The sequence below is a fragment of the Lysinibacillus sp. fls2-241-R2A-57 genome, assembly GCF_030209535.1.
Classification (GTDB): domain Bacteria; phylum Bacillota; class Bacilli; order Bacillales_A; family Planococcaceae; genus Lysinibacillus.
In genome coordinates this window covers 1-43,908 of the sequence record NZ_JARVRU010000097.1, presented here as the reverse complement: position 1 = coordinate 43,908, position 43,908 = coordinate 1, and the positions used below count along the sequence as shown (strand labels likewise).

Sequence of the window (43,908 nt, the reverse complement as noted above, 5' to 3'; positions counted from 1 at the left end):
TGATAGAAAGAGCTTGTTTTTCGATAAAAGCCCAAAAAGTTTCGATAAAATGAGACTTTGTTTCGATAAAAGCTCAAATAGTTTCGATAAATCTTCAAAGTATTCCTATCAAACGAACTAAAGGAGCTTTAGCGATTCTGTTTTGGGGACGATGTAAAATGTAGAATTACTATTAAAACATTTTGCTAGGGAGGGAAGCTATGCATAACTTATCAGGAAAGGTTATCCTCATCACAGGCGCAAGCTCAGGTATTGGGCTTGCTACTGCCGAGTTGATGGCATCTATAGGAGCTAAAGTAATTATTAATTATAATTCAAATGTGAAGAGTGCCATGGAAGCCGTCCGACGTATTCAAGAAAAAGATGGAGACGCCATTGCAATTAAAGCTGATGTTATGAATAAAGAAGAAGTGAACTCAATGGTTGAACAAGCTATTTCTTCATTTGGCACAATTGACGTCTTAGTTAATAACGCTGGTGGTGGCATACGCCAAAGCACATTTATGGATTTGAGTGAAGAGCTATGGGAAGAAACGTTCAAATTAAATGTAAATAGTGTTCTCTTATGCTCCCAAGCTGTATTAAGACATATGATTCCGAAAAAAACCGGAAAAATTATTAATGTATCATCAACAGCTGCACGTATTGGAGGAGCAGGTGAAAGTATTCATTACGCATCTGCTAAAGGGGCGATAAATACAATGACGATTGGAATGTCCAGAGAGCTAATTGAATATGGAATTATCGTGAATGGGGTAGCACCTGGAATGGTAGAAACACCTTTTCATGATAAATTTGCACCTTGCGATAATCGACTTGAGCGTATGGCTTCATCTGTACCTATTAAACGGGCTGCAACACCTACGGAAATAGCAGAGGTAATTGCTTTCCTTTCTTCTGATGCTTCAAATTATATCCTCGGAGAAATTATAAATATTAGTGGTGGGAGATAATTAAAAAGAAGGGACAAGTGCAAGGAATAAAGATCAGAAATGGATGGTCTTCAGCTCTTTTTTCTTATTGCGTTTCAATTAATGATTTTTTGTCAAAGTAATTAAGGTAAATAGTTGCAGGGGGGAGTAATTTAATGAGTTATAAAAATACTTTTATTGAAATTTCAGAGGATTCGGTAGTTAATTCTGCTATTACACCGCTCCCAAGAAATAACAAACCTACCATAGCTTCGATTGAATATGACTTAATCAGTAATAACCCTTACAAATATACGCAGGAAGATGTCCAAATTCAAACTTATTTGATTAAAAACCAAATTAAATCAGATGAATTAGATGAAATCAGAAAACATTTTTTTCAAAAACCTAAAGCATGATTTAGAGCTTCACCATTGGTAAAGAAGTATGGGTGGGGAATACATTACGATGATGAAGGAAAACTTGCAATATATGATGTTAATAGTGAAAGGTACGAGCAATTTCTCAAATCGGGTAATATCACTTTATTAAAAGGTATGCGTTCTATACGGAGAGGAAAATAACGAAAGAAATCACGAATCTTTTATTTGCCTTGAGTGTAAACAAAAGATTCGTTACATATTCCGAGACTAATGTATATTGGAACAATCCCTTCTTCTTCTGTTATGTAGTTAATTATATAGTCCAACTGGAGGCAGAGCATGAACGAGAACGAATTTTTTGTTTATCATATCGTTACTAGCAATAAAATGAGCACAGGGCAGATAATTAACTTTGACAAGAACCAAAAAAACACCTTATATAGCTTCTTTTTTGAAAGGGAACAATTGAACTCTAAAGGTGAAGACTTTATTAAGATTTTATACGGTCATTATACAAATGAGGGCTTAAACATTAGTAAAGAGAATACCGAAGTAGCTATTCAGTATGTAGGACAAACAATTAGAGCTATTAGAGAAGTGGTAGTAGAAATGGTTAGACTACAAGAACATCCTGAATATCCTTCAAGATTGTCTTGCTTATACGCTGCTAAAAGTTATGAAGACGTTTTGAAATGGAAAGAAATATTTGATTCATATAATCGTAATGTTTTGCAGATTGTTAAACTTCGAGTTATTGGGAATTATTTTGAAGGTGATGCAAATCTTTTACCAAAAGAGGATGGGGTTCCTTTCTCTCAAAAAATTGAACAAGCTAGAGAATATTGGCAGGGAAATGTTGAAAATGAGCTTACTGAACTTTTGATAAACGGAAAAATTGAAGTGGTAGAAATTATTGATGATTTCTCATCTTAAATTCTGGAAAGTCTTTAAAGGCAACTTTTCATATAACGAGGAAGGATTGTTGAAAAAGATAGCGAACCTATTAAATTGGGTAGTTAACTAATTCGACTAAAAGGACTGAAAAATGGAAAAAATAAATGGAATCATTGATGTACTCATTAATAAAGGTTTAATAATAAATGATCATCTAGAATTGCAGGGGTTAAAAAGTGGTACAACTGATGGTATTTTATATACGATCCTGTTGAAAAATGTACCAACCTACGTGATAAAGATAGACCATCCTGAGATAATAACTTCCACTGAGGAATTCCTACTTGCATATAAAAATGTGACATTGTTGCCAGATGTCTTTTACACGGATAATAAAAAAGAATTTATTATTTACTCTTATATACATGGGGAAACGCACTATAATCGGGGATCGAAATTACAATGGATGAATATTTTAACTAAAAATTTATTCAATAATTATGAAAAGGTGGACAAAGATACACCTTGGGGAAGAATAAATGGGATTCATAGAAACTCCTGGTCAGACTTTAATCAAAGTAGTTTTGAGTCTGCCAAATTGAACATAGGTAAGCTTTTACCGAGCGAGGACCATGAAAGAGTAGAGTTGTTGGTAAATAGATTAAAAACTTATCACGATCAAGAGGAGAAGTATTATCTCCACGGAGATACTGGTGTTCACAATTTTGTATATTCATGTAACCAGTTAGAAGGAGTTATTGATCCATCACCGTTAATCGGTCCCAAAATTTACGATTTTACCTATGCGTTTTGTTCTTCACCAGATAGTCTAGATGTCAATACACTTTTTTCATCGTTTTCCTTGTGGGACGGGAATGCATCCTTTACTAAAGAACGACTTTTGGATGAAGTTGTTTTTCAATTATATACACGTATTGGAGTGTGTATTAAAGTTCATCCGCACGATTTAAATGGTTATATGGAAGCCTGGAAGGAATGGAGAAAGTATCTTCCTTCTAACTTATACTAAACTGATGTTTTAGTGGAATAAAGTGAATCGAAATAATCAAATTTAAAAACAGTTCTTGAAATTAAAGGAAAGCCAACGTTTGGATTCAAACGTTGGCTTTTATATACAGTGAAATCAATTGTTAAAGCGGCTGAGACATAAGTATATTTTCAAAGCAAAATTAATTCACATCAGAAAAACGCGAGAGATCAACGTCTCGCGCTTTTTAAGGTTTTGACCAGTTATGTCCCAGCCTCTAACTATCATTAACTAATTTTAGTTCCATTTGGTACAGATTGGTCAGGCGTTAGTAGAATCACATCGCCGTCTACAGGAACTCCACCAATAACTAAAACTTCTGATTTAAAGCCTGCCACTCGACGAGGAGGGAAATTAACAATAGCTACTACTTGCTTACCAACAATGCCTTCTGGTGTATAGCGTTTGGTAATTTGAGCAGAGGATTGCTTGATTCCCAGTTTTTCTCCAAAGTCAATTTTCATTTTAATGGCAGGAACTCTTGCTTTCGGGAGTTCTTCAGCTTGAATAACTGTACCAATTCTTATATCTAGATTAATAAAGTCTTCTATAGTTGCCATAAAAGTACTCCTTTAATTATGAGGCTCTTCACCAAAACGTGTGGTTGATTTCCGTTCCGGCTGGGCGCTTTCCTGGGGGCGTCCGATGAGCCGCTTCACTCGCGTTGCTCGCTCCAGGGTCTCGGGCCAACACGATGTTGGTCACGAAGGCGTTATCACAGGATGTGATGTTCTTAGTCTTCGTTCCTCTATCGCTGATCCCCAAGGAGTCGCCCGGCCTCCACTCCATCAACCTATATTGCATACGTTTTAACAAATGTCACCCACAACTTTTGGTGATGAGCTAATTATGATAAATATTATCATGGAACAACTAAATACTCAAAAATTTTCAAATTGCAAAGACACTTGTGAAATTTTTTCGATGAACTTTAGTAAACGGATATATATATAATGCTTCGATAGCTACCAAATTTCAACAGAGTGAGTACATTCATTTTGGTTAGAATTTGGTTTTATATACAGTTAATAATACAAAAATACAAGCATTTTTTTGTTTTAACCTCAAATAATAATGATTAGGTATCATTATTTGCAGGAGGTGAAAACTTGAGGAAATATTATCTATTGATCGCACTATACATTTTAGGGATCTTTGTATTTTTGGTAGATGAAAAATCTTTTGCTGACAAAGGAAGGAAATATTACGAAGAAGCGGGACAAATTTTGTGGGATATAAAAACGGATGAAAAAGTAATTGCCTTAACCTTTGATGATGGTCCTCATAAAAAGTACACACCTGACATTTTAGATATATTATCCAAATATAATGCAAAAGCCACATTCTTTATTGTGGGTGAAAATGCAGAAAAAAATCCTGAGCTTGCTTTACGCGTTTACGAAGAAGGACACGAGCTGGCCATTCACACATATACGCATCCTTTAAGAACGAATGTTTCTAAATTAATGAAAGAGATAAAACAATCACATGCAACGATTTTTGGTATAACTGGATATTCTCCTGTTTTATTTAGACCAGTTAAAGGCCAGTATACGGATGCCATGATTGATGCAATTGTCAAAGAAGGGTATAAAGTTGTCATGTGGTCATGGCATTTAGATACATTCGATTGGAAAAATCCTGGAGAAAAGAGGATTGTTAATACTGTTTTAAAAGGTGCTAAGCCTGGAAGTGTAGTGTTATTTCATGACGGTGGTGGAAATCGTGAGCAAACCGTGAGAGCATTGAAAATAATTTTACCAGAACTTGAGAAGCAGGGATATAAATTTGTAACGATTTCAGAGCTCCTTGATATTCAAAAATCAAGTAATAAAGATGGAAAATAATTAATGATTTGAAAGCTCGAAAAGGCAAAACTTGGTTTCTGATGTAAATTAAGTCTTGCCTTTATCAAATATTTCATAATATTAATCGCTCCTATAGTTACACTCTGCAGTTGGTTTTGAGACATTGTTTTTTGGAAGAAACCTTGTAAAATAATATTTGTAGTAAACTTTATGGTAATTTCGACCATAAATGTTTTGTGTTGGTTTCTAAAGAGGGGTGAGGGTATCATATTATGAATGACTACATTAAAACAATGAGGCAAATGATCGGGCATGAAACTCTATTGACTATTGGATGTGGAGCAATAATTGAAGATGATATGGGACGTATACTTTTACAAAAAAGGACTGACAAGGATGTTTGGGGAATCCCAGGGGGCATCTTGGAAATCGGAGAAACCCTTGAAGAGACGGTTAAAAGGGAGGTCTTTGAAGAAACTAATATTATTCTGAACAATGTGACATTATTTGGATTGTATTCAGGTGAAAATGGTTATGCAGAGTACTCAAATGGAGATAAAGTATATAGTGTTCAGATAATTTTTTACTCAAACGATTATAAAGGTACTATACAAATCAATGATGAAAGTAGTGAATTATACTTTGTATCGAGAAATGAAATACCATTAAACCTTAATCCTCACCAAGCCCCATTTATTGAGGATTGGAGCAATGATATGCCTACACCAGTAATAAAATGAAAATGTTTTTGAACTTATGGGGGAGCGTTTTTTAAGTCTAGTAATATCTCAAAAATCCAAGCAGGGATTCTTTTAATACGGCAGTATTATTAAGCTTTTACATATTTAAAAATGGACTAATGTATTATATAATCAGAAAAATGTAGTATTTTCTAAAAAATCAATAGAATGAAAGGGGAATAAGATGAAACAAATTATTGCATTAGGGGGAGGGGGCTTTTCTATGGAGCCTCATAATCCATTATTAGATACATATATTTTGCAGCAGTCTAACAAAGTTAATCCTAAAATCTGCTTTGTTCCGACCGCAAGCGGGGACTCGGAAAACTATATTTCGAGGTTTTATTCTTTTTTTGATTCGCAAAAATGTATTCCGTCCCACTTATCACTTTTTTCTCCGCCAACTCGAGATTTAGAAAGTTTTATTTTGGAAAAGGATATTATTTATGTTGGTGGGGGAAATACTAAAAATCTTTTAGCTTTATGGAAAGAATGGTCGTTAGATCGCATTTTTAAGACAGCTTGGCATGAGGGAATCCTTTTAACAGGCATTAGCGCTGGCTCAATTTGTTGGTTTGAAGAAGGAATAACAGATTCATATGGCGGAGGAGATTTAGAACCGATAAATTGTTTAGGGTTTCTTCCAGGAAGTAATTGTCCTCATTATGATGGAGAAATCAATCGAAAACCAGCTTATCATAATTTGGTCCAAACTAAAAAACTCTCATCTGGCCTTGCCGTTGATGATGGAGTGGCAGTTCATTTTATCGATCAAGATGTTCATAAAATTGTTAGTTCAAAACCTGAAGGGAAAGCATATAGGGTTTCTGTTGATGAGGGGATCAATGAGCAAGAATTATTTGTAGAATATTTAGGACATATGTATTGATTACAAATTAAAAGAAAAACCGCCCTTATGATACCGCTTCACTGTAGCAATTGTAAGTGTAAGGGCGGTTTTATTTTACTATACTCCGATCAAAAAAATCTAATGATAACTCTACTTTCGTCGTGAGTTGCTCAATAATACTATAATCTTCAGGCGGAAATACTTTATCTAAAGTATTTTTCCGTATTCTAAGTAATTTTCAACTTTAAAAATGATAGTTGGTTAAAATTTTGTCACTATTTTTTTCAACATTCCACTTGGGACGGTTTCACTATTTGAGAGACAATCTATTTCTCCAAAGACTAAAAAACTATCTTTTGCCCTTGAAATTGCTACATTCAATAAACTTTTACTAGCATCAATAAAATAACATCCATCACTCTTCCCGTATACAGTGGACATAATAATTATGTTTCTTTCTCCGCCCTGGAATGTATGAATAGTACCTACAGATACTAGTGATTTTAATTCGTTCGGTAATTCCTTTTTAATCGCTGAAACTTGCATTTTAAAAGGTGTAATTATTCCTAAAATATTTCTAGGATCTGTTTTTGAATACACTTCTTTTAATTGTTCAAAATTGTTAACTACCCAATTCGCTATTTCTTTTGCTTCTATTTCATTATATCTACTACCTGCACGTTTATTGGATTGAACACTATTGATTTGGTAATGCCCAAAATGAGGGATAGACAGTTCATTTAATTTACATTTTTTATCTTGTATTCCTAATCCTCTTTTTGGCTCTAAATTGCCTTTATAAACTAACTTGTTGCAATAATCAATAATTTCATCATAACAGCGTCTATGCTCACTTAAAAACAGTCCTCGTTCGCCAAATTTCTCATAGTTACAACTTTTACAAGCAACCTTCATCACACTAGACTCTGATGTATTTATTCCGCTTGTTGTCAAAATTTCAAATTCTTCTTTCTGGCTAATAACCCCAGCAGTTTTTGCTAAAGATAAATCGAGGTTTCTATGAATATTCCATACCGGTTCAATTTGATATATATCGCCTACTACAACAGCTCGTTTCGCTAATGAAAATGAACATGCAGCAATCTCAGGAGTGACTTGTCCAGCTTCATCTACAATTAATAAATCTATTTTATTATAGAGATATTTATGTTGTTTTTCCTCATAAGCACGAAGTAGCTTTGGTAATTGATAAAAAGTCATAACAAAACAAGGTGTGAGCATACTTAAGTTTTCATATACTAAATTCAGTACATTTTCGAAAGTCTTACCTTTTTGTTTGGCGCTAAGTCTTCTTGCTTTTAACCATCTGCATTCATAATAATGTACTGCTAGCCAAAATGATAAATATCTTAAAGAAGTATCCAAAAGACTATTTAATTGATTAATATTTGTGACACTCGAAATGTCAATGTCCTTACTTTCAATAACATTTAAACAGATTAAACTATCAATAACTTCCTGTATATTTACCTTTATTTCTTTCACTTTTTTACTTAATTGTTCTTTATCTTGAATGTTTTTCCTTACATCCTTAATAATCGAACTATAGCTTGAAATAATATCGTCTATATCCATTTGATCGTTTAGAAAATCTTCTTCAATGTTTATGAAGGTATTTATTCTATCCTGAATCTTTTGTTTAAAACTCGGCAAAAATTTTAACCAATGATAATAAAAAGGAATTTTCTTATATTCCGCTTGCCATTCATTTACTCTTAACTTCAAATTTTCTAATTGAACTTTGCCATTTTCAATTTCATTATCGATGTCTGAAATAAACGTATTGATATTTTTTTCAATTTGACAAATATCGAAATATTCATTAAATAAATTCAAAAGAATACTAGTAGCATTATTAATTTGTTTTAGCCTGTTTGAAATTTGGTTTTCACAATTATTTAAAGAATGAATGGGTGTGTTAAAATAAGTAGCACACTCTTGCATAAATTTGTCTTTAGACTTCTGAACATTTTCGGCGTTTTCTACAGTTTCAAAGAAATGATCTCCCGAAGGATTTGTATGGTGAAATCCTTTTGTTGTTGCTTCGGTCACCTTACTAGACGAAGGAAAATAAACAGCTAAACTTTTTACACCCTCTACCCATCTATTTTCTAAATTAGAATGGGACCATTTTTTTTCTATTTTCCCAAAGGACTCAATAATATTCGTAACAGCTTGATTATTTGTCGAAGAAGCTACAATGAGTGGGGCTTTTTCTTTTTTTAAAGCCTTTTCTACATATAAATTTGCCACAAGTGTTTGTAAGAGTGTTGTCTTACCAGTACCAGGTGGACCATTCACTGCTAAGACTTCACCTTCTTCCATATTATTGAAATGAATGAGGCATTCTCTTTGAGAAGGGGAAAGTCCATACTCTCCTCCCATCTGACCAATATGTTTTTGTGATTCATCCACAGAATTTTTGATCAAAGGTTTTAATTGGCTAAACTCTTTCTTGATAAAGTTTAAATATAACTTGGAATGTTTATAATTACCTTTTATCAAATCATCATATAGCGCTAATATATTTCGAGTTGCATTTATAGTTTCGTCCTTGAAAATGTAAATGGTTTCTTCCAATTCAATATCATTTACTACTAAATCCAATAGAGTATGTCCAGTGATTTGCTCATACATACATTTACACAAATTAAAATAGGATTCCCAATCAGTACATTTTTTAAATTCGTGCGAGTAAGTACTCATATAATCATCGAAAGTTTCTAAATTGCCAACAGCTACAGTTTCATCTATTAAAGGAAATAAATATTCCCTTGGTATCCAAGGTGTCTTCACTTCTGGAGGTAATAGCTTTCCTTGTGTGTTTATCAAAGCAGGAATGAAAAAAATTCCAGCTAATTCCTCAGTGTTGTTTTGGATTTTTTCCTGACTTTTATAGATTGTTTTAATTGTCTTTGCAACAATTATTACTTCTTTAAAATCCTCCGAATGATTCTTATCTTTACTAAATAAATATTGAAACGTTATTTCTGGAATCACACCTAGTTTAAAATCTTGAAATGAAACAGTGTTATATGTACTTCTTTTAAAATCTATTGATAACTTCGCCGCTACACTATCTCTAAAATATTGGGTTATATGTAGATTCATAATTACATCCTTTCATTTTAATGGAATATTAAAGTTATAGAATACTAATAAATAACATAGTTGGAAACTTAATGTTAGTGGGTGATTTAAGTTGTTTAACATCAAATGTTGGGGTAGGCACAAAGTGAAACTTCTACAAAAGTTCCAGCCACTGATCTGTTTGTTGCCATAAACACTGTAGAATCTTTGCTAGTTTTTTTCAGCAGGAACGGCAGGGCATTCACCGCCTTTCATAAAAAAACACGTAATCCCTAACATTTTGTAATTATGTTACAAAGATAGGGGTTACGTGTTTTACATTGCAATTATTCAGATAAAGAAATTTTCCGTCCTTTACCAAAAGGAATACATAATGGTGTGCCAAAAATAGGGTCAGTCGCCATTTGACAATCTAAATCAAAGACATGTTTTACTAACGTAGTCGTCATGATTTCTTCTGGCCTTCCTTCTTGAAAGACGCCGCGATCTCGAACGGTAATAATATGATCAGCGTACCGACAGGCCAAATTTATATCGTGTAGGACCATAACAATTGTGCGTTTTTGCTGTTGATTTAATTCAAATAGTAAATCTAAAACTTCTATTTGATGTGTTAGATCTAAGTAAGTAGTGGGTTCATCTAAAAGAATAATATCGGTATCCTGTGCAAGTGTCATCGCAATCCAGGCACGTTGACGTTGACCACCTGAAAGCTCATCGACCGGTTTATCCTGCAAATGATCAACGCCCGTTGCTTGTAAGGCGTTGATCACTACCTCTTCATCTTTCTCTGTCCATTGTTTGCGCCAGCTTTGATGAGGGTAACGACCTTGTTTAACAAGTTGTAATACGGTTAATCCCTCTGGTGCTACTGGTGATTGGGGAAGAATAGAAAGTTTTTTTGCTACTTGTTTAGTCGATAATTTAAAAATATCTTGTCCATCTAATAATACAGAGCCGTTTTTAGGCTTTAATAACCGAGCAATTGAGCGTAAAAGTGTAGATTTTCCACAACCGTTGGCGCCAATTAGCACTGTAATTTCATTCATCGGAATAGATAAATTTAGATTTTCAATAATATTGGAATCACCATAATTTAGTGTAAGTGATTGAGTTTCTAAAGTTATAGTCATAAAATTTGACTCCTTTATTTTCTAGGGTTTCTAAATAATAAATAGATGAAATAGGGAGCACCAATGGCAGCCGTAAAGACACCCGCTGGTACTTCTAAAGGACTAAATGCAGTTCGTCCGATAATATCTGCAACCATTACTAGTAAAGCGCCAATTGCGGCAGATGTAGGCATTAACACACCGAATGACGGCCCTACGATGCGTCTTGCAATATGTGGTGCCATTAAGCCGACAAAACCGATCGCGCCTGCAAATGCAATAGCACTGGCAACTAGACTTGAGCTCAAAAGTAATAGGAAGAGACGTGTTTTTTGTACAGATTGACCTAAACTAGTAGCCGTATCATCACCCAATTCTTGAACATTTAACTGTCGAGTAATAAAAAATGTTATAAGTAGGAGGACTAGTATCAATGGAACTACTATTTGAATTTGATTCCAATCTGCACTTTTAACACTTCCTGTGATCCACTTATTTGCTTCGCTTGCTTGATAGATAGGGCCGATAATCATCAACATCGTCGTAATGGCTTGCATAAATGCAGAGACGCCGATACCGATTAACACAAGACGAGTTGGTGTTACACCATCTTTCCAAGCAAATACGTAAACAATAATTCCAACGAAGGTTGCTCCAATAAAACCTGCAAGAGGTAACCATTCAATACTAACTGTTAAAGAATGATTGGAGTCACTAAATATAGCTAAAAAACCAACGACCGCAGCTCCACCACCTGCGGAAATACCGATAATATCAGGGGAGGCAAGTGGGTTTTTAATAATTCCTTGCAATATAGCACCCGCCACAGCTAAAGCCATTCCAGCAAAAGCTGCAAGAAAAATTCTAGGCATTCTGAAATCAACAATAATTAATTGATCAAACTCAGAACCTTTGCCGAGCAAAGTTTTGATCACCGTTAAAGGATTTATAAACGACTCACCAAATGAGGCACTAAAGAAAAAGACAGCTAGTGTAATGATGCTAATAAAAGTCAGTTTTTTAGAAGCTTTGACATCAAGCAAAAACGATATTTTATTTTGTAGTAAACGTACTGTTTTTAACTGTTTCATTATTTTTTTCCACCTTTTCGCGCAAGGTAAATAAAGAATGGCGTACCAATCATCGCTGTCATTACTCCTACTGGTACTTCTTGAGGCATAATGATATAGCGTGCTGCCACATCGGCTATTAGTAAAAGAATGCCACCTAATAGTGCAGCCATTGGAATGAGCCAACGATGATCTGTGCCAACAAACTTTCGCGCAAAATGGGGTACGACAATTCCAACAAATCCTATTGGACCAGCTATCGCAACTGAACCACCTGCTAATAAAATGACAATAATACCTACTATAAACTTCATCCATCCTATTGGTAATCCTAGGCCTTTCGCTACATCGTCCCCAAGAGCAAGAATATTCATTTTAGAAGAGATGAATAGAGCGCCAATCCATCCAATTACTAAATAAGGTAATACAGATAAAAGAATTTCAAGCTTTCTCCCTTGTACGGAACCAGCTAACCAAAACAGTACTTGATCGAGTGCTGCTTCGTTTGTTGCAAGTAATCCTTGCGTAAAGGAAGCAAATAATGCACTAATAGCGGAACCTGCTAAAGTTATTTTGACTGGCGTTATTGCGTCTCGTCCAGCTGAGCTAATACCATAAACAGATAGAGCAGCTATTGTGGCACCTAAAAATGCAATCCATGCAAAGGCTTGCAAACTTGAAACATGGAAGAAAATCATAGCAAAAACGACTGCAAAGCCAGCGCCAGCATTGATTCCTAATATTCCAGGTGATGCTAAAGGATTCTTTGTTAACGTTTGCATAAGCACGCCTGTAATAGCTAAGGAAGCACCCACACATGTAGCGATGAGTGCTCTTGGAATACGAACATTTTGAATAATAATATGCTCGTTAGAATTATTAAACTGTGTAAAAGATTCAATAGTCGTTTGAATGGACGTATTTGCATAGCCGTATACAATACTGATGCCCATACAAAGGAGTAGGAGTAGTGTTCCTACTATTAGTGCTAGTGTTTTTGAAAAATTATTTTTTAAAATCATCTACATTCATACTCTTTCTTTCTATATTTGTAAAAAACTATTGACGGTGATAGATTTTTACAATATGATTAATTTCGTTCTCAATCAGATGAAAATGATTCTCATTATCATCGATTATTTTATCATATACATAGGAGGAAGAAAAGATGCAAAAGAAATTTCATAAGCTACTAGCTTTGCTTGCTGTTGTCGCTGTATTTTTGTTAGCTGCATGTGGCAATAACAAGGAAAACACTAAAAAAGAAGAAAGTTCAACTAAGAGCACTGCTTACAGTGTAGAACACGCGATGGGGACAACTGAAATAAAAGACACGCCAAAACGTGTTGTTGTTTTAACAAATGAAGGAACAGAAGCACTTTTAGCTTTAGGTATTAAGCCGGTAGGGGCTACACAAGCATTTTCAGGTAACCCTTGGTATGATCATTTAAAAGATCAGATGGAAGGCGTAGAAGTTGTCGGTTATGAAATGGAAATTAACATTGAAAAAATCGCTTCTTTAAAACCAGATTTGATCATTGGAAATAAAATAAGACAAGAAAAAGACTATGAAAAATTAAGCAAAATTGCGCCGACAGTTTTCGCAGAAACATTACGTGGTGACTGGCAAGAAAACTTTAAGCTTTATGCAAAAGCGGTAAATCAAGAAGCTAAAGGCGAGGAAGTTTTAAAAGCATACGAAGATAAAGTTCTAGCTCTAAAAGAAAAGCTTGGTGATAAAACGAACCAAGAGGTTTCATTCGTACGCTTTATGGCTGATAAATCTCGAATCTACTATACAGATTCATTCTCAGGCGTTATTTTTGATTCTTTAGGATTCAAACGTGTACCAGAGCAAGCAGAACTATTTAAAGATAACGCGAAATTAGGAAACTTAGCTGTTGAGGTAGGAAAAGAAGTAATTCCTAAAATGGACGGAGATGTACTATTCTACTTTACTTACATGCCAACAAAAGATGAAACAGGATTAGCTACTGAAAAAGAATGGACAGAAGATCCACTATGGAAAAACTTAAGTGCTGTACAAAAAGGCAATGTCCATAAAGTTGACGATGTCATTTGGAACACAGCAGGCGGTATTCTTGCAGCAAATATTATGCTTGACCAAATTGAAGAAATTTTTGCTAAATAACAAATCAAATTCAGAGATCGCTATACTTCCATCAACAAAGGATGATTGTATAGCGTTTTTTTTATGCGCTAAACGTAACTAAATTCCATCAAGTGCTAAATTCTCTGTTACTCACATTACCCAAGAAAAATTTGACTTCAATTTGAAACAAAATATGGGAGTTAGCGTAAAATAAGTAGGGGGTGTGGAGTTTGAGGTATTTATTAATTGGTGTTTTCTTATCACTATGTGCTGTCTTAATATCCATGATTTTTTGGGGAATGGAAAAAGTCCATTTAGTTACGGGGACGATCGGTTGTATCTTCATTGGCATAGCAATGATTCTTTCAGGTTCCATGGTAAGTGGGGATAGGATGAGGGCAAACCTCGCAACAGAATCAACTGAAAACAGGGATGAGCGCAATAAAATTACTACGAATTCCTTACTAATTGCTTTACCTAATATTATTGTAGCAATTTTATTTTACTATTTAAGTAAATAGGAAACGTTGAATTGTATCTAAAATAAAAGGTCACTCGGACAAAAGTGACCTTTTTGTATGAACTGAAGTGTGTAAGGCTGGTGCATGATCCTGCTATTACTATGATATGTTATTTAGCAACAGCGATTTTGGAAATGATTATTTGTGACAATGATAAATAGCATTAACTTCTTCGTTAAAAATCTGAATCGAAAGCTTATTCAATTCTAAAAAAATTAAAAAAATTTAGCTATTAATACAAGAATGTTGCGCCGACAATAATTAAAAGAATGAAGAGAACAACAATTAATACGAATGATGAACCACCGCCATAGCTACCGCCACCGCCATAGCAACTGTTGTAGTTACCAACATTTCCACCTTGCCAGTATCCCATAAAGCACCCCTCCTTTCTACTATCTATAATATGTATAGATATAGGAAGGAAGGGTGGTAATCATCTAAGTTATGAAAATTGTATTCAAGTTATAAATTAAAAAGGGTCACTCACAAAAAGTGACCCCTAGTAACGAGTATTGGAGTGCAAAGCTAAATTAGCTTTACACTACTATTATTATGATGAATTGCTTTTTTTCTATAGTGAATTGCCTGTAATAAAAATTTAATTGGAAAAGACTCCAGATTAGTTTTTTCTAAAAGATCAGGCTCATCACCATAACGTGTGGTTGATTTCCGTTCTGACTGGGGGAGTCCGATGAGCCGCTTGGGCCATTTCAAACCAAACTTTTTAGAATAATAAAATTGAAACTATTACAATTCTCAATCGTATAAATTAGAGACGGGTTCAAGGAGGTGTTGGTGCTATGCCATTTATTGGGTGGGCTATTCTAACTTTTTCAATTGTATGTTTCTTACCTTTCTTTATCTGGCTTTCTGCTAGTTATCTAGGTAACGAAGATCGCTCAAAAAGAAAAAATAACTATTGGGTATTTTTAGCAACACTTGGATTATTAAATTCCATGAATCTTTTCTTATTTAAGATTCAAGATACATATTTTTTAGCAATAACAATCTCAAGCATTTTGTTATTTAGCTTATATATGTTTTTAAATGTACGAAAAGATAAAAGAAAAGTATCATTTAGATAGTCTTTCAGGACAGCTTCGCATATGGCACATTGAATGAAGCAAAGTTCCCCAAAAAAGTAGACATTGTAATATACATGTCTACTTTTTTGGGGATTTTTTGCCTTTAAAATTTTGAAATGTACTTAGCAGACTTAATAGCACACTACAGCAAAACTCTTTTTAAAGAAAAAAATGCAGTGAAAAAGCCGATTAGAATATTCCAATCAGCTTCTGTTATTAAATTTTTTCTCTGTTTCAATACCCGCATTGAAAACAGACAATACCATAATAAAGAAAAATAGGATTTGAATGAACCTGTCTGCTGTCCAATATCCTAAATAATTCATGAAAACAAGGATGACAAATAAAATAGCAGAAATAATGGGAGAACAAAGGCGTAATTTATGGAGCATTTAAATCCTCCTTTTTTTGTTAATCAATCTAAGCTTAACATAAAAAAGGATATAAAAAGGCTCATCACCAAAAGTTGTGGATGACATTTTTAAAATTATATGCACTGTATATTGGTTGATTGGAGTGGAGGCTGGGCGACTCCTAGGGGATTAGCGTCACAGATGAGACCCTGGAGCGAGCAACGCGAGTGAAGCGGCTCATCGGACGCCCCCAGGAAGCTCTGCTCTGCGCGAAAGCGAAGCGTCAGCGGCAAATGTTTTAGCTGTGCGAAAGCGAAGCGGCAGCAACAAAGCGCCCAGTCGGAACGGAAATCAACCACACGTTATGGTGATGAACCAATAAAAACCTCTTTTTTGCTACTGAGAAATTTAAGGGAAGTATCCATTTCAAAGAGATGAGCTGTACAGAGTCTTTGTTTAAATAGGTTTATTAATAATGTGTGTCCACACTAAAATTGCCACTGTACCAACACATATGAAAACGGCATAGATAATACCGCTAATGTCACCCAAAAATTCTAGTCCAAAAGGTAAAAGAAAAGTAGCAATACCTACTATGTAAGAGAAAATCCCGGAGAGCTTAGCCAGTTTTTCTTTATCACCAATAAAACTGTCTTCTTGGTAACCTGCAATGAGCCACAGTTTCTTTTTAATATGAATTTGATAACCCATGAAAATAATAATGAAAGCAAGAACAATACAAATAATAAATCCACCAATCACTTAACATCACCTCATTTATTTTAGCTTTAATATATATACGAATGAAAATAATGGAGGTTTCGAAAATCATTTCTGATCATTTCTGATTTTGATAACTGAACAGTAAAAAAACTGACAACTAATGTTATCAGTAAAAAGAATGATATTACCTACCTTTATGTTTATCTTTAGACTTTTGAACTTTGATATTTCTAATATAACTTTTTCGTTCTTCTTTAAGTCGTTTGCAGGTAACTGATTTTTCTTTTTTCCTAAGCTCAAATTCAGCTTTAAGAGCTTCTTCAGCTTTAGAAGAAATACTAGGCTTCTTAAGTTCTTTAGCTACTTTTCTTTGAAGTCTTTTTGGGTTGATTTTTTTTACTTTATTTTGTTGGATAGGTATTCCACTATGTTTATCATTATTTTTGATAAAATCCAACAAATTCGTATTTACAAAATCAAAGACTTCTTGATCTTTAGGTTCTTTTCCAAAAATATACCGGTATGCTTTGTATTTGTTTTCGGAAATGTTTTCTATTAGCCCTATATAAAATTGTCCATCATAACAAATGGTTAGTTTCATAGTAGGTCCCTCCTCATAAATTAAACTTGAATGATGGACATCCCGAGGAGGGGAAGGTTACTGACACCAAAATAATGATGCATCCGGACTACCAACCGAATCGTGTTTTTTCATCCAAGTATGTATTATAAACGATTTATTATTTTTTGTAAAAAATTTCCCTGTAAAAAGTCTTAATCATATCCAAAGTATAGGTAAGAAAAAATGGTGAAGTTCAGATAACAATGAGAGAGAAGAAAAAAGGGTCACTCGAACCAAAGTGACCCTAAACCACAAACTAGGAGGCACAAAGCTAAGTTAGCTTTACACTACTATTAATATGATTTGGTAGCTATGTTTGTATAGTGAAATGCCTGTGAATTAGATTAAAAAATTAAAGTTGAAAGGGACTACTTTAACTTTTTAGATTTTGTAATATTCCCATTTTACTTTTTCTACTTGCTCTCCCTATTTATTTAAGATGTAAACGTAGCAAGGTAAAATAAAGTGGCATTTGACAAAAAGAAACCTTATTCATATAACCAAACATCGCTATGCTAGAAGACCAAAGGCAAAAAAATAATTATCAAATCAAATGCTTTGGATTTCACGTTTTGACTATTTGTTATATTTCGTTCATCATTTTCCTCAATTGTTGTTCCTTTGTCTTATGCATTTCAGCTATCAATTGAGTTATACCCTTACCTAATAGCGTGACTCCGCAAACTCCAATTCCTATTGATGTTGTTAAGAGATCACTGCCAAGGACCAAGACCTTGTCTGTTTATATATTCATAGAGTTTCTGATATATTAGTATAATAGAAAAAATTACATGTGGAGGAAATTTAAAGGTTCATCACCAAAAGCTGTGGATGACATTTTTTAAATATATGTGCTGTATATTAGTTGCTCTTCGTTCCGGCTGACGCGCTCAGTCGGTACGAAACAACCACACGTTATGGTGATGAGCCACTTTAGTGGATAATAGGTGTTAATGACATCAAGAGACACAAAAAAGTGATTTTGAAATTTTAATAGACGAAGGAGATGTTGAAAATTGAAAGAGAATAGTAACATAACAAACAATGTTTATAATAATGAGAATGATAGATATCCTGAATTTGAGAAAAATGTAAAAAGCTATTTTGATGAAGCGATTAGTAAGAAAAAATTATTTAAAACAAATGTTCAAGGTCTGTTTGATTTGTATTTAGATAATTTACCAGTAGAAGCTAGACAACATTATACTTGTAGCTCTTGTAGAAAGTTCATTGAGCGATTTGGTGGTCTTGTAACGATTGATGAAAATGGCATTATGGCATCAGCTATATGGAATGAGGATATAGCTCCTCCATTTTTTAAAGCTGCTGTTTTAGCAATGAAAGATGCGGTTTTAAACTCAAAAATTATTGGTGTATTTATTTCAAACTCACCGGCATTAGGGCAGCCTAGTACTGGGAAGTGGAATCATTTATCCGTTGTTGTTCCTGAAGAAATGGTGAACCATTCTAGATTACAAACTGCGGGGCAAGTGATGGCGGAAAAGCTAGAAGAATTCAAAATGCTAACAAATGCATTACTTGATTATACTTTCGAGACAGTTGAACAAGCAGTAGTTTTATTACAATCAGAAGCATTATACCGTTCAGATAGAGTATTAGGGATAGCAGAATGGTTTAAAACATTGCATGAAAAACGAATTAGTATAGGAAACAATAATCAGAAAATAAATATTGTTTGGTTAGCTGTTGCGACAGCTCCTGCTGGATTCTGTCATGTAAGAAGTTCTATGATCGGTACATTATTAGATGACATAGCTTCAGGTATGACAGTTGAATCGGTTGCACGTCGTTTTGCCGAGAAGATGAATCCAGCGAATTACATGCGCTCACAAGCTGCTCCAACGCAAAATGCTATTGTAGAAGCAGAAAAAATTGTTGAAAAATTAGGAATCGCCAATTCTTTACGAAGAAGATATGCCACGTTTGAAGAGATTCCATCATTTTTGTGGGAAAATCAATCTGAGCAAAAAGTTGTTGAACAAAAGAAAGGCATTTTTGCAAATATTATTCCTAAAGTAAAAACTGCATCTCCATTATCTCTTCCTAGCACAGTGATGACGTGGGAAAAATTCCAACGAACAATACTACCAACTGCTGAAAATATGGAAGTATTGATCGATAATCCTAGTCGTTTTATGGCATTAGTTACTGCGTCCGATGAAACTGCGCCAAATATTTTACAATGGAACAATACATTTAGTTGGTATTACCACGGAGGAATAGATGGCGAAATTAAAAGGAGAGTAGAAAGTGCTGGCGGAAGATATGAGAATAATGAAATACGGGCTTCATTAATATGGGAAGGTTATACCGACTTAGATCTACATTGCGTAACACCAAAAGGGGAACACATCTACTATGGAGATAAAAGTGATAAATTTGGTGGATTTTTAGATATTGATATGAATGGTGGCCATCATAGAAATCCATCCCCTGTAGAAAATATTAGGTGGAGTGAAAATGCTCCGGGTGGACATTATAGATTTTATGTTCATAATTATTGTGAAAGAGGAAATGGAAGCACGCCGTTCAAAGTTGAATTAGAAGTAAACGGGAAAACATACTCATTTATCGGTGTAGCTGGTGGGGTAGGTTATGTAACGGATGTATTTGAATTTGATTATGTCAAAGGGAGTCAGCCGAATATTAGTAGTCAGTCATACGCTAGTGATGATTCATGGAGTGTTCAAGTAAATAATTTTGTGAAAGTAAATGGGATTACAACTTCGCCAAATTTATGGGGTGAAGAGCCGTTCTCTCATTCCGGAAGTCATATTTTCTTTCTATTGGAAGGTGTAAAGGACACATCGGAAGGAAAAGGTAGAGGATTCTTTAATGAAACGCTTAAAGCTGACTTAAGACAAATTAGAAAAACGCTAGAAGCCTATACTGCTAGTTCACCAATTGAAGGTGCCGATCATGCAACAGCTTGTGGTGTGGGATATTCGAAAGATCAAGAATGGAATCTAACGCTTAAAGTAACAACAAATAATTCTACAAGAGTCATTAAGATTGATAGATGGGATTAAAAGTGGGAAGTAAGTAAAAAAAGCTCCCAGTCAAAAATTTCGACTGGGAGCTTTCTTTTGGATTTTCATTGGCAAATTCATCATTAAAGATCACGCTTGTCCAACCGGTAACCTTCTTTCTAACACCGCGTACGTAACCAAAAAACAAGACGCACTTTATAAGGAGAACTGTTTTTAATGTTTATTGCGATGAATTTGCTTCTGTAAAATTCTAAGTCCTACAAATAATATGATTGCTCCAAAAAGTTTATAAAGAATATTCCTTGCAAAAAAGGTCTCACTTGTGATGCTCATCAACAAACTTCCAAAAAGAATAATAATAACACCGAGAAAGCCTATTAAATACCTCATGAGCCAGCCTCCTAACTGAATCAAAAAGGATACATGTTAATGAATTGCTAATCTTTAGGGCAAGAAAGTTTGCTCCTTAAAGCTTCTTGTATGATTAATTGTGAAATCTCATGGTCATTGATGACATAAGATACTTCTTCGGGTTCAACCCAAATGCGTGAAATCGTTTCATGTTCTCGAAGAAAAGGGAGGCACTTTTGAATATCCATCCTATAGATATCCTATTAGGGGGTACTTACCATCAGCATTAAATAAAGGATTCTCTTCGTGACTGACTTCAATTGCTCCAATATAATTGATAGGACCCTTTACATAACCTTCTTCAAATGTCTCTCTATGCAATGCATCTTCAGGTGTTTCTCCTTTCTCTATATGACCTCCAGGTAAGTTAAAACCTCTACCACTTACATGGACCAGCAAAACATTCCCTTTAAAAAAACAAACGCCATGTACACTTGTTACTTTGCTGTAATTGTCTATTTTCTTTTGTGGGAGCCAAGTTAGTTTAACATGATGCCCGCTCCAGTTCGCATAAACTTGATTGTTCATATGCTTCTTTCCTTTGGGTTTATTTGAAAATCATTATATTTCCATTTTAGTTAATTGTACGATGCATGTATATATAAATTGTTTATTATCAAAAGTTGTGGATGACATTTGTTAAAACGTATGCTATATAGGTCGATTGAAGCGGCTCATCGGGTGCCCCCAGGAAGCTTTGCTCTGTGCGAAAGCGTAGCGACAGCGGCAAATGTTTTCTGTAGCGAAAGCAAAGCGTCAGCTACAATTGTTTTATCTGTGCGAAAGCGAAGTGCTAACGTAGCGTCAGCAACAAAGCTCACAAGTCGGAACGGAAATCAACCACACGTTTTGGTGATGGTCCAAAATATCGCAAAAAAGATCAAAAATCGTGAATTTTTATTCGGTATGATTATTAATGAAGGGGGAGGTGAAATACAGTTGAAATATGAATGGGTTATTCAAAAAACAATAGAATGGATTGAATCTCATTTACATGAGCAAATATCCGCTAATGACATTGACGAGGTTACAGGATTTTCAAAGTATCATTTTCACAGGATTTTTCAATCTTCTGTTGGTATGTCTGTCTCAGAATATATTCGAATGAGGAGACTTGCAAATGCGGCAAGTACACTTCTACATACTGAGGAAAGAATTATTGATATCGCATTCTATTATCAATTTGAGTCACAAGAAACCTTTACACGTGCATTCAAAAAATTGTACTGTTTGCCACCAGGGCAATACAGAAAAGTAATGAAAACTATGAGAAGAAATAAGGAGGAATTAATAATGGAAGAGAAAATTAAAGGCTGGTTTATTAGTGGTAGTCACCCTTATAATTACGAAATAGGAATAGATCAGAAAAATGTACATCAAGGAAAAGCATCGGGATATTTAAAATCAAAAACTGTTCACGCTCCAGATGAATTTGCAACAATGATGCAACAATTCAAGGCTGATGAATTTAGAGGTATGAGAATTAAACTCTCTGGCTTTATTAAAACTAATAATGTAAAACAATTCACTGGACTGTGGATGCGAGTTGATAGTGCATCGGAGGATATGCTGCAATTCGATAATATGAGTGATAGGCCAATCTTAGGTACAAATAGTTGGAATCAATATTCTATCGTTCTTGATGTACCAGCAAACAGTGCAATAATATCGTTCGGTATTTTACTAACAGGAAAAGGGGAAGTTTGGCTGGATGGACTTAGTATTGAAGTAGTTGATAACGATACCCCTACAACCCATATTACTTTTGAGAACCATCTTTTAGAAGGGCCGACAAATTTATCTTTTGAAGAATAAAATTTTGAGAATAATTCTTGTTAACCTAAAATATAATCGGGATACACATGAAAAATACAAAATGAGTCACATCTAACTAGGTGTGGCTTTTTCTTATGCATCTAATAGCTAAGAGTGGATGAAACGGAGCTATTCAATTGTCATCAACTTTACATAACTAAAGAGGTGGTACTATGCAAATAACAGATGGTTCATGGACATTTGATACAGAAGTGATCGATGAGGCCGCAAAAAAAATGGAAAGAGATGAGCAGGAGCGAGAAATGTTAAATGCTTTTGCTCGCTATGCTTATCGTCGCTACAAACAGATTAGAAATACGGTAAACCCTCGGAAGTGTAAATATATGTTGGTCGATCAAGTACATGAACAATTAAAATCACCAGCAAAATTACAAAAAGTTAGTAAACTATTTAATATGACAGATGAAGAGGTGCAGTACATTGTAGAGTTTGTAAAAAAGTATTTGAAGTATGTAAAATAAACAAAAAGCTCCCGGTTAAAATTCAACCGGGAGTACCATTTTAAATTTTCGAAGCCAATGCATCATCACTCTGGATATTAAACTTTTTGGCTCTGGCGGATTGTTTTATGAGTTTCTTCCTTAAATAATTTTAAAAAATTCATTGCGTGCTTTGCTAAATAGCGATCCTTTGGCCAAATAATGTTCGCTTTGGATTGGATATTACAATTAGCAAATTTAATGATTTTAATACCTTTAATTGAAAATTTATCGAGACTCGTTTTCGGTAAAATAGTTATCCCCAATCCTTCACTTATTAAGGAAATAACCATCGCTATATCAATGCACTCACAAATAATATTAGGTTCAAAACCGTGACTTTTAAATTCATCGATTATAATGCGAAACGTACTACAACTACGATGACGATAAAAAGAAAGAAACGGTAAATCTTTTAAGTCTTCCATTTGAATGGGGTTCGGTAAATTCCATTGTGCGGGTGTGGCAAGTACAAATTCCTTTAATTCTAGCCCGATCGAAGAGAAATTTTCATCTTCAATTGGTTGTTGCAGAATAGCTAAATCAATTTCTTTACTTAAAAGACTTTTCGTTAAGAAAAATGTATCTCCTTCAATAATTTTGAAGTTTAATTTAGGGTATCTCTCACGCATCAACCTAATTTTTTCAGGTAAGTAAGCTAAGCAAGTTTGATCTGCGCCAATTGATAATACCCCCTTTAACCCTTCTCCAACTTCTTTTATTTCCGAAATCGTATCTTCGAAATTAGCTAATAATGTTTTGCCTTTTTCATATAAAATCTTTCCTGGTTCAGTAAGCTCTAATGTTCTACCATTCCGATCTAATAGTTTGCAGTTTAATTCTTCCTCCATAACTTTCAATTGATTGCTAAGTGGTGGTTGTGCCATATGGAGTTTTTTTGCAGCTTTCGTAATTTGTTTTTCTTCAACGATTGTAATGAAGTAATTTAATTGTCTTAAATCCATCCTTTTTCACCCCTATACTTAAAATCCGCTTGTTTATGCAATTAGTATACTTATTCTGTATAATAACACTTTTTCGAGTACTTTCGTTAAATTTGTAAGATATTTCTGATTTTTTAAATAAATAATTTTAAGAAACCTAGTAATAGCAAGGGTTTTGTAGATTGTTAAATTACATATTTTTCATGGAATATATATAACAATTAAAATACGGATATACCAAAAATGTATATATAACAATTTATAATATATATTTTTAGTATTTATCATTTATTAATATACATGCTATTCTTTTGATTAACTAAAATCACGAATATCTACTTTAGGTATCGTTTAGTCTGTAATTATCTGTTTTTATCTTAATTGTTTGGTTGTTTTTGAAACGTTTTTAATCCAAGGGGCTATACATACCGTCATTTTAAAAGGGGATGCGGTTTTTATAGGTATAAAATTAATGAAGGGGTGTAGTGTTTTATGAAAAAGACTGTATTATCTCTTTTCCTATTAATGGGTGCATTATTGATGGTGGCCTGTAGTTCATCATCTGATTCGGGGAAAGGTGATGCATCATCCGCAAGTTCAGGTACAGAAACATCATCTGATTCAATCAAAATGGCTGGAATCTTTTCAGCGTCTGGTGGGGCGGCCGCTCTAGGTGAATCGGAGATGCAAACGCTTAAAATGTTAGTCGATCAAAAAAATGCGGATGGAGGCATTAACGGTCGGAAAATCGACTTAGTAACATACGATGATAAATCTGACCAAAATGAAGCAATTCTTGCGATGAAAAAAGCGTTAACACAAGACAAGGTTTCGATCGTTATCGGAGGGACAACAAGTGGTAACTCATTAGCGATGTTACCTTTGGCAGAGCAAAATCAGGTGCCTTACATTTCAGTTGCTGCCAGTAAACAAATTTATATGACTGAAGATGGACAAGCGCGAAAATGGGTATTCAAAATGCCGCAAGACGATCAACAAGCGGTGGAGCGGATTTTACAATATTTAAAAGATAATAACTTAACGAAAGTTGCCTGGTTAAACGTTGCGAATTCTTATGGAACTGGTGGTCATGAAGAATTTGTTAAACATGCGGCAGATTACGGTGTGGAATCAGTTATTGAAGATGAATTCGAAGCGACAGTTAAAGATGCAAAACCACTGTTAACTCGTGTGAAAAAAGAAAATCCAGATGCCATTATTGTTTGGGGAACAGTGCAAGAGTCAGCTGTAGTGATTAAAAATATTCGTGAACTAGCGCTAGATATACCAGTTCTTGCAAGTCACGGAGTTGCAACGGACCAATTTATCGAAGTTGCAGGAGATGCTGCGAACGATGTGGTTTTGCCAACTGGGAAATTATTAGTGGCTGATAAATTAGAAGATTCAAATCCACAAAAAGAATTATTAAAAGCGTATAACGAAGCTTTCACAGCAAAATACAATAAACCAGCGAGTACATTCGGTGCATATGCAGCAGATGCTTTCGCGATTGCGACAAAAGCCATTGAAGCAAAAGGTAGTGATAGCGCTGCACTCCGTGATTACATTGAACAAGAGCTAGGTGAATATGTAGGTCTTACAGGTGTATTTAACATTACTGCAGATAATCATATGGGACTGAGCCCAGATAGTTTTGCGATGGTACGAATTGTTGACGGTAAGTGGACTTTAGAAGACAAGTAAGAATAACAGATCAGGCGTGTTTATTAGGGAAAATAGGTTTATTTTTTAGAGACAAAAGGATTTTTTTGTTTTTATTTTTCTAATATATCCCTATTTTTACTGATTATAGAGGAAATCAGAGTCTTCAAATTAATTAGAAGAGATAAAAATGGTTAATCAACACACCTATAAAAATAATACAAATCCAATGAACAGTGGTGTCTCTCCATCACTGTTCATTCATTATCAGCTTAGTAACCTCGAAATGAAATGGAGTGAATGACATTATGGAAACATTTTCTCAAATATTGCAATTATTATTTTCTGGTTTAACAATAGGAGCCATTTACGCATTGATTGCGGTTGGATTCGTCATTATTTATAACGTGACAGGCATACTTAACTTTGCACAAGGTGAATTTGCTATGTTTGGTGCTTTAATTAGTATTTCACTTGTAAAGGCAAATCTTCCATTATGGTTAGCCGTTATATTAAGTATCGTCATTGTGGCGGCAATTGGTGCTGTATTTGAACGAACAGCCATTCACACAGCTCGTAAATCATCCATGACAACATTAATTATCATAACAATTGGCGTATCGATTGCCTTTCGAGGGATTGCGATTTTAATTTGGGGAACACAAGCCCAAACATTACCGCCGTTTACGGATAATACACCGATTGAATTTTTAGAAGCCGTATTACTTCCGCAAAATCTATGGGCGATTGGCCTTTCGATCGTTATTTTAATCGTTATGCTGTACTTCTTTAACTATACGTTTACAGGGAAGTCATTAACAGCTTGTGTTGTAAATCCATTTGCTGCACGTTTAATGGGAATCAATCCAAATAAAATGTCCTTGCTTGCTGTTGTTGTAAGTGCTGGGTTAGGGGCTCTAGCAGGTACCGTTATCGCACCTATTTCCGGTGCATCCTACGATATGGGGATGATGCTTGGTATAAAAGCGTTTGTAGCAGCAGTTGTTGGTGGTTTAACAAATGCCCCAGCGGCCATTGCGGGGGCTTTTCTAATTGGAATTATCGAAGCATTTACAGAGGGATTATGGTCTTCAGGTTTAAAAGATGTAGTGAGCTTCTCTTTATTGCTGTTAATTTTATTTATAAAACCAGAAGGCCTATTTGCTAAAGCTTCTGGGAAACGTGTGTAAGGAGGTTGCAACGATGACTAAAAAAAGCTTAAAGCTGATCTACAATAACAGCTTAGTTGGACCAGGTATTTTTTTCGCACTACTATTTTGTCTTCCGCTAGTTGGATCTAATTATACACTCGCTATTTTTACGATGATTGGGTTTTATGCATTAGTATGTATAGGTTTAACGATGCTAACAGGCTACGCTGGACAAATTTCATTAGGACATGCAGCTTTTTATGGAATTGGTGCCTACACATCTGCTTATATGACAGCTACATTAGGTTTATCTCCATGGTTAGCGATCTTAGTAGGTGCACTTATTTCTGCACTTGTTGCTTTATTAATCGGCATTCCTACATTTAAGTTAAAAGGTTATTATTTAGCGTTAGCAACATTAGGGTTTGGCATTATTGTGTATACAGCATTTAAAGAATTATCATCGATTACAGGAGGCTCGAATGGCTTCTTCGGTATACCGAGTATCAGTTTATTTGGCTTTGAATTCATGACAGATCAAAGCTACTTCTATCTTATTTGGTTTTTTGTTTTTATGGCTCTTATTTTCTCGCGGAATATTATTCACTCAAGAATTGGGCGTGGCTTACGTTCGATTGAGGGTAGTGAGATTGCAGCGGATGCTGTTGGTGTAAATTTAATGAAATATAAACTACAAATCTTTGTTACAAGTGCTATTTTCACATCCATTTCCGGCTCGCTATTAGCACACTATGTAACATTTATTAATCCGGATTTATTTACAGCGAATACGTCCATTTATTTTTTAATAATGGTTATTATCGGTGGCTCCAATAGTATTTGGGGTGCCATCGTCGGTTCAGCTACGTATGTTCTGCTTGGTGAACTATTAAAACATTATGTGCCAATCATCTTACCTAACGTTGGAGGGGAATTTGAAATTGTCTTCTTCGGTGTATTGCTAGTGCTAACATTAATTTATATGCCGAATGGATTAGTCCCTCAATTTATAAAAATCGCTGGAAAACGTCACAAGAAAGAACGCTCTGCACCAATCGCGTTCTCCATCGATACACGAGCTACTGGAGGTAAAACAAATGACTAACAAAGAGCTGATCTTAAGTGTAGAAAACTTAACGAAAGTGTTCGGCGGGGTAGTTGCTGTAGACAATGTTTCCTTCGCAATTAATAAAGGTGAAATATTCGCTGTGATCGGTCCTAACGGTGCAGGTAAAACAACACTTTTCAATATGATAACGGGGGTATTGCCAAGTTCATCAGGGAATGTCTACTTCCAAGGCAAGCGGCTAACACGAAAAAAGCCTTATCAAATTGCACAGGCAGGTATAACAAGAACATTTCAGAACTTAGAAGTATTCGATAATATGACGGTTGTCGAGAATGTAATGACCGGTGCACATATTACGATGAAAACAAATATTTTAACGGCTGGACTACGTTTACCGACTGTCGTTAAAGAAGAGGTACGGACAATGGAAAGAGCGCTGCAATGTTTAAAGGATGTAGGAATTGCCGATTTTGCCTATGAAATGTCCGATAAATTACCTTATGGCAGTCAGCGACTTCTGGAAATTGCGCGTGCAGCCATTTCCAAACCTCAACTCATTTTACTAGATGAACCAATGGCGGGTTTAAACGCTGAGGAATCAAGACAATTAGTCGAAGTCATTTTAAAAATGCGCGCAGAGGGAATGACTTTTTTATTCGTCGAACATGATATGGAAACGGTTATGTCTATTTCAGATCGCTTAGTTGTTGTTGATAACGGGGTCAAGATTGGAGAAGGTACACCGGAAGAGATTTACAAAAATCCAAAGGTTGTGGCGGCATACTTGGGCGATGATGAAGCGGAAGAAGGTGTGGCATATGCTTAAAATCGAAAATTTACATACCTATCATGGGCATTTACACGTTCTTGAAGGTATTGATTTCGAACTATTAGAAGGGGAGTTACTATCAATTGTCGGATCAAATGGTGCTGGGAAAAGCACGCTCCTCGGTACATTAGCAGGTGTCTATTCAGCGAGTGAAGGAAAAATTGAATACAAAGGATTAGATATTACGAAAGATGGTGTACAAAAGACAGTTGCCAATGGGATTTGTTTAGTGCCGGAGCGAAGACAAATTTTTTCTTCATTATCGGTTAAGGACAATCTGATGCTCGGTGCTTATCATCGCTATAGTAGAGATAAGAAAACGGTGCACCGAGACTATGAGGACATTGTGGAATTATTTCCGCGCTTAAAGCAAATGCTTAGTCGTCCAGGTGGTTTACTTTCAGGGGGCGAACAGCAAATGGTGGCGATAGGACGAGGTTTAATGGCCAATCCGAAAGTTTTGATGCTTGATGAACCATCATTAGGACTTGCTCCTTTAATTGTCAAAGACATTATGACTATTTTACGTAAATTATGCGATGAACGAGGTGTCACGATCATTTTGGTCGAGCAGAACGTCAAAGCTGCATTGAAGGTGGCTGACCGTGCCTGCGTTTTAGCGCATGGTAAGATGGCCATTTCAGGTACTGCACAAGAGTTGTTGAATGATCCGAAAATCCAAGAAGCATACTTCGGTAAAGCACAGACAAAACCGAAAGATGGAATCCACGTATAAAATAGCTTCGTCAAAGATTCCTCCTAGTTACAAGAAGTGTATCCTGTAACTAGTGAGGGATTTTCGCGTGTCAAAAAAAGATGTGAGAAACCTATTTAAAGCTTAAAAGGCCTCTCACATCTTGTATTATTGGATGAAATTATCATTTTTACGATAAACCATTGCTTCCATTGTTGCACATAATTCATCGCTGCTCCAAACATGAATACGATACCAGGCTAAACGACGAGTTTTTTTAACTTCTTCTGCGACAGCTGTTAGTGGATGTTCTGCCAAGCCTGCGTTCATGTAATGTATGGTATTCGTTACGCCGACAGCGGTTTTACCGTAAGAATTACTAGCTGCTGCAAAAGCGTAGTCAGCTAATGAAAAAATGATCCCTCCATGTACAGTACCGTGTGTGTTTAAGATATGGGATGTTGGAGAAAGTGTGACTTTTGCAAAGCCTGCTTTTAATTCAACTAATTCCATTCCTAAGTAATTTGCGTATGGCTCCTTTTTTAAAGCTTCAAAAATATCGTCATAATATTTTTCGTGTTGTTGAGCTTCTGTTAACGTCATCGTAAACTCCCCTTTGCTTTTAAAAAAATTTAGTTTTCCATTCGTCTGTTTGTAATTTACGTTATAAATTGTTCATACAAAAATAAAACGAATGAGTAAAAAGTGAAATATAAAACAAATTTAACATTGATCATTTGGAAAGTAAATGTAATAACTTAGTTTTGTTGAATTATTTTGAATTTTCGATTGTTTTTTGTGATTATAGTTGATTTAACAGGGTTTTTATAAAATACCATTTGTAATTCGATGTAAATGTTAACTAAGATAAAACATTCGAAAGCGATTTAATTAACAACTATAAATAGAAAAAATAAAATATATTGACAATTCGGATAAATAAGTTTATCGTAAAATTAATTACGGAATACAAACTCTCGTAATTTATTTGTTACATCATTTGATTTCGTTGTGACGAATTGTAATAGCATAAGGGGGGGCTAGGAAAATGTATCATCTAGAAATAGAAACAGCTTCAAGGGGAGAAATGGAAAGGATTCAACTAGAGCGTTTAAAAGCAACAGTTGAAAATGTCTATCACAACACACCATTCTATAAGGAGCAATTTGATCAGCTTGGGGTTAAGCCAGCTGATATTCAAAGTTTAGAAGATATTCGCAAATTGCCATTTACGAAAAAAATAAATTTACGTGAGCAATATCCATTTAAGCTTTTTGCCGTACCGATGGATGATGTAGTGCGCATTCATGGTTCTTCGGGAACTAGTGGAAAACCAACAATTGTCGGTTATACAAAAAATGATATCGATATGTGGTCGGGACTGTTAGCTCGAGCTATTGTTACCGCAGGGGGACGCAAATCAGATATTTTTCATAATGCATATGGATACGGTCTATTTACTGGAGGGATAGGTTTACACTACGGAGCTGAAACATTAGGAGCGGCCGTTGTGCCAGTCTCGGGAGGAAATACAGAACGTCAAATTACATTAATTGAAGATTTTAAACCACGGGGCATCGCAGGTACACCTTCTTATATTCTAAACATCGCTGAAAAGATGGAGGAAATGGGCATTGATCCAGCGACGAACGGGATTGAATATGGAATTTTTGGTGCAGAGCCTTGGTCCGAGGAAATGCGTCGTGCCATTGAGGATAAATTGAAAATTCGTGCCATGGATATTTACGGTTTAAGTGAAGTGATGGGTCCTGGTGTTTCAATTGAATGCTATGAAGCACAAGATGGTTTACATATTGCAGAAGACCATTTCTTCGTTGAAATTATCGATCCGGATACGTTAGAACCTGTAGCTGATGGGGAAGATGGAGAATTGGTTATCACAAGTTTAACGAAGGAAGCGTTACCAATTATTCGTTATCGTACGGGTGATATTACATCCATTACACGTGAAAAATGTAAATGTGGACGTACAACAATGCGAATGGCACGTGTGAAGGGGCGAACAGATGACATGTTAATTATTCGTGGTGTCAATGTCTTCCCATCTGAAATCGAGCGTGAGTTGTTACAAATTGAAGGTTTGGCACCACATTATCAAATTCATTTGTTGAAAAAGGGCAATATGGATGCGATTGAACTACATGTTGAGTTAACGCCAAGATTATGTGAAAAAGTAGGAGGCGACCTAAGTCATCCGCTTATTCAATTACTGACAAAGGAAATCAAGCACGATTTGAAAAATGCCTGCTTAATTTCCGTTAGTCTGGTCATTGAAAATATTGGTTCTATTCCTCGCTCTGAAGGAAAAGCCATTCGTGTCATTGATAGAAGAAAGGAACAAAAGGAGGTTCTTCAATGATTGATGCTGAGCAAATAAAAGATGTGACAATTATTGGCGGAGGGCCAGTTGGTATGTTTGCCGCCTTCTATGGTGGTATGCGAGGCATGAGCGTCAAAATTATCGAAAGCCTTCCTCAATTGGGTGGCCAACTTGCTGCACTTTATCCAGAAAAATATATTTATGATATTGCAGGTTTTCCGAAAATTCGCGCACAAGATCTCATCTTTAATTTAAAAGAACAAATGAATACGTTTCCAGTGGATGTTTGTACGAATGAATCTGTACAAACAATCGAAAAAGATGAAAACGGTATTTTCAAGCTTGAATCGACTACGGGTACTCATTATTCACGTACAATACTGATCACTGCCGGAAACGGTGCGTTTAAAGTTCGTACGCTTGACTTTGATGGGGAAGAAAAGTATGCGCAACGTAATTTACATTACTTCATTAATGACCTTAATGCTTTTAAAGATCGGAACGTGATGGTTTTTGGTGGCGGTGATTCAGCAGTCGATTGGGCAATGATGCTAGAACCAATTGCTAAAAAGGTCTCTATTGTCCATAGACGTGATAAATTCCGTGCACATGAACATAGTGTAGAAAACTTAATGCAATCATCTGTTGAGGTGATCACTCCATATATTCCTGAAGAACTTATAGGGGAAGAGCGTATTACACATGTTAAATTAAAGCATGCAAAAGACGACACACAGCAACCAATCTATGGAGTCGATGATATTATCGTAAACTTTGGTTTTGTTTCTTCTTTAGGTGCCATTAAAGATTGGGGCTTAGACATTAACAAAAACTCCATCGTCGTTAATTCACGTATGGAAACGAACATTCCAGGTATTTATGCGGCTGGAGACATTTGCACATATGATGGGAAAGTAAAGTTAATTGTTAGTGGTTTCGGAGAAGCACCTACTGCTATTAGTAACGCGAAAGTATATATTGACCCAACATCTAAAGTGCAACCGTTGCATAGTACGAGTGTAATGGAGGAAAAAAAGAAACAACTTACTTAATGCTATAGGTTTGGGAAAGGAATGAGTATATGGTGAAATTCACTAGAGTAGATCAAGATACATGTATTGCTTGTGGCGCATGTGGCGCATCGGCTCCGGATATTTTTGACTATAATGACGAAGGAATCGCGTATGTTATTTTAGACAATAACCAAGGTTGTAAAGAAGTTCCGATAGATTTATATGATGATTTAGAGGATGCAATGGAAGGCTGTCCAACGGAATCAATTAAAGTAGCAATCAATACTAAGGTCTTGTTGGAAGTGTGATTTTTTTTGTTCTTCAACATAACATAATAATAACGAATATCGAAATTCGGTTATATAAGGAGGTTTTTACTATGAGTGTCGTATCACAAGTATCTGAACAAGAATTACAGGCGCAATTTGAGGCGCGGATTGCCGCTGGAGAGAAGATTGAAGTAGATGATTGGATGCCGGAAGAATACCGCTTGGCACTAATCAAATTAATTTCAATGCATGGTATTAGTGAAATAATGGGGGCTCTTCCTGAGAAAGAATGGGTTCCGAAAGCGCCGACTTTATATCGAAAGCTAGGGATTATGGCGAAGGTTCAAGATGAGATGGGGCATGGTCAATTATTATTACGTGTAGCAGAGGATTTGCTTAAACCATATGGGAAAGATCGCGGCGATATAATGATTGATTTATTCGAAGGACGTCTTAAGTTCCACAACGTATTCCATATGGAAACAAAATCATGGGGGGATGCAGGTTTAATTGGCTGGCTTGTAGACGGTTCAGCCATTATTTCACAAACCAACATGTTAGGTTCCTCTTACGGACCTTATGCGCGTGCCCTTCAACGTATTTGTGCAGAAGAAGTATTCCATGCACAACACGGTGAAGCCATTATTATGGCATTGGCAGAAGGTACACCAGAACAGCGTGCACTTGTACAAGATGCGGTAAATCGTTGGTGGGAATCACTATTATTTTTCTTTGGCCCAGCATCAAAAGACACAACAGGTACTAGTAAACAAGATCTCACTATTAAATATAAAATTCGTGTCTTAACGAATGAGGAGCTACGCCAAAGTTTCTTAACAAAATATGTACCTCGTATTCAATCGATCGGTTTAACTGTGCCAGACCCAACTTTGCACTTTGATGAAGCGCAAAATAAATGGATTTACCAAGAACCTAACTGGGAATATTTCAAAAAAATCCAGCGCAACGAAGGTCCATGTTCACAAGAACGCTTAGCGCTTCGTCGTTCATCTTACGAAAACAACGCTTGGGTACGGGAAGCATTAACGGCTCTAGTAAATTAACTCTTTAGAGAGAGGAGGATCACCCTTGGAAAAGCAATCTTTCTATCAAGAATTTGAAGTATTTAGTAAACGAACAGCAACAGCAAATTTTCAACATCAGTTTAGCCTTTTAGCGCCGAATGGAGAAATGGCGCTCGTTATGGCACAGGAAAACTTTATGCGTCGGGAGCCAGTAGTAGACATTTGGGTCGTCAATCGCAAACATTTACACGGTCTAACTCAAGACAGTAAACAAGCGCTGCAACGCCTAGACAATAAAGATTACCGTACAACAAAAGGCTATGGCTATTTAAAGAAAAAATGGCGCCACTATGAACAGGTTATGTTGGATGAAAAAGAAATCCTATCTTGGGCAGGAGGAGGGGAGAAAAATGAATAACGAAGGAACACCTGACTATAAAAAAGCGGTCATTACGCTTCTTTATCAATTAGCGGATGATGATTACTTATTTTCATATCGTGGCTCCGAGTGGCTTGGGCTGGCGCCACATATTGAGGAAGACGTAGCATTCTCTTCCATTACACAAGATACGATGGGGCATGCGAAATTATATTACACACTATTAGAGGAGCTTGGCGAAGGCACTTCAGACGCATTATCGCAGCTTCGCCCTAAAGAGGAACGTTGTAATAGTCTGCTTGTTGAACGCCCGAATGGGGAAGGTTACTACAAGGAAGCACCGAATTACGACTGGGGCTACGCAATTGCACGCAATTTTGTCTATACAACGGCGAAAAAAGCGAAGATAGATGCACTAAAGGCAAGTAGCTATGCCCCAATCCGAGAAGTGGCTATGAAAATTAGTACGGAGCTTTATTATCATCAAATGCATTGGACAACATGGTTTACGCAATTATGTACAGCAACAGAGGAATCACGTTCACGCATGATAGCAGCATTACAGGAAGTAATGAAAGATGCTGGTGATTTATTATCATTTGGCCAATCAGTTACGGACATAACAGCATGTGAATTAATTGAGTCAGAAGCGGCCATAAAAGAACGTTGGTTGGCTATTGTAACACCAACTTTTGAAGCGGTAGAAATCCCTATTCCTGAACTCCCAGCACCGATTATTAATGGTCGCAACGGTCAACATACAGACGATTTAACATCGGCAATCGAAACGATGTCAGAGGTGTATCGTTCTGATTTGGCGGCAAGCTGGTAAGGAGGGTAACGATGACAACTACTGATCTGCACGAAGCGCACATCTATGAGGTGTTGGGTACAGTGAAAGATCCAGAAATTGATACGGTGAGTATTATTGACCTTGGCATGGTTGAACGTGTGCATGTGGATGATGGACATATCCGTATTGAAGTACTACCAACATTTTCAGGATGTCCTGCACTGACAATTATTCAACAAAATATTAAAAAAGCAGTTGAACAACTAGAAGCCGTTCGTGAGGTAAGTGTTGTGTTTATAAATAATCCTACCTGGACTTCAGATCGTGTAACAGCGAAGGGGCGAGAAGGACTAAAGCAATTTGGTATTGCACCACCACCTCGTTTTTTACAAGAAGATGGCTCTTGGCATGTCGATTGCCCGTATTGTGGCTCTACGTATGTCACGCTTGAAAATATTTTTGGTCCAACAGCGTGCCGCAGTATTTTATATTGCAAAAGCTGTAAAAATCCATTTGAGGCAATGAAACTAATTTCTACTTCGATGTAGACAAAGGAGCGTATTTTACTATGGCAAAATTAATCGCGTTATATAAACACCCTGTTGATAAAGCAGCATTTGATGAGCATTACGAAAAGGTTCATACTCCGATTACTGCGAAAATCCCAGGCTTACGTGAAATGAAAGTGACAAAATTTAATTCAACTCCAATGGGCACAGAAACGCCATACTACTTAATGTGTGAAATGACCTATGATAGCGCAGAAGATTTAAAACATGGGCTACGTTCACCAGAAGGGAAAGCATCTGGTAAAGATTTAATGAGCTTTGCAAGCGATATCGTCACATTAATCATCGGTGAAGATGCGTAATGACAGCATTCACCTTTATTGAAATAACGATGGACAGTGGGATCGGGTATATCTACTTAAACCGCCCTCGCCAATACAATTCATTAAATCGTGCAATGGTACGTGAAATTGTGCAGGCGATGGAAATGTTTGATCGTGACGAACACGTACAGGTCATCGTTTTAGCTGGAAATGGAAAAGCATTCTCATCCGGTGCAGATATTGATGAAATGGCGGCAGACAATACAATCCGTTTAGAGCTATTAAATCAATTCGCTGATTGGGATCGTATTGGGCAAATTAAAAAGCCAATTATCGGTAGCGTTAAAGGGTTCGTATTCGGAGGTGGCTTTGAATTAGCCCTGTGCTGTGATGTATTAATTGCTGCAGAGGGTACAGAGTTTAGTTTCCCTGAAATAAACCTTGGTGTAATGCCTGGTGCAGGTGGTACACAGCGCTTAACAAAACTAGTAGGGCGAACAAAAGCATTAGAGTGGATTTGGAGTGCGGCTCGAATTACTGCCGATGAAGCGCTCGCATATGGCATCATCAACAAAATTGTACAGCCAGAAATATTAATAGAAGAAACACATAAAACAGCGATGATGCTCGCGCAAAAACCTGCCCTCGCTTTACGACTCATAAAGGAAGCGGTCAACAAAGCTGTAGACTACTCGCTCTATGAAGGGATGCAATTTGAACGGAAAAATTTCTATGTATTATTCTCTTCGGAAGATCAAAAAGAAGGCATGCAAGCATTCGTTGAAAAACGTCAACCGAACTTTAAGGGGAGATAGTTATGTTTGAAACTATTCAATACGAACTAAAAGAATCTGTAGCTTATATTTCATTAAATCGTCCCGACACATTAAATGCTTTCACGGCACAGATGAATCACGAAATTCGTACGGCCGTCAAACAGGCTTCTATAGATGATGCGGTACGTTGTATTGTACTACGCGGTGAAGGACGTGCATTTTGTTCGGGTCAGGATCTTTCAGTAATTGATGAAGATACTAAACTTGGTGATATTTTAACAGATTATTATGGTCCGATGGTACAACAACTTCATAGCTGTGAAAAACCGATTATCGCAGCTGTGCATGGTGCAGCGGCAGGGGCAGGCTTTAGTTTAGCCCTTGCTGCCGACTTTCGAGTGATGGCGGAAAAGTCCTTTTTTATGAACGCCTTCATCCATGTAGGGTTAATTCCAGATTCGGGGAATTTATACTACTTAAAACGATTAGTTGGTGACGCTAAAGCGCTTGAAATTTCTGTACTCGGTCAACGGATTAAACCAGATGAAGCCAAACAATTAGGGTTAACAACAGCTGTCTATAGCAATGAAACATTTGAAGAGGATGTGCATGCATTCGCACAACAGATTGTCCAGTTACCGACTAAAGCAATAGCTCTTATTAAACGTAATATCAAGGCAGCGGAACACTTAAAGTTCGAGGACTTCCTTGCATACGAAGCGCAAAGTCAAAGTATTGCTGGAGCGACAGACGATCACCAAGAAGGTATGAAAGCATTTGCAGAAAAAAGACAACCACAATTTAGCGGACAATAAAAAAGGAGTGAATAATAATGGCACAACAAGTACAAGAGCAAGTTTCAGTAAAACGTGATTTTTATCATTTAATTATTAATGGTGAAAAAGTGGAGAGTGGTAATGGTGGGACATTCCAAACAATTAATCCTGCGACGGGTGAAGTCGTAGCGACTGTCGCAAAAGCTTCACAGGAAGATGCAGAACGTGCGGTGCAAGCAGCTCGCGAAGCATTTGATTTCGGAAAATGGAAGCAATACCCTGTCAATCGTCGTGCACAAGTACTCCATAAAATTGCTGCTATTATGCGTTCTCGCTTTAATGAAATTGTAGAGCTAGAAATGCTTGATACAGGAAAATCACTTGGCACAGCACATGGTCAAGTAAATCAAGCGATAGAAGATTTCGAATTTTATGCAGGTGCGATTGTTGGTCATCGCGGAGCAGTAAATAATATGCCAGGTCAATTCCATAATTACACGGAAAAAGAGCCAGTTGGAGTATGTGCACAAATTGTCCCTTGGAATTACCCACTGATGATGGCTGCTTGGAAGATTGCTCCAGCTATAGCCGTTGGATGCTCTGTTATTGTGAAACCAGCTTCTTTAACCCCTTTAACAGCGATCGTGTTAGGTGAAATTTGCTTAGAAGCAGGTGTACCGGCAGGGGTTGTCAACATCATTCCTGGTTCAGGGAAGGATGTAGGGAATTACTTAGTTGAACATCAGCAAGTCGATAAAGTAGCTTTCACAGGTTCAACACCAGTCGGCAAAGGAATAATGGAAAAAGCTTCTCAAACATTAAAACGCGTTACATTAGAGCTAGGTGGGAAATCACCAAATCTAGTATTCGAAGATGCAGATATCGATGCGGCAGTAGATGGCTCACTATACGGCATTTTCTATAACTCAGGGCAATCCTGTGAAGCACGTTCACGCTTATACGTACACAAAGACATTTACGATGAGTTTTTAGAGAAATTTGTCGCGAAAGCAAAAGCCATTAAACTAGGTGATCCATTCGATAAAGGGACTCATATGGGGGCAATTATCGACCAAGACCAATTAGATACGATCGATGGCTATGTGAAATCTGCCATTGAAGAGGGTGCAACTATTTTAACAGGTGGCAAAGTGGCAGCTGTAGAGGGCTTTGAAAATGGATTCTGGTATGAGCCAACTATTATTGCTGACGTAAATCAATCCATGAAAGTTGTGCGTGAAGAAATATTTGGTCCAGTAGTGATTGTGATGCCATTTAGCGATGAAAAAGAAGCTATTCGACTGGCGAATGATTCAGAGTTTGGTTTAGGCTCAGCGGTTTGGTCAAAAGACGGTGCGCGTGCTACTCGTGTAGCCAATCAAATTCAAGCCGGAATCGTTATGGTCAATTGTCCATTCTCTGCAATGCCAGGTACTCCATTTGGTGGGTATAAGCAATCTGGTTTCGGACGTGAACTATGCATCGAAACGTTAGACTTATATACAGAAACAAAAAGTATCATTTCATATTATGGTAGCCGCCCACTAAATCCACTAGGCGTCTAACGACAACAAAAACCATATGCGATGAGATCAACGCTCTTCGTATATGGTTTTCACAATAAGGAGGTTGCTTAAATTGAAAAAAGTTATTGTCATCGGATCAGGGGTTATGGGACGTGGAATTGCCTACGTATGTGCAGTCAGTGGCTTTGAAACAGCTATTATAGATATTAATGAACAGGCGTTACAAAATGCTCAAAATGAAATTATCTCCATTTTCGAAAAATCTGTTGTACGCGGAAAATTAACGGCGCAACAAGTACATGAAGCAATGTTACGTCTAACTTACGTGACAGACTTAGCGACTGTCGCCAATAAAACAGACTTAATCATTGAAGCGGTACCCGAAAAAAGGGACATAAAACGAGCCGTCTTTGAGCAGATGGAACAGTTTGCATCCCCTCACTGTTTATTTGCAACAAATACTTCAACAATGAGCCCAACAGAAATTGCTTCCTATGCAAAACGACCTGAACAAACAATCGCGATGCACTTCTTTAATCCCGTCCATAAAATGGAGCTTGTTGAGATTATTAGAGGCTTGGAAACAAGTGATGAGACAGTTCAAACCATTTGCGAAATTGCTAAACAAATGGGCAAACAAACGGTTGTCATTAATGAGTTTCCGGGTTTTATTACAAGTCGTATTAGTGCGCTCGTCGGTAATGAAGCCTTTTACATGTTACAAGAGGGCTTAGGTAGACCAGAAGACATCGATAAAGCTATTAAACTCGGCTTGAATTATCCTATGGGACCATTCGAATTGGTCGATTTAGTCGGTCTTGATGCACGTCTAAATAATTTACGATATTTACATGAAAAACTCGGTGAAAAATACCGCCCAGCACCACTGCTCGAACAATATGTACAAGCTGGACGTTTAGGGCGAAAGAGTGGGAAAGGTGTTTATGACTATAATGAGCAAAAAGAGGTGGTAAAAAATGACTGATGTCGTTATTGTAGATGCTGTACGTACACCGATTGGACGTTATAAAGGTGCATTAAAAACTGTTCGCCCGGATGATTTAGCTGCCGTTGTCATTAAGGCACTTATAGAACGTAACCCAAAAGTGCCAGCTGAACAAATTGAGGATGTTATTTTCGGAAATGCCAACCAAGCAGGAGAAGATAATAGAAATGTCGCCCGGATGGCTGCTTTACTTGCTGAGCTACCAATTGAGGTAGGGGGTACAACCATTAACCGACTTTGTGGTTCAGGAATGGATGCTATACATTTTGCAGCTCGTGCAATTAAGAGTGGTGAAGGGGATATGTTTATCGCAGGTGGTACAGAAAGTATGACACGTGCACCATTTGTCATGGGGAAACCAGAAGTTGATTATCCAAGAGGCGATCAAAAGATGTTTGATACAACAATTGGCTGGCGTTTTACGAACCCTAAATTGCAAAGCATATACGGAGCAGATACAATGCCCCAAACTGCTGAGAACGTAGCAAAGCGTTTTCATATTAGCCGTGAGGAACAAGATGCATTTGCCTTTGAAAGCCAACAACGTGCGAAAAAAGCGATTGCCACAAACCGTTTCGCAGAAGAAATCGTACCTGTTTACGTGAAAGATAAAAAAGGAAATGAAATCATCGTAGATACAGATGAACATCCACGCCCAGATACAACATTAGAAGCACTTGCCAAGCTACGACCTATTTTTGAAAACGGGACTGTGACAGCCGGTAATGCATCTGGCGTGAACGATGGTGCCTCAGCACTATTACTAATGAGTGCAGAAAAAGCAAAAGAGTTAGGTATAACACCATTAGCACGATATGTAACAGGTGCTGTCGCAGGATTGGAGCCTGCTGTTATGGGTTTAGGTCCTATCTATTCTTCAAGAAAAGCATTACAACGAGCTGGTCTAACAACAAATGACATCGGTTTATATGAAATAAATGAAGCATTTGCTTCCCAAGCATTAGAATCTATGAAGCAACTTGAACTAAATCCAGAGAAAGTTAATGTCAATGGAGGCGCTATCGCATTTGGTCATCCACTTGGTGCAAGCGGTGCCCGAATAGTGACAACATTACTTTACGAGATGAAAAAACAAAACGTACAATATGGCCTTGCTTCCATGTGTATTGGCGTTGGGCAAGGGATTGCAACGATTATTGAAAATATCGAATGATAATTAAAAAGAAAATGGCCAAGGGAATTATTGTGATTATTGTGGCGCTTTATATGAGGGTGATTTCCGTGATAGACTACTCATCTTAATCGAACGTAATAGACTTATAATAGTGACGCGGTTGTAAATCTGTTGTTGCTACCACTACGCTTTCGCACAGGCCCAGACGCCCCTAGAAAGGCGCAAGGCCGGAACGGTAATCACCCCTCGTTTTGCACCGAAGTCATACTTTTTTTAATAGGACACCTTAATTTCATTGACATAAAAGTTTTTCAAACAATATGAAACGGCGCAATCGATGTGCCGTTTTTTTCTGAAATAGACAAATGAAAAAGGAGAGTTTGCAAATGAAAAGTATTTCATTTAGAATAGAAAATTATATTGCTTATGTAACAATAAATCGTCCAGAGGTGTTAAATTGTTTCAACTATGATACGTTGTCGCAACTGCAACAAGTAGTGGACGAATTACATATAGATGAGAATGTCCGCGTAGTAATTTTTACAGGTGCAGGCGATAAGGCATTTAGTGCAGGTGCAGATTTAAAAGAACGAAAAACATTAACGACACAAGAAGTACGTAGAAACGTGCGAGCAATTCGAGACGTGTTTAACAGTATAGCGAATTTACCACAACCAACTATAGCGGCAGTCAATGGGCATGCACTAGGGGGTGGATTTGAATGGTTACTAGCATGTGATTTTGCGATTGCAGTGAACGAGGCACTACTCGGACTAACAGAAACAAGTTGGGCAATAATTCCAGGTGCAGGTGGTACACAACGATTACCACGGTTGATCGGCGAAATGAAAGCGAAGGAAATGATTTTAACAGCTGCGAAAATTACAGCTTCTGAGGCAGCGTCATTAGGCATCGTGTTAAAAACAGTAACCCGTGAGTCGTTGTTAATAGAATGCGAATCACTCGCGATGCGGATGATGCAAAATGGGCCTGTAGCTGTTAGGAAAGCAAAATATGCCATTACACAAGGGATGAATACCGATATTCAAACGGGTCTTGCCATTGAATCCAAGGCATATGAGCTAGTCATTCCGACAGAAGATCGTCTTGAAGCATTACAGGCATTTAGTGAGAAACGCCAACCTGCATTTCAAGGAAAATGAGTAAGAAAGTAGGGGGAGAGAATGGGCGCTAATACACAGTCGATGATTTTTACGCTCTATGGCGATTATATTATGCATTACGGTTCAAAAATTTGGATTGGTAGTTTGATTCGTCTATTAAAAGAATTTGGTCACACAGAGCAAAATGTACGCGTTTCTGTATCTAGAATGGTCAAACAAGGATGGCTGCAATCAGAAAAACGAGGGAATCGTAGTTATTATTTTTTAACAAAACGCGGTGAAAAGCGGATGCAAGAAGCGGCCAATCGTATTTTCAAATTAAAACCGACGAAGTGGGATGGAAAATGGCGACTTTTAATGTACTCCATTCCAGAGGATAAGCGCCAAATTCGGGATGAATTACGAAAAGAGCTTTTATGGAGTGGTTTTGGCTCCTTTTCGAATGGCTGTTGGATATCTCCCAATAATTTAGAAGAAGAGGTTAAACTACTCATTCAAAAATATGATGTTGCTAATTATGTAGACTTTTTTACAGCTGAATATATAGGCCCTCATGATCATGAAACGCTGATTGAAAAAAGCTGGTCGTTGGCTGAGATTGAAGCACGTTATGAGAAGTTTATGGATCAATATAGTAAGCAATATATTATCCATCAAAGTGCAATCTCAAGAAAAGAAATGTCGGATGCGGAATGTTTTGTAGAGCGTACAAATCTTGTTCATGAATATCGTAAATTCTTATTTATCGATCCAGGACTGCCACAAGAATTATTACCGCCTATGTGGAGTGGAAATCATGCTGCGCTATTATTCCAAGAATATTATAAATTACTTGAAGGTCCATCATACCGTTTCTTTGAAGAAATATTTCATGCAGATAATTAAAAAGCGAAAAAAGAGCTTGTCCATATTTTATTTATGGATAAGCTTTTTGTTGTTGAAAAACTATTGTGTCAGTGAAATTAAGGTCATATTAAAGTATGGCTCTTCGGCAACAAGAGGGGGTGATTTCCTTTATGGTTGGGCGTTTTGTTGCTGACGCTTTGCTTTCGCGCAGATAAAACATTTGTTGTTGCTGACGCTACGCTTTCGCACAGAAAACATTTGTAGCTGTCGCTACGCTTTCGCTACAGAAAAAATTTGCTGACGCTTCGCTTTCGCACAGAGCAAAGCTTCCTGGGGCGTCCGATGAGCCGCTGTGCTTCGCTCCAGAGTCTCATCTGTGAGGCTGATCCTCAAGGAGTCGCCCAGCCTCCACTACAATCAACCACTTCACAAGGCATGTATCTTCTGGTGCAAGTCACTCTAATTAAAGTAATAAAAGGAATTTTTAGTGAATATATGCGACAGCAATATTCGAAAACATAGTGGCAATAACAACAGATGTATAATCGCGTCACTATTATAAGTCTATATTGTTCAATTATGGCTCTTCACCATAACGTGTGGTTGATTTCTTTGATAGAAAGAGCTTGTTTTT

At 36.6% G+C, this 43,908-nt stretch carries 45 protein-coding genes and 1 pseudogene; 33 read left to right on the top strand and 13 right to left on the bottom strand.

Annotation, left to right across the window (positions count from 1 at the left end; genetic code table 11):
- Positions 1-200 precede the first annotated feature (200 nt).
- The 4 genes and pseudogenes from QRN68_RS16485 (at position 201) to QRN68_RS16470 (ending at position 3,218) form a co-directional block, all read left to right on the top strand.
- On the top strand, positions 201-953 hold the full coding sequence (locus QRN68_RS16485; RefSeq protein ID WP_285397999.1) for an SDR family NAD(P)-dependent oxidoreductase: 753 nt from the start codon (positions 201-203) through the stop codon (positions 951-953).
- Between the two features lie 134 nt (positions 954-1,087).
- Positions 1,088-1,495: pseudogene (locus QRN68_RS16480) on the top strand (DUF6157 family protein).
- A gap of 138 nt (positions 1,496-1,633) precedes the next feature.
- Entirely contained in the window at positions 1,634-2,227 is a 594-nt protein-coding gene (locus tag QRN68_RS16475; protein WP_285397997.1) for a DUF2441 domain-containing protein, read from the top strand.
- Between the two features lie 112 nt (positions 2,228-2,339).
- Positions 2,340-3,218, top strand: coding sequence for a hypothetical protein (locus tag QRN68_RS16470; RefSeq protein ID WP_285397995.1), 879 nt, complete (start codon positions 2,340-2,342; stop codon positions 3,216-3,218).
- A gap of 245 nt (positions 3,219-3,463) precedes the next feature.
- Here the strand turns inward: QRN68_RS16470 and csaA are convergent, their stop codons facing one another.
- Positions 3,464-3,796 carry a chaperone CsaA gene (gene csaA, locus QRN68_RS16465; RefSeq protein WP_285397993.1) on the bottom strand — a complete coding sequence of 111 codons (333 nt, stop codon included), beginning with the start codon at positions 3,794-3,796 and terminating at the stop codon, positions 3,464-3,466.
- Positions 3,797-4,399: 603 nt separating this feature from the next.
- Here csaA and QRN68_RS16460 point away from each other — a divergent pair.
- From QRN68_RS16460 to QRN68_RS16450, 3 genes are all read left to right on the top strand, one after another.
- Positions 4,400-5,083: a polysaccharide deacetylase family protein gene (locus QRN68_RS16460; protein WP_285397992.1), complete on the top strand. Its 684-nt coding sequence runs from the start codon at positions 4,400-4,402 to the stop codon at positions 5,081-5,083.
- 233 nt (positions 5,084-5,316) lie between these two features.
- Complete coding sequence (locus QRN68_RS16455) at positions 5,317-5,784, top strand: NUDIX hydrolase (RefSeq protein ID WP_285397991.1); 468 nt, start codon at positions 5,317-5,319, stop codon at positions 5,782-5,784.
- Positions 5,785-5,968: 184 nt separating this feature from the next.
- Complete coding sequence (locus QRN68_RS16450; protein WP_285397989.1) at positions 5,969-6,673, top strand: Type 1 glutamine amidotransferase-like domain-containing protein; 705 nt, start codon at positions 5,969-5,971, stop codon at positions 6,671-6,673.
- 222 nt (positions 6,674-6,895) lie between these two features.
- On the opposite strand, the gene QRN68_RS16445 is transcribed toward QRN68_RS16450, so the two are convergent.
- The 4 genes from QRN68_RS16445 to QRN68_RS16430 all read right to left on the bottom strand — a co-directional run bounded on the left by QRN68_RS16445 (position 6,896) and on the right by QRN68_RS16430 (position 12,949).
- Positions 6,896-9,766, bottom strand: coding sequence for a DEAD/DEAH box helicase (locus QRN68_RS16445; protein WP_285397988.1), 2,871 nt, complete (start codon positions 9,764-9,766; stop codon positions 6,896-6,898).
- A 305-nt stretch (positions 9,767-10,071) separates the two neighbouring features.
- Positions 10,072-10,878, bottom strand: a complete 807-nt coding sequence (locus tag QRN68_RS16440; protein WP_285397987.1) for an ABC transporter ATP-binding protein — start codon at positions 10,876-10,878, stop codon at positions 10,072-10,074.
- 14 nt (positions 10,879-10,892) lie between these two features.
- A complete protein-coding gene (locus QRN68_RS16435) occupies positions 10,893-11,948 on the bottom strand; it encodes a FecCD family ABC transporter permease (protein WP_285397986.1) in 1,056 nt (351 codons plus the stop codon).
- Positions 11,948-12,949, bottom strand: a complete 1,002-nt coding sequence (locus QRN68_RS16430; RefSeq protein WP_285397984.1) for a FecCD family ABC transporter permease — start codon at positions 12,947-12,949, stop codon at positions 11,948-11,950. The genes QRN68_RS16435 and QRN68_RS16430 overlap by 1 nt, the downstream gene beginning before the upstream one ends.
- A 146-nt stretch (positions 12,950-13,095) precedes the next feature.
- Here QRN68_RS16430 and QRN68_RS16425 point away from each other — a divergent pair, with 146 nt between their 5' ends.
- Together QRN68_RS16425 and QRN68_RS16420 are read left to right on the top strand one after the other, a co-directional pair.
- Complete coding sequence (locus QRN68_RS16425; protein ID WP_285397983.1) at positions 13,096-14,079, top strand: ABC transporter substrate-binding protein; 984 nt, start codon at positions 13,096-13,098, stop codon at positions 14,077-14,079.
- Between the two features lie 191 nt (positions 14,080-14,270).
- A complete protein-coding gene (locus QRN68_RS16420) occupies positions 14,271-14,561 on the top strand; it encodes a DUF5316 domain-containing protein (protein ID WP_285397982.1) in 291 nt (96 codons plus the stop codon).
- A gap of 232 nt (positions 14,562-14,793) precedes the next feature.
- Here QRN68_RS16420 and QRN68_RS16415 read toward each other — a convergent pair whose 3' ends face one another.
- Entirely contained in the window at positions 14,794-14,937 is a 144-nt protein-coding gene (locus QRN68_RS16415; protein ID WP_285397981.1) for a YjcZ family sporulation protein, read from the bottom strand.
- Positions 14,938-15,364: 427 nt separating this feature from the next.
- On the opposite strand from QRN68_RS16415, the gene QRN68_RS16410 reads away from it, so the two are divergent.
- On the top strand, positions 15,365-15,649 hold the full coding sequence (locus QRN68_RS16410; protein WP_285397980.1) for a hypothetical protein: 285 nt from the start codon (positions 15,365-15,367) through the stop codon (positions 15,647-15,649).
- A gap of 203 nt (positions 15,650-15,852) precedes the next feature.
- Here the strand turns inward: QRN68_RS16410 and QRN68_RS16405 are convergent, their stop codons facing one another.
- From QRN68_RS16405 to QRN68_RS16395, 3 genes are all read right to left on the bottom strand, one after another.
- The gene (locus QRN68_RS16405; protein WP_285397979.1) at positions 15,853-16,041 is read right to left on the bottom strand and encodes a hypothetical protein; all 189 of its coding nucleotides are present in this window, start codon (positions 16,039-16,041) and stop codon (positions 15,853-15,855) included.
- A gap of 417 nt (positions 16,042-16,458) precedes the next feature.
- The gene (locus tag QRN68_RS16400; RefSeq protein WP_285397978.1) at positions 16,459-16,764 is read right to left on the bottom strand and encodes a DUF3784 domain-containing protein; all 306 of its coding nucleotides are present in this window, start codon (positions 16,762-16,764) and stop codon (positions 16,459-16,461) included.
- Between the two features lie 145 nt (positions 16,765-16,909).
- Complete coding sequence (locus QRN68_RS16395; RefSeq protein ID WP_285397977.1) at positions 16,910-17,326, bottom strand: YjdF family protein; 417 nt, start codon at positions 17,324-17,326, stop codon at positions 16,910-16,912.
- A gap of 1,037 nt (positions 17,327-18,363) precedes the next feature.
- Between QRN68_RS16395 and QRN68_RS16390 the strand changes: the two genes are divergently transcribed.
- On the top strand, positions 18,364-20,397 hold the full coding sequence (locus tag QRN68_RS16390) for a YfaP family protein (protein WP_285397976.1): 2,034 nt from the start codon (positions 18,364-18,366) through the stop codon (positions 20,395-20,397).
- A 561-nt stretch (positions 20,398-20,958) separates the two neighbouring features.
- Here the strand turns inward: QRN68_RS16390 and QRN68_RS16385 are convergent.
- Positions 20,959-21,297 carry an NUDIX hydrolase gene (locus tag QRN68_RS16385; protein ID WP_285397975.1) on the bottom strand — a complete coding sequence of 113 codons (339 nt, stop codon included), beginning with the start codon at positions 21,295-21,297 and terminating at the stop codon, positions 20,959-20,961.
- Positions 21,298-21,708: 411 nt separating this feature from the next.
- On the opposite strand from QRN68_RS16385, the gene QRN68_RS16380 reads away from it, so the two are divergent.
- Both QRN68_RS16380 and QRN68_RS16375 read left to right on the top strand, forming a co-directional pair.
- The gene (locus QRN68_RS16380; RefSeq protein ID WP_285398001.1) at positions 21,709-22,584 is read left to right on the top strand and encodes a helix-turn-helix domain-containing protein; all 876 of its coding nucleotides are present in this window, start codon (positions 21,709-21,711) and stop codon (positions 22,582-22,584) included.
- Positions 22,585-22,757: 173 nt separating this feature from the next.
- Positions 22,758-23,066: a hypothetical protein gene (locus QRN68_RS16375; protein WP_285397974.1), complete on the top strand. Its 309-nt coding sequence runs from the start codon at positions 22,758-22,760 to the stop codon at positions 23,064-23,066.
- A gap of 77 nt (positions 23,067-23,143) precedes the next feature.
- On the opposite strand, the gene QRN68_RS16370 is transcribed toward QRN68_RS16375, so the two are convergent.
- Positions 23,144-24,049 (bottom strand): LysR family transcriptional regulator, encoded by a 906-nt coding sequence (locus QRN68_RS16370; protein WP_285397973.1) that lies wholly within the window; start codon positions 24,047-24,049, stop codon positions 23,144-23,146.
- 471 nt (positions 24,050-24,520) lie between these two features.
- Here QRN68_RS16370 and QRN68_RS16365 point away from each other — a divergent pair, with 471 nt between their 5' ends.
- The 5 genes from QRN68_RS16365 (at position 24,521) to QRN68_RS16345 (ending at position 29,475) form a co-directional block, all read left to right on the top strand.
- Complete coding sequence (locus tag QRN68_RS16365; protein ID WP_285397972.1) at positions 24,521-25,732, top strand: ABC transporter substrate-binding protein; 1,212 nt, start codon at positions 24,521-24,523, stop codon at positions 25,730-25,732.
- A gap of 266 nt (positions 25,733-25,998) precedes the next feature.
- A complete protein-coding gene (locus QRN68_RS16360) occupies positions 25,999-26,880 on the top strand; it encodes a branched-chain amino acid ABC transporter permease (RefSeq protein ID WP_285397971.1) in 882 nt (293 codons plus the stop codon).
- Between the two features lie 13 nt (positions 26,881-26,893).
- Complete coding sequence (locus QRN68_RS16355; RefSeq protein WP_285397970.1) at positions 26,894-27,946, top strand: branched-chain amino acid ABC transporter permease; 1,053 nt, start codon at positions 26,894-26,896, stop codon at positions 27,944-27,946.
- Positions 27,939-28,736 carry an ABC transporter ATP-binding protein gene (locus QRN68_RS16350; protein ID WP_285397969.1) on the top strand — a complete coding sequence of 266 codons (798 nt, stop codon included), beginning with the start codon at positions 27,939-27,941 and terminating at the stop codon, positions 28,734-28,736. The genes QRN68_RS16355 and QRN68_RS16350 overlap by 8 nt, the downstream gene beginning before the upstream one ends.
- The gene (locus QRN68_RS16345) at positions 28,729-29,475 is read left to right on the top strand and encodes an ABC transporter ATP-binding protein (RefSeq protein ID WP_285397968.1); all 747 of its coding nucleotides are present in this window, start codon (positions 28,729-28,731) and stop codon (positions 29,473-29,475) included. Before QRN68_RS16350 ends, QRN68_RS16345 begins: the two co-directional genes overlap by 8 nt.
- 126 nt (positions 29,476-29,601) lie before the next feature.
- Here the strand turns inward: QRN68_RS16345 and QRN68_RS16340 are convergent, their stop codons facing one another.
- The gene (locus tag QRN68_RS16340) at positions 29,602-30,036 is read right to left on the bottom strand and encodes a PaaI family thioesterase (RefSeq protein ID WP_285397967.1); all 435 of its coding nucleotides are present in this window, start codon (positions 30,034-30,036) and stop codon (positions 29,602-29,604) included.
- Positions 30,037-30,481: 445 nt separating this feature from the next.
- Here QRN68_RS16340 and QRN68_RS16335 point away from each other — a divergent pair, with 445 nt between their 5' ends.
- The 15 genes from QRN68_RS16335 (at position 30,482) to paaX (ending at position 43,313) form a co-directional block, all read left to right on the top strand.
- The gene (locus tag QRN68_RS16335) at positions 30,482-31,813 is read left to right on the top strand and encodes a phenylacetate--CoA ligase family protein (RefSeq protein ID WP_285397966.1); all 1,332 of its coding nucleotides are present in this window, start codon (positions 30,482-30,484) and stop codon (positions 31,811-31,813) included.
- Positions 31,810-32,826 (top strand): NAD(P)/FAD-dependent oxidoreductase, encoded by a 1,017-nt coding sequence (locus tag QRN68_RS16330; RefSeq protein ID WP_285397965.1) that lies wholly within the window; start codon positions 31,810-31,812, stop codon positions 32,824-32,826. Before QRN68_RS16335 ends, QRN68_RS16330 begins: the two co-directional genes overlap by 4 nt.
- A gap of 29 nt (positions 32,827-32,855) precedes the next feature.
- Positions 32,856-33,095 carry a ferredoxin gene (locus QRN68_RS16325; RefSeq protein WP_285397964.1) on the top strand — a complete coding sequence of 80 codons (240 nt, stop codon included), beginning with the start codon at positions 32,856-32,858 and terminating at the stop codon, positions 33,093-33,095.
- Between the two features lie 71 nt (positions 33,096-33,166).
- Entirely contained in the window at positions 33,167-34,120 is a 954-nt protein-coding gene (gene paaA, locus QRN68_RS16320) for a 1,2-phenylacetyl-CoA epoxidase subunit PaaA (RefSeq protein WP_285397963.1), read from the top strand.
- A 25-nt stretch (positions 34,121-34,145) separates the two neighbouring features.
- Complete coding sequence (paaB, locus tag QRN68_RS16315) at positions 34,146-34,499, top strand: 1,2-phenylacetyl-CoA epoxidase subunit PaaB (protein WP_285397962.1); 354 nt, start codon at positions 34,146-34,148, stop codon at positions 34,497-34,499.
- A complete protein-coding gene (paaC, locus tag QRN68_RS16310; protein WP_285397961.1) occupies positions 34,492-35,292 on the top strand; it encodes a 1,2-phenylacetyl-CoA epoxidase subunit PaaC in 801 nt (266 codons plus the stop codon). The genes paaB and paaC overlap by 8 nt, the downstream gene beginning before the upstream one ends.
- A gap of 11 nt (positions 35,293-35,303) precedes the next feature.
- Complete coding sequence (gene paaD / locus QRN68_RS16305; RefSeq protein ID WP_285397960.1) at positions 35,304-35,801, top strand: 1,2-phenylacetyl-CoA epoxidase subunit PaaD; 498 nt, start codon at positions 35,304-35,306, stop codon at positions 35,799-35,801.
- Positions 35,802-35,821: 20 nt separating this feature from the next.
- Complete coding sequence (locus QRN68_RS16300) at positions 35,822-36,124, top strand: EthD family reductase (RefSeq protein WP_285397959.1); 303 nt, start codon at positions 35,822-35,824, stop codon at positions 36,122-36,124.
- Positions 36,124-36,900: an enoyl-CoA hydratase/isomerase family protein gene (locus QRN68_RS16295; RefSeq protein ID WP_285397958.1), complete on the top strand. Its 777-nt coding sequence runs from the start codon at positions 36,124-36,126 to the stop codon at positions 36,898-36,900. Before QRN68_RS16300 ends, QRN68_RS16295 begins: the two co-directional genes overlap by 1 nt.
- Positions 36,901-36,902: 2 nt before the next feature.
- Entirely contained in the window at positions 36,903-37,676 is a 774-nt protein-coding gene (locus QRN68_RS16290; RefSeq protein WP_285397957.1) for an enoyl-CoA hydratase-related protein, read from the top strand.
- A 17-nt stretch (positions 37,677-37,693) separates the two neighbouring features.
- Complete coding sequence (locus QRN68_RS16285; RefSeq protein ID WP_285397956.1) at positions 37,694-39,202, top strand: aldehyde dehydrogenase family protein; 1,509 nt, start codon at positions 37,694-37,696, stop codon at positions 39,200-39,202.
- Positions 39,203-39,275: 73 nt separating this feature from the next.
- Positions 39,276-40,148, top strand: coding sequence for a 3-hydroxyacyl-CoA dehydrogenase (locus QRN68_RS16280; RefSeq protein ID WP_285397955.1), 873 nt, complete (start codon positions 39,276-39,278; stop codon positions 40,146-40,148).
- Positions 40,141-41,343, top strand: coding sequence for a thiolase family protein (locus tag QRN68_RS16275; protein WP_285397954.1), 1,203 nt, complete (start codon positions 40,141-40,143; stop codon positions 41,341-41,343). The genes QRN68_RS16280 and QRN68_RS16275 overlap by 8 nt, the downstream gene beginning before the upstream one ends.
- Positions 41,344-41,690: 347 nt before the next feature.
- Entirely contained in the window at positions 41,691-42,467 is a 777-nt protein-coding gene (locus QRN68_RS16270; protein WP_285397953.1) for an enoyl-CoA hydratase-related protein, read from the top strand.
- A 21-nt stretch (positions 42,468-42,488) separates the two neighbouring features.
- Positions 42,489-43,313, top strand: a complete 825-nt coding sequence (paaX, locus tag QRN68_RS16265) for a phenylacetic acid degradation operon negative regulatory protein PaaX (protein ID WP_285397951.1) — start codon at positions 42,489-42,491, stop codon at positions 43,311-43,313.
- A gap of 231 nt (positions 43,314-43,544) precedes the next feature.
- Here paaX and QRN68_RS16260 read toward each other — a convergent pair whose 3' ends face one another.
- On the bottom strand, positions 43,545-43,667 hold the full coding sequence (locus QRN68_RS16260; RefSeq protein WP_285397949.1) for a hypothetical protein: 123 nt from the start codon (positions 43,665-43,667) through the stop codon (positions 43,545-43,547).
- Between the last annotated feature and the right edge of the window lie 241 nt (positions 43,668-43,908).

Excerpts from the sequence above, each read along its gene's own strand:
- QRN68_RS16370 (WP_285397973.1), bottom strand. The coding sequence starts at position 24,049 with ATGGATTTAAGACAATTAAATTACTTCATTACAATCGTTGAAGAAAAA.
- QRN68_RS16300 (WP_285397959.1), top strand. The coding sequence starts at position 35,822 with ATGGCAAAATTAATCGCGTTATATAAACACCCTGTTGATAAAGCAGCA.
- QRN68_RS16325 (WP_285397964.1), top strand. The coding sequence starts at position 32,856 with ATGGTGAAATTCACTAGAGTAGATCAAGATACATGTATTGCTTGTGGC.
- QRN68_RS16415 (WP_285397981.1), bottom strand. The coding sequence starts at position 14,937 with ATGGGATACTGGCAAGGTGGAAATGTTGGTAACTACAACAGTTGCTAT.
- QRN68_RS16345 (WP_285397968.1), top strand. The coding sequence starts at position 28,729 with ATGCTTAAAATCGAAAATTTACATACCTATCATGGGCATTTACACGTT.
- QRN68_RS16335 (WP_285397966.1), top strand. The coding sequence starts at position 30,482 with ATGTATCATCTAGAAATAGAAACAGCTTCAAGGGGAGAAATGGAAAGG.
- QRN68_RS16275 (WP_285397954.1), top strand. The coding sequence starts at position 40,141 with ATGACTGATGTCGTTATTGTAGATGCTGTACGTACACCGATTGGACGT.
- QRN68_RS16430 (WP_285397984.1), bottom strand. The coding sequence starts at position 12,949 with ATGATTTTAAAAAATAATTTTTCAAAAACACTAGCACTAATAGTAGGA.
- QRN68_RS16340 (WP_285397967.1), bottom strand. The coding sequence starts at position 30,036 with ATGACGTTAACAGAAGCTCAACAACACGAAAAATATTATGACGATATT.
- QRN68_RS16425 (WP_285397983.1), top strand. The coding sequence starts at position 13,096 with ATGCAAAAGAAATTTCATAAGCTACTAGCTTTGCTTGCTGTTGTCGCT.
- csaA (WP_285397993.1), bottom strand. The coding sequence starts at position 3,796 with ATGGCAACTATAGAAGACTTTATTAATCTAGATATAAGAATTGGTACA.
- QRN68_RS16330 (WP_285397965.1), top strand. The coding sequence starts at position 31,810 with ATGATTGATGCTGAGCAAATAAAAGATGTGACAATTATTGGCGGAGGG.
- QRN68_RS16405 (WP_285397979.1), bottom strand. The coding sequence starts at position 16,041 with ATGCTCCATAAATTACGCCTTTGTTCTCCCATTATTTCTGCTATTTTA.
- QRN68_RS16355 (WP_285397970.1), top strand. The coding sequence starts at position 26,894 with ATGACTAAAAAAAGCTTAAAGCTGATCTACAATAACAGCTTAGTTGGA.
- QRN68_RS16485 (WP_285397999.1), top strand. The coding sequence starts at position 201 with ATGCATAACTTATCAGGAAAGGTTATCCTCATCACAGGCGCAAGCTCA.
- paaC (WP_285397961.1), top strand. The coding sequence starts at position 34,492 with ATGAATAACGAAGGAACACCTGACTATAAAAAAGCGGTCATTACGCTT.
- paaA (WP_285397963.1), top strand. The coding sequence starts at position 33,167 with ATGAGTGTCGTATCACAAGTATCTGAACAAGAATTACAGGCGCAATTT.
- paaX (WP_285397951.1), top strand. The coding sequence starts at position 42,489 with ATGGGCGCTAATACACAGTCGATGATTTTTACGCTCTATGGCGATTAT.
- QRN68_RS16410 (WP_285397980.1), top strand. The coding sequence starts at position 15,365 with ATGCCATTTATTGGGTGGGCTATTCTAACTTTTTCAATTGTATGTTTC.
- QRN68_RS16455 (WP_285397991.1), top strand. The coding sequence starts at position 5,317 with ATGAATGACTACATTAAAACAATGAGGCAAATGATCGGGCATGAAACT.
- QRN68_RS16285 (WP_285397956.1), top strand. The coding sequence starts at position 37,694 with ATGGCACAACAAGTACAAGAGCAAGTTTCAGTAAAACGTGATTTTTAT.
- QRN68_RS16350 (WP_285397969.1), top strand. The coding sequence starts at position 27,939 with ATGACTAACAAAGAGCTGATCTTAAGTGTAGAAAACTTAACGAAAGTG.
- QRN68_RS16375 (WP_285397974.1), top strand. The coding sequence starts at position 22,758 with ATGCAAATAACAGATGGTTCATGGACATTTGATACAGAAGTGATCGAT.
- QRN68_RS16470 (WP_285397995.1), top strand. The coding sequence starts at position 2,340 with ATGGAAAAAATAAATGGAATCATTGATGTACTCATTAATAAAGGTTTA.
- QRN68_RS16270 (WP_285397953.1), top strand. The coding sequence starts at position 41,691 with ATGAAAAGTATTTCATTTAGAATAGAAAATTATATTGCTTATGTAACA.
- QRN68_RS16475 (WP_285397997.1), top strand. The coding sequence starts at position 1,634 with ATGAACGAGAACGAATTTTTTGTTTATCATATCGTTACTAGCAATAAA.
- paaD (WP_285397960.1), top strand. The coding sequence starts at position 35,304 with ATGACAACTACTGATCTGCACGAAGCGCACATCTATGAGGTGTTGGGT.
- QRN68_RS16360 (WP_285397971.1), top strand. The coding sequence starts at position 25,999 with ATGGAAACATTTTCTCAAATATTGCAATTATTATTTTCTGGTTTAACA.
- QRN68_RS16435 (WP_285397986.1), bottom strand. The coding sequence starts at position 11,948 with ATGAAACAGTTAAAAACAGTACGTTTACTACAAAATAAAATATCGTTT.
- QRN68_RS16440 (WP_285397987.1), bottom strand. The coding sequence starts at position 10,878 with ATGACTATAACTTTAGAAACTCAATCACTTACACTAAATTATGGTGAT.
- QRN68_RS16290 (WP_285397957.1), top strand. The coding sequence starts at position 36,903 with ATGTTTGAAACTATTCAATACGAACTAAAAGAATCTGTAGCTTATATT.
- QRN68_RS16295 (WP_285397958.1), top strand. The coding sequence starts at position 36,124 with ATGACAGCATTCACCTTTATTGAAATAACGATGGACAGTGGGATCGGG.
- QRN68_RS16365 (WP_285397972.1), top strand. The coding sequence starts at position 24,521 with ATGAAAAAGACTGTATTATCTCTTTTCCTATTAATGGGTGCATTATTG.
- QRN68_RS16445 (WP_285397988.1), bottom strand. The coding sequence starts at position 9,766 with ATGAATCTACATATAACCCAATATTTTAGAGATAGTGTAGCGGCGAAG.
- QRN68_RS16395 (WP_285397977.1), bottom strand. The coding sequence starts at position 17,326 with ATGAAACTAACCATTTGTTATGATGGACAATTTTATATAGGGCTAATA.
- QRN68_RS16385 (WP_285397975.1), bottom strand. The coding sequence starts at position 21,297 with ATGAACAATCAAGTTTATGCGAACTGGAGCGGGCATCATGTTAAACTA.
- QRN68_RS16450 (WP_285397989.1), top strand. The coding sequence starts at position 5,969 with ATGAAACAAATTATTGCATTAGGGGGAGGGGGCTTTTCTATGGAGCCT.